At 62.7% G+C, this 53,192-nt stretch carries 39 protein-coding genes and 1 pseudogene; 12 read left to right on the top strand and 28 right to left on the bottom strand.

Annotated elements, in window-relative coordinates:
* Positions 1-219: transporter substrate-binding domain-containing protein (locus tag AKL28_RS17410; protein ID WP_156226385.1), on the bottom strand; the 219-nt coding region annotated here is incomplete at its 3' end.
* A 360-nt stretch (positions 220-579) separates the two neighbouring features.
* Between AKL28_RS17410 and AKL28_RS17405 the strand changes: the two genes are divergently transcribed.
* From AKL28_RS17405 to AKL28_RS17395, 3 genes are all read left to right on the top strand, one after another.
* Positions 580-1,512: an HDOD domain-containing protein gene (locus AKL28_RS17405; RefSeq protein ID WP_050469419.1), complete on the top strand. Its 933-nt coding sequence runs from the start codon at positions 580-582 to the stop codon at positions 1,510-1,512.
* Between the two features lie 483 nt (positions 1,513-1,995).
* Complete coding sequence (locus AKL28_RS17400) at positions 1,996-2,733, top strand: transporter (protein ID WP_050469418.1); 738 nt, start codon at positions 1,996-1,998, stop codon at positions 2,731-2,733.
* A gap of 103 nt (positions 2,734-2,836) precedes the next feature.
* On the top strand, positions 2,837-3,043 hold the full coding sequence (locus tag AKL28_RS17395) for a hypothetical protein (protein ID WP_050469417.1): 207 nt from the start codon (positions 2,837-2,839) through the stop codon (positions 3,041-3,043).
* Between the two features lie 99 nt (positions 3,044-3,142).
* On the opposite strand, the gene AKL28_RS17390 is transcribed toward AKL28_RS17395, so the two are convergent.
* From AKL28_RS17390 to AKL28_RS17370, 5 genes are all read right to left on the bottom strand, one after another.
* The gene (locus AKL28_RS17390; protein ID WP_050469416.1) at positions 3,143-5,032 is read right to left on the bottom strand and encodes a peptide transporter; all 1,890 of its coding nucleotides are present in this window, start codon (positions 5,030-5,032) and stop codon (positions 3,143-3,145) included.
* A 120-nt stretch (positions 5,033-5,152) separates the two neighbouring features.
* Positions 5,153-6,715, bottom strand: a complete 1,563-nt coding sequence (locus AKL28_RS17385) for an argininosuccinate lyase (RefSeq protein ID WP_082221556.1) — start codon at positions 6,713-6,715, stop codon at positions 5,153-5,155.
* On the bottom strand, positions 6,702-10,745 hold the full coding sequence (locus tag AKL28_RS17380) for a beta strand repeat-containing protein (protein ID WP_050469415.1): 4,044 nt from the start codon (positions 10,743-10,745) through the stop codon (positions 6,702-6,704). The genes AKL28_RS17385 and AKL28_RS17380 overlap by 14 nt, the downstream gene beginning before the upstream one ends.
* Positions 10,746-10,754: 9 nt before the next feature.
* A complete protein-coding gene (locus AKL28_RS17375; RefSeq protein ID WP_050469414.1) occupies positions 10,755-13,802 on the bottom strand; it encodes a ShlB/FhaC/HecB family hemolysin secretion/activation protein in 3,048 nt (1,015 codons plus the stop codon).
* Between the two features lie 165 nt (positions 13,803-13,967).
* On the bottom strand, positions 13,968-15,110 hold the full coding sequence (locus tag AKL28_RS17370) for an alpha/beta hydrolase (RefSeq protein ID WP_231602473.1): 1,143 nt from the start codon (positions 15,108-15,110) through the stop codon (positions 13,968-13,970).
* Positions 15,111-15,548: 438 nt separating this feature from the next.
* Here AKL28_RS17370 and AKL28_RS17365 point away from each other — a divergent pair, with 438 nt between their 5' ends.
* Positions 15,549-15,902: an ArsR/SmtB family transcription factor gene (locus tag AKL28_RS17365; protein ID WP_050469413.1), complete on the top strand. Its 354-nt coding sequence runs from the start codon at positions 15,549-15,551 to the stop codon at positions 15,900-15,902.
* Between the two features lie 30 nt (positions 15,903-15,932).
* Complete coding sequence (locus tag AKL28_RS17360; protein ID WP_050469412.1) at positions 15,933-16,460, top strand: SRPBCC family protein; 528 nt, start codon at positions 15,933-15,935, stop codon at positions 16,458-16,460.
* 110 nt (positions 16,461-16,570) lie between these two features.
* Here AKL28_RS17360 and AKL28_RS17355 read toward each other — a convergent pair whose 3' ends face one another.
* Both AKL28_RS17355 and tcuC read right to left on the bottom strand, forming a co-directional pair.
* A complete protein-coding gene (locus AKL28_RS17355) occupies positions 16,571-18,799 on the bottom strand; it encodes an NADP-dependent isocitrate dehydrogenase (protein WP_050469421.1) in 2,229 nt (742 codons plus the stop codon).
* A gap of 374 nt (positions 18,800-19,173) precedes the next feature.
* Positions 19,174-20,469, bottom strand: a complete 1,296-nt coding sequence (gene tcuC / locus AKL28_RS17350; protein ID WP_050469411.1) for an MFS transporter — start codon at positions 20,467-20,469, stop codon at positions 19,174-19,176.
* A gap of 389 nt (positions 20,470-20,858) precedes the next feature.
* Between tcuC and AKL28_RS17345 the strand changes: the two genes are divergently transcribed.
* The gene (locus AKL28_RS17345; RefSeq protein ID WP_050469410.1) at positions 20,859-21,854 is read left to right on the top strand and encodes a 2-hydroxyacid dehydrogenase; all 996 of its coding nucleotides are present in this window, start codon (positions 20,859-20,861) and stop codon (positions 21,852-21,854) included.
* Positions 21,855-21,913: 59 nt separating this feature from the next.
* On the opposite strand, the gene AKL28_RS17340 is transcribed toward AKL28_RS17345, so the two are convergent.
* The 5 genes from AKL28_RS17340 to hmpA form a co-directional block, all read right to left on the bottom strand.
* Positions 21,914-25,096, bottom strand: a complete 3,183-nt coding sequence (locus AKL28_RS17340) for a CusA/CzcA family heavy metal efflux RND transporter (protein ID WP_050469409.1) — start codon at positions 25,094-25,096, stop codon at positions 21,914-21,916.
* A gap of 32 nt (positions 25,097-25,128) precedes the next feature.
* A complete protein-coding gene (locus AKL28_RS17335) occupies positions 25,129-26,385 on the bottom strand; it encodes an efflux RND transporter periplasmic adaptor subunit (protein WP_050469408.1) in 1,257 nt (418 codons plus the stop codon).
* A gap of 11 nt (positions 26,386-26,396) precedes the next feature.
* Positions 26,397-27,689: a TolC family protein gene (locus AKL28_RS17330; RefSeq protein WP_231602472.1), complete on the bottom strand. Its 1,293-nt coding sequence runs from the start codon at positions 27,687-27,689 to the stop codon at positions 26,397-26,399.
* A 104-nt stretch (positions 27,690-27,793) separates the two neighbouring features.
* Positions 27,794-28,177, bottom strand: a complete 384-nt coding sequence (locus tag AKL28_RS17325; RefSeq protein WP_050469406.1) for a hypothetical protein — start codon at positions 28,175-28,177, stop codon at positions 27,794-27,796.
* 107 nt (positions 28,178-28,284) lie between these two features.
* Positions 28,285-29,478, bottom strand: coding sequence for an NO-inducible flavohemoprotein (hmpA, locus tag AKL28_RS17320; RefSeq protein ID WP_050469405.1), 1,194 nt, complete (start codon positions 29,476-29,478; stop codon positions 28,285-28,287).
* Positions 29,479-29,643: 165 nt separating this feature from the next.
* Here hmpA and norR point away from each other — a divergent pair, with 165 nt between their 5' ends.
* The gene (gene norR, locus AKL28_RS17315) at positions 29,644-31,224 is read left to right on the top strand and encodes a nitric oxide reductase transcriptional regulator NorR (RefSeq protein ID WP_050469404.1); all 1,581 of its coding nucleotides are present in this window, start codon (positions 29,644-29,646) and stop codon (positions 31,222-31,224) included.
* A gap of 12 nt (positions 31,225-31,236) precedes the next feature.
* Here norR and AKL28_RS17310 read toward each other — a convergent pair whose 3' ends face one another.
* The 10 genes from AKL28_RS17310 to AKL28_RS17265 all read right to left on the bottom strand — a co-directional run bounded on the left by AKL28_RS17310 (position 31,237) and on the right by AKL28_RS17265 (position 42,551).
* The gene (locus tag AKL28_RS17310) at positions 31,237-31,776 is read right to left on the bottom strand and encodes a cytochrome b (RefSeq protein WP_231602471.1); all 540 of its coding nucleotides are present in this window, start codon (positions 31,774-31,776) and stop codon (positions 31,237-31,239) included.
* A 348-nt stretch (positions 31,777-32,124) separates the two neighbouring features.
* A complete protein-coding gene (locus tag AKL28_RS17305) occupies positions 32,125-33,306 on the bottom strand; it encodes an acyl-CoA dehydrogenase family protein (protein WP_050469402.1) in 1,182 nt (393 codons plus the stop codon).
* Positions 33,307-33,385: 79 nt separating this feature from the next.
* Positions 33,386-35,002 carry a rhodanese-like domain-containing protein gene (locus AKL28_RS17300; RefSeq protein ID WP_050469401.1) on the bottom strand — a complete coding sequence of 539 codons (1,617 nt, stop codon included), beginning with the start codon at positions 35,000-35,002 and terminating at the stop codon, positions 33,386-33,388.
* 4 nt (positions 35,003-35,006) lie between these two features.
* On the bottom strand, positions 35,007-36,203 hold the full coding sequence (locus AKL28_RS17295) for an LLM class flavin-dependent oxidoreductase (RefSeq protein ID WP_050469400.1): 1,197 nt from the start codon (positions 36,201-36,203) through the stop codon (positions 35,007-35,009).
* Between the two features lie 13 nt (positions 36,204-36,216).
* The gene (locus tag AKL28_RS17290) at positions 36,217-37,413 is read right to left on the bottom strand and encodes an acyl-CoA dehydrogenase family protein (RefSeq protein ID WP_050469399.1); all 1,197 of its coding nucleotides are present in this window, start codon (positions 37,411-37,413) and stop codon (positions 36,217-36,219) included.
* Positions 37,410-38,189 (bottom strand): class II aldolase/adducin family protein, encoded by a 780-nt coding sequence (locus tag AKL28_RS17285; protein WP_050469398.1) that lies wholly within the window; start codon positions 38,187-38,189, stop codon positions 37,410-37,412. Before AKL28_RS17285 ends, AKL28_RS17290 begins: the two co-directional genes overlap by 4 nt.
* A 26-nt stretch (positions 38,190-38,215) precedes the next feature.
* Positions 38,216-39,076, bottom strand: a complete 861-nt coding sequence (locus AKL28_RS17280) for an ABC transporter permease (RefSeq protein ID WP_082221555.1) — start codon at positions 39,074-39,076, stop codon at positions 38,216-38,218.
* Positions 39,073-40,062, bottom strand: coding sequence for an ABC transporter permease (locus tag AKL28_RS17275; RefSeq protein WP_050469396.1), 990 nt, complete (start codon positions 40,060-40,062; stop codon positions 39,073-39,075). Before AKL28_RS17275 ends, AKL28_RS17280 begins: the two co-directional genes overlap by 4 nt.
* 25 nt (positions 40,063-40,087) lie before the next feature.
* On the bottom strand, positions 40,088-40,900 hold the full coding sequence (locus tag AKL28_RS17270) for an SDR family NAD(P)-dependent oxidoreductase (protein ID WP_050469420.1): 813 nt from the start codon (positions 40,898-40,900) through the stop codon (positions 40,088-40,090).
* 31 nt (positions 40,901-40,931) lie between these two features.
* A complete protein-coding gene (locus AKL28_RS17265) occupies positions 40,932-42,551 on the bottom strand; it encodes an ABC transporter substrate-binding protein (protein ID WP_050469395.1) in 1,620 nt (539 codons plus the stop codon).
* Between the two features lie 346 nt (positions 42,552-42,897).
* Here AKL28_RS17265 and AKL28_RS17260 point away from each other — a divergent pair, with 346 nt between their 5' ends.
* The 3 genes from AKL28_RS17260 (at position 42,898) to AKL28_RS24545 (ending at position 46,145) form a co-directional block, all read left to right on the top strand.
* Positions 42,898-43,962: a LacI family DNA-binding transcriptional regulator gene (locus tag AKL28_RS17260; protein WP_050469394.1), complete on the top strand. Its 1,065-nt coding sequence runs from the start codon at positions 42,898-42,900 to the stop codon at positions 43,960-43,962.
* 55 nt (positions 43,963-44,017) lie between these two features.
* Positions 44,018-45,670 (top strand): ABC transporter ATP-binding protein, encoded by a 1,653-nt coding sequence (locus tag AKL28_RS17255; protein ID WP_050469393.1) that lies wholly within the window; start codon positions 44,018-44,020, stop codon positions 45,668-45,670.
* Positions 45,671-45,857: 187 nt separating this feature from the next.
* On the top strand, positions 45,858-46,145 hold the full coding sequence (locus tag AKL28_RS24545) for a hypothetical protein (protein WP_061286716.1): 288 nt from the start codon (positions 45,858-45,860) through the stop codon (positions 46,143-46,145).
* Between the two features lie 63 nt (positions 46,146-46,208).
* On the opposite strand, the gene AKL28_RS17250 is transcribed toward AKL28_RS24545, so the two are convergent.
* The 5 genes from AKL28_RS17250 to AKL28_RS17230 form a co-directional block, all read right to left on the bottom strand.
* Complete coding sequence (locus tag AKL28_RS17250; RefSeq protein ID WP_050469392.1) at positions 46,209-47,672, bottom strand: MFS transporter; 1,464 nt, start codon at positions 47,670-47,672, stop codon at positions 46,209-46,211.
* 181 nt (positions 47,673-47,853) lie between these two features.
* A complete protein-coding gene (locus tag AKL28_RS17245) occupies positions 47,854-48,573 on the bottom strand; it encodes a HoxN/HupN/NixA family nickel/cobalt transporter (RefSeq protein ID WP_050469391.1) in 720 nt (239 codons plus the stop codon).
* Between the two features lie 398 nt (positions 48,574-48,971).
* Positions 48,972-49,166, bottom strand: a complete 195-nt coding sequence (locus AKL28_RS17240; RefSeq protein ID WP_050469390.1) for a hypothetical protein — start codon at positions 49,164-49,166, stop codon at positions 48,972-48,974.
* A 479-nt stretch (positions 49,167-49,645) separates the two neighbouring features.
* The gene (locus AKL28_RS17235; protein ID WP_156226384.1) at positions 49,646-50,305 is read right to left on the bottom strand and encodes a DUF1120 domain-containing protein; all 660 of its coding nucleotides are present in this window, start codon (positions 50,303-50,305) and stop codon (positions 49,646-49,648) included.
* Positions 50,306-50,523: 218 nt separating this feature from the next.
* Complete coding sequence (locus AKL28_RS17230) at positions 50,524-51,297, bottom strand: SDR family oxidoreductase (RefSeq protein ID WP_050469388.1); 774 nt, start codon at positions 51,295-51,297, stop codon at positions 50,524-50,526.
* Positions 51,298-51,414: 117 nt separating this feature from the next.
* Here AKL28_RS17230 and AKL28_RS17225 point away from each other — a divergent pair, with 117 nt between their 5' ends.
* On the top strand, positions 51,415-52,326 hold the full coding sequence (locus AKL28_RS17225; protein ID WP_050469387.1) for a LysR family transcriptional regulator: 912 nt from the start codon (positions 51,415-51,417) through the stop codon (positions 52,324-52,326).
* A gap of 173 nt (positions 52,327-52,499) precedes the next feature.
* Positions 52,500-53,192: pseudogene (locus tag AKL28_RS24000) on the top strand (hypothetical protein); the annotation flags it as partial.

Raw genomic sequence — 53,192 nt, 5'->3', positions numbered from 1 at the left:
TACCCCCATCTTTTGCGCGATCAGCTTGGCGACGTCGATATCCAGGCCCTGCAATTGCAGGTCGGTATTGACCGAGCCGAACGGTGCAAAATCTTGCGGTACGCCGATGCGCACCACGCCGGCTTTCTGGATGTCGGCCAATGCGTCGGCACGGGCTTGCACGGCGGTTGCGGACAACAGTCCGAAGGCGATTGCCAGCACCGGTTTGAGGGATTTCATTACTTTGTTCTCCTTGAGATTATTTATACAGAGCAAGCTTCGTGGGCCAGCTCCATGGATCCTGTGTCTGAGCACGGATAGCCGCCGTTTTGGCCATCGGCGGCCGCGGATGATAATACGCTTTATTTGAGGGGCGGGCACGCCTTGGCCACGTGCATGCCGATCTGTCTTTTTGGATTGCGCGTCGCAAAAAACAGGCGAATTCGGTATCCTAGGGCTTGTGCTCATTTGGGCCTGTGGGGGAGGTGGTTCACAAGCGGCTCCACCCATCTGGTTGATTTCGTGCGGAACAGGCCTGAGAGATTGGCATATTGCCGCCATAGAATTTGTATCCTGATAATTAACGAAGGCGATAAAAGAATGTCGACCTATATCGAGCCACAAACATTTCGTGAACTGCGGGATTCGGAAGTGTTGCCCGCGCCGTCCGGCGTGCGGCTGAATATCATGCAGATGTGCCAGCAGGAAGACATATCGCTGCCCGAGCTGGTATCGCAAGTGCAGGGTGACCCGGTGCTGGCCGGCCGCCTGATCCAGATCGCCAACGTCCCCAATATCAATAAAGGGCGCATGGTGGCGTCGGTCAACGTCGAACTGCTCCTGCTGATCGGCTTGCATGCCGTGCGCCAGATGGCGCTGGCGATTTCGCTGACGGAGTCGGCACGCCGCGGCGATTGCAAGGAGTTCGACTACGACGCTTTCTGGGGCCGCTCCACGGCAATGGCATGTGCCGGCCAGGCGCTGGGCGAAATGCTGCAGGTGGCGCCGCCGGCTGAGATGTTCACCAATGGCCTCCTGGCCGGTATCGGCCGTCTCGGCCTGGCGTCGGCACGTCCCAAGCGCTATGGCGAGGTGCTGCACACCAAGCCGCAAGGGCAGGAGTTGCTGGACAAGGAACGTGAAGCTTTCGGCTTCGACCACCTGAGCCTTGCTGCGGCGATGATGGAGGACTGGCATTTCCCCAAGCTGTTTTGCACCGCCGTTCTGCACCATGAAAACCCCGAGGCATCGGGGCTGGATGACGACGATCGCCAGCAGATACTGGCGCGCGTACTGGAATTGGCAGGCTGCGTAGCCGATGTCTGTATTGCCGACACTGAAACCCGTAGCCATTTGCTGCCCCGCTTGCTGCAGTTGTCTGCGCGTTTCTCGCTGCCGCTGTCCAGCGTGGAATATATTTGTTCAAGGGTCGCGTGGGATTGGAGCGACTGGGGTTCGCTGCTGCATATTCCGACCCAGGTTCTTCCCGAGATCGGCGCAGAAATCGCCGAAGCGGCGAAGCCGCCGGCCTGATTTCCTGGCGGGCATGTGCCCGCAAATGACGACATGCTTCGGCATGTCGCTCACGATTCGTTGGAAAATGGCACAAGTCCTGATTTTGTATTTGAACGGTCATACTTGAATGCTAGTATGGCGCCCGGCCTGGACGTGGATGCCGGCTGCCGTTTCGCCACAGGTTGCGATACAGGCGCCACCCGCAATCCTGAACGGTCGGCTCGCATGGCATGCGGCCTTCCACTTGCGCTCCCGCGCATTTCAAATCAAATTTTCCACTCCAGCCCGGAATGCGGCCAGCCAGATGCCAGAGGTATCGCGCTCCCATCCATCCAGAAGCTGCGGCGCTAGCCGTCATCAATAACCAAAATAGCGTAGCGGGCCGACACCATCATTTCATCGCCTGCCTTGCCGGCTTGCAGTGCGCGCGCTGCGGGGGAGCCGCAAGCGTCCTGTCCACGGGCCGCCCGTTACGCGCATCGCTTTATGAACAGGTGGTTTATGAAAAAAATCCTGTGCGCCTCCTGGCTGCTCTGCGTAACGATGAATCAGGCCTTTGCCGCCCATCCGCTGGTGACGGACGACGCCGGCGTGCAGGGCGAAGGGCGCCACCAGATTGAAGCCAATACCGACTGGAGCAAGCAAGCAGGCGAGGCCGGACATGTCGGCGCCTTCACCTATACCTATGGCGTGACCGACAAGTTGGACTTGTTTGCCAACCTGCCGCTGACCTTCCAGTCGACCGAAGGCAGCGGGGTGGGCGATTATTCGCTCGGCGCCAAGTGGCGCTATTACGATCAGGACGGCCTGGCACTGGCATTCAAACCGGAGGTTTTCCTGCCCAGCGGCGACACCGAGAAAAGCCTGGGCAACGGCAAGAGCGGCCTGGGCCTGACTGCAATCGCTTCCTATGAGATTGGTGCCTGGACCTTGCACGGCAATGCCGGCCTGAACTACAACCGCTATACGCGCGACAGCGACGATGCCGCCAAGCGCAAGCTGGTATGGCGCACTTCGGCAGCCGTCTGGTATGCGCTCAATGAACAGTGGCGGCTGGTGGCAGATACCGGCGTCATGCAGAATGTCGATCGCGGCAACCGCACCTGGCCGGCTTATGGCCTGGTGGGCGTAATCTGGTCGCCCAATGACACGGTCGACCTCGATATCGGCGCCAAATTCGGCCTGAACAAGGCTGAAGTCACGCGCCAGCTCGGCGTCGGCGTGACTCTGCATTTCTGATTGTGCCGGTATGCTGTGCAGTGCAGCATACGATCGTCTGGAAAGCGCCGCCAAATCTGCTATCTTTGACCTTGGCACAGGGCCAAGCTTAAGGAGACGACATATGGATCTGGTAGAAAAATTCGATGCCAAAGGCAAGACCGGCGCGCCTTACCACGTAGAGGTGTACCAAATCCAGCTGGACGAAGTGGGCAATTCTGTCGCAGCCGGCCAGCGTACTTACCAGCTGACCGACGGACGGGCGCTGGATCCTTTGTCGAATGAGAAGTTCAGGATCGTTCAAACGGGGGAAAAGATCTACCGCGTCTGAACCCTTACTACTGGAAACAGAAAAAGCCGGCACCGAAAGGTGGCCGGCTTTTTCTTTGGCGGCGTCCGGCACCGGATACTGTTCCGGGAAAACCGTAATTCAGGGCTGTGCCTGCGCCTTGGTAATCCGGTTGCGGCTCAATTCGATCAACGCATCGCCCAGCGACTCAGGGCGCCCTTCGAACAGCCGCTGCAGGTACTGTGGATCGGTCAGGTGCCGGTATAGCGCATTGCGTTCGCCGGCGTCGGTGGCCATCCTTACCGCCGCCAGGATATAGTCGTCCAGTGTGGCGGCGATCGTCCAGCCGGGCAGGCCGACGCGGCGGAACAGGCCCTCATCGATATGCTCGAACACCTCAGGTCCGGTCTTGCACACGCCCGGCAAGCCGACCATGAAGGCATCGATGATGCCGTTGGTATTGCCGAAGGGGAATGGGGACAGGAACATGTCGCACTGGTTGAAAATGGACAGGTACTCCTGGTAAGGCTGGTGCGGATAAACGCTGGCGCCAGGCACATAGCGCAGGATCAGGCGCTGCAGTTGCGGGTACAGCAGGCCTTGCGCCTGGCCGATCAGGAAATGGAAGCGCACTTGTTTCGGCGCTTGCCCGTTAGGCGGCTGCAGCGCCAGTTCGGCAATCTTCTGGCAAGCCATCAGGAAGCGCGGGTTGAGCTTCATCGTGGTGGCGGCGATGGCGACGTTGACGTAGGGCTTGTCGGTGCGCTCCAGTTCGGGCACGTTGAAGGGGATGGCCGAGGGGCGGTAGGGCTGGCCGTCGGCCGGCAGGCGCAGCAGCTTTTCGCTGAAGCAGGCCGGGTCGCCGACGAAATCGTCTTCCACGCTGATGTAGTCGATGCGTTTGGAATGCGTGGTGGCCGGGTGGCCCAGGGCAGCCACCTGCAAGGGGGCCACGCGCAGGTTGGCGGCGAACATGGTGATCGGGAACATGCCCACGCTGGGCATGTAGAGCACTTGCGGCCGGCGTTCGATGGCCAGCGCGCGCAACTGGGCCAGGCAGGCTAGCATGTCGCCGGGTTTCTCGAAGGCGAAGAATTCGTCGAAGACCGCGCGTCCCAGCTCGTCGGTGTTGGCCTCATAACCGATCGCCACGACATGGAAGTGGCGCCGCGTCGCTTCCAGCGTCTTGGAGTGGGTACGGTAGATCGAATGGCCGCCGGAAAACCATTCCAGCAATACCAGCAGCACCGGTTTCCCGGCCGCATCAGCCTGTGTGCCGACATCGTCGATGTCGCCGATGCCGGCTTCGCGCAGCTTCTTTTCGATGAGCACGTTGATGGCGCCCTTGATGCGGTGGCGCTGCGGCAGGTCGGCGTAGCTGCAATGCATGTAGACATCGTGCAGGATGGCTACCGGCAAGCCGTCCAGGCTATCCAGCTCCTGCAAGCGGTCGGGCAGCCAGCCGAGCAGGGCTTCGCGCTTGGAGTGCGCCGCCGGCGTGCCGAGGAAGCGCGGCGACAGCAGCGCCATGAACAAGGCCGCGGCCAGCGGTTTGTTCTGTTTCCACAGCATTTCCACATCCAGCGGCAGTTCCGACTCCGGCGAATACAGGATGCAGAATTTCACCAGGTCCAGCGGCTTGATCTGGAAGTCTTTCGCATCCGGCCCGCCCAGGTTGAGCGAGCGCAGGATGTGGTCGCAGTTGATGAAAGGGCTGGCGCCGAACAGCGAGGACAGCCAGCGCTGGAAATTGATCAATTGCCCGAAACCGTCCGGGCTGATGTGGAAGCTGGGATCCGAGAACAACGCCGAAATCGCGCTCGTCACCCGTGTGAGCACGTGCTGCTCCAGCGCCGCGGCCGGCACCGCCGGCGAGACCGACAGCGAGAAATTATTGGCCAGCTTGCCGTAGTTGCGGTCGATCAGCGTCAGGAGGCGTACCAGCTCGCGCGCGGCCGGTTCCTGCTGGCGCGAGTAGCAGAGGTATTCGAATTTTTCCAGCGAAAAAACGTCGTCGGTATTGGCCGTCATCGGATCATCCAAGCATAAAAAAGGACGCACCCGGCATTGTGCCGCCGAAGTGCGTCCGCCGCCAGCTCCACAGTCAGGCGTTAAATCTTCCTTTATCTATCTTGTCGCAATGCCGGGGACTTATTGGCCCAGCTTGTAGAACGCCTGATCCAGTTTCTGCGAGGCCGCGGCCAGCTTGTCGCGCTGGCCCTTCAGCCACAGCTCGTCCTGCGCCAGGCGCGCGCGCTCGGCGGTCAGCATGCGCTCGACTTCGGCGCGTTGTGGGCCGCCCAGGCCACGGCTGGACTCGATCATGTTCTGCGCCGTCAGCGCCTGGCGGAAACGCTCCTGCGCCAGCGGGAATTGCGCATGGTCGAAATTGAAGGCCTTGAGCGCGTCGCCGTAGATCTTCTGCACCTGGTCGAACGGGATATCGGCCGGCTTGATCTTGTTGGTGCGGCCATAAGTCACCAGGTCGGAGGCGAAATGGTGGCCTACCCGGAACGGCACGTCCGAGTCGCGCTGCAGGATGTCGGCCAGTTCGGTGGTGGTCGAGTAATCGGCATCCACCTCGGCCAGTGCGCGGTCCTTGTCGATCACCAGGTTGCTCATCAGGTCGGCCAGCTTGCCGAAGGAGTTGGCGGTCAGGTCCAGCGTCTTTTCCACCTGGTCGCGCTTGTAGTCGGGCATGCCGGGCGTGACGTTATGCGCTTCGACCTGGAAGGTCATGGCGCCGCCGACCACTTCGCTGGCTTGCAGGCGCAGCACGTTCAGGCCGTAGGGGTTGCGCTTCTGCGGCATGATGCTGGAGGTGCCGGTCAGGCGGCCTTCGCGGATCATGATCCAGGGGTAGGGATTGTGGTACTGGGTGTGCATGTCCTGCACCAGGATGCCCATGGTCAGCGCGGCGTTGCTGCAGATGCCGACCAGTTCCACACCCATGTCCAGCGCGCCCAGCTGGGCGGCGTCATAGGAGTTTTCGACCGGGCCGTCGAAGCCCAGCAGCTCGGCCAGGCGGTTGCGGTCGACCGGGAAGCTGGAGGTGCCCAGCGCAGCCGAACCCAGCGGGTTCAGGTTCAGCCGCGCATAGGCCTCCTGGAAGCGGGTCGAATCGCGGCCGAAAGCCGCAGCGAACGCCAGCAGGTAGTGCGCGTAAGTGGTCGGCTGCGCCTGCACCCCGTTGGTGTAGGCAGGCACGATGGTATCCAGGTTGTCCGCGGCCAGTTTGAGGAACACCGCCTTGGACTTGTTCATCTGGTCCATCAGGTTCAGCACGCGCTCGCGCTGCATCAGGCGGCGCGTGGTGGAGAGGATGTCCTGGCGGCTGCGGCCGGAGTGCATGCGCGAGCCGTCCGGGCCGGCATAGGCTAGGATCAGCGGCTCGTATTGCAGGTAGTCGACGGGGCGCTTGGCGCCGGGCTGGTCGCCATCCTTGATCACCTGGTCGACGGCCTTGACGATCTTCTTTCCCAGCGCCGGCGGCACGATCTTGTTTTCGATGGTCATCACCGTCGAGGCCTTGTTCATCTCCCCGAGAAAGTAAAAGTAATCATGCGGCCCCGTGCTGGCCTGGCTGGCGGCGAAGGCCGGCGCCAGCGCCAGGGCTGCCAGGCTGAGTACGGCCAGCTTGCGCAGCTTGCCAGGCATACGGACCGGGATTGGACGTGCAATCGCTTGCATCGGGAGGAAATCATTGGTTTTCATTGTCTTGGCTCTCTGTGGATGAGTTGGAACGGGAAGGGCTGTTGCCGGAACGTTGGCCGGCATCGAAACGATTGAGTTGCGCCAGATCGATGTTGACCCGGTCGCCCTCGTTGCCGATTGGCGTCATGCGCATGGTCGCGGGCGGCGGGGTGATCCAGCCGTTGTTGACCTGGTTTTTCTGCAGGGAACCGGTGGCCGGGGCGGTGCTGGTATCGGTCAGGATGTTGCTGGTAAAGCCCCCCAGGTTGCGCACCACGACGCCTTTGCCGACGGCGGCGATGGTGGTGGTGTCGACCGATTGCCCCATCGGCTTGCCATTGGCGGCGCGGGCGGTAATGAACAGGACGCCATCGTTTACTTGCAGCGTGTTGGTGCCGCCGGTGAAACGCAGGCCGTAGGCGCCATTGCCGGTGGCCGTGATGTTCATGTTGCCGCTGCCGCCGGTGGCGATGGTATTGAAGCCGTTGCTGCTGGAGCCGACGAAGGAGATGCCTTCGCCCGAGCCGTTGCCGCTTCCCGACAAGTTGATGTTGCCGCTGCCCGACCGGACCGAAACGCCGTTGGCCGCCGAAGATGAAGCGGCCCGGATCAGGATGCCGGCGGCGGAAGAGCCGGCGCCGCTGGTTCCGGTCAGCGCGATGTCGCCGCTCACGGTGGAGATGGTGTTGGAACTCGCGTTGCCGGACGGATAGATGCTGATGCCGCTGCCGTAGGCCGAGCTGCCGTTGAGCGCCACTGAGCCGCTGCCGGTGGCGCGGATCACATTGACGCCGGTCTGCATGCCGATGCCGTCGCCATAGTTGCTGCTGCCGGTGATGGACAGATTGCCGTTTTCCACGCTGACGGTAGCGCGGCCGTTGCTGTAGAACGCCACGCCATTGCCCTGGTCGGCGGCGTTGCCGATGAGTGTGACATTGCCATTGCCGGTGGTGCCGATCACGTTGGTGACGGCCAGGATGGCGATGCCGTGGTCCAGTTCAGGCAGGTTGGGCGAATGGAAGTTGCCGTTGAGCGTGATGTTGCCGCCCTGCGAGGTAATGCGGTTGGCCGAGGCGGTGCCGTTGCCGCCCAGGGCAATGGCGTCCGAGGTGCCGACCGAGTCGCCGGTCAGCGTGATGTTGCCGGACACGGAGGAAACGTTCACGCCGACCGAACTGCCAGTCGAGTTGAAGAAAATGCCGTAGCCGCCGAAGCTGTTGGTGCTGTTGCCGTTGATGACGATATCGCCGCTGGTGGTCACCAGGTTGATGGACGCGTTGGCGCCGGATGGGGCAATGTCCACGCCGCGTCCCGACGCGCTGGTGCCGTCCAGGCGCAACTGGCCGCTGTTGGTGCCGAGATTGATGGCGGCATATTGGCCGCCGGCATCCAGCGAGAGGGCCTTGAAGGAGCCGCTGGCCGTATTGATCTGCGTATTGTTGGCGGTGAGCGCAACGTTGCCGGCGGTGCTGAGGACATTGACCTGCGCACCCGGCGCCGAGGAAGTGCCGCTGCCGGAAGCGATCAGCGCCAGGGCCGGCGTGGTGCCGCCGGAACTGTTGCCGGTGATGGCGATGTTGCCGTTGGTGGCCAGGCTGATCATCGAGCCGGCGCCGCTCGAATTCAGCAGGGTGCCATAGCTGCCGCCGCTATTGCCGGTGACGGAAATATTGCCGCCGGCAGAGCGAATGCTGATGTTGGAGCTGGCGCCGGAAGAGGCGATATCGACCGCGCGGCTGGTGGTGCTGTTGCCGTTGATGGCGATATTGCCGCCGGAGGCGGCAGCCAGCGCCACCGCACCGTTGCCCGATGCGGCGAGATACACGCCCCGGCCGCTGCCGGCAAAGCCGTTGCTGTTGCCCTGGATGGTCAGGTTGCCGCTGCCCACGCTGATGTTTTGCGAAGAGGTGGCGGCGGTGGAGCAGACCAGTACGCCATAGCTGGAAGTGGCATTGCCGCTGATGGTCACGTTGCCCGAGCCGGTGGCGGCAATCGTGTTGTTGGTGCTGAAGATGCGGGTGGCATTGCCGCTGCCCAGGTTGGTGCTGTCGATGCTGATCGAGCCGGTGCCGTTGGTGACGATCTTGCCGCCGCCGGTCAGCACAAAGGCATCGCCCGTGCCGCTGGTGCTGGCCTGCAGTGCGACGATGGTGATATTGCCGCCGCCGGCATCGAGGGTGCTGCCGGAGATCTGGGTGGCATTGGCGGTGGAACCGGCCGCCAGCGAAGATGAGGTCGCCCCGCGGATAGTGATGCTGCCGCCGTTGGTGTTGATGTTGCTGCCGCCGGTGATGGCTACGCCGGCGCCATTGGAGACATTGGTCGTGGCATAGGAGGTGCCGGGCGACACCGCGCCGCTGATGGTCAGGTTGCCGCCATTCGTGGCAATGCTGGCGTTGGTCAGCGACACCGAGCCGTTGCCGGTGTTGTTGAAGTTGGAATACAGCGAGACGTTGAGCGACTTGCCATCCGCGTTGGCGATGCTGGTATTGGTCATCACGATGTTGCGGTGCGCCTGCAGCGTCAGCGTGGCATTGCCGACCGCCTTCACGTTATCCAGCACGTTGATGTCACCGGAAGTGCCGCCGACCGAGGTGGTGCAGACCAGGATATTGGCGCCTTCGGTCAGCGACGCGTTGAGCGTGGCCGAACTCAGGTTGGAACTGGCGGAACCGGATGAGGTGAATGGGCTGGTGCTGGTGGCGCCGCCGGCATTGGCGGCACTGGTGATGTTGATGTTGTACGGGTCCAGCAGCCAGGTGCCGCCCTGGCCGGATGCCGCCGACAGGTTCACCGCGCCGAACACGTCGAGGTAATGCCCCGACGTTTCGACCAGCCCGCCGGCGCCGGTGCTGCCGCCCCCGGTCACGCTGATATCGCCGTAGAAGCGGGTGCTGCCGGTCGACCACAGGATGACCTTGCCGCCGTTGCCCGAGGCCAGTGCGTCGGCGTTGATGGAGGCATTGGCATCCATGTAGGTGGCGCTGGCCTGGAACACGCCGTTGCTGCCCTGATAGTCGCCGCCGGCCAGCACGGTGCCGCCGCCGGCGTCGCCGGACGCGTCGATAAGGCTGCCGTCGAACATGCCGACGTATTCGCCGAGCATCTTCACCGTGCCGCCGGTCTGGCCGGTGTCGCGCCCGGAGACGTCGATCGTGCCGCTGTTGGCGACCACGCCGCTGTTGCCGCCGTCCAGCACCACCACGCCGTTGCGCTGCTGCAGGCTGGTGGCCTCGATGATGCCGCTGTTGTTGACCACTTCGGCCATCAGGGCGTTGCCGGCGCGCGCCGTCATCAGCACGGTGCCGCCCTGGGCCCGCAACAGGCCGGCGTTGGATACGCTGGCGTTGACGGTAGCGTTATTGACCTCCATGCTGATCAGGCCATCGCCATTGAAGTCGAGGGTGATCTTTTCGCCCGCGCCCAGCACCACCGAGCCGAGCCGTGCGGCGATGGCGCCTTCGTTGCGCACCTGCGCGCCCAGCAGCGCCACATAGCCGCCGTCGGCGGCCTTGATGCTGCCGAGGTTGATCACCGCGCCGTTGCCGCCATCCAGCTCAAACACATTCTTGCCGGCCATGAAGTTGGCGTCGGAGATGTTGAGCGCGCTGGCCACCAGCCCACCCACATTGACCGAGGCCCCGGCCCCGAACAGCACGCCGGACGGATTGACCAGGTAGACCTGCCCGTTGGCGTTGAGCGCACCCATGATCTGCGAGGCATCGCTGGACAGCACGCGGTTGAGCGCCACCGACGATGAGGTGGGCTGGTTGAAGTTGACGGCGGCGGCGCTGCCGATGTTGAAGGTATTCCAGTTGGTCACCATGCGATCGCTGTTTTGCGTCACCGTCATGGTGTTGCCCGAGGTGGCAATGGCGCCGCTGCCGGCGACGATCTGGCCGTTGGTGGGCAGGGCGCCGGCATCGAGCGCCTGGGCCGACAGCGGGACCATGCCGAAGCTGGCGCACAGCACCGCATGTGCGATCGGGGACAGGGCCGGCAGGCGCAAGGCCTTGCGGTGCGAACGGTGGAGCGTGGAAGAAGTGTTCATCGCGTCTCCTCAGAAGGTGTAATTGATGCCCAGGCCGATGGCGCGGATGGTGGTGCCCACGCCCGACGACAGGCCGCTGGCGCCGAGCACGCCCGCCACCGCATAGTTGTAGTTGGCCAGCGCGTTGTTCCTGAGCACGGTGTATTGCCCGAAGATGCGGGTCTGCCTGTTCCAGGCGTAAGAGAAACCGTAGGCTTGCTGGCTGGCGCCCATGCCGTCGGTGGAGCACTTCACGTTGTTGCCCGAGATCATGCTGCATTCGCCGGGCAGGGCGCGCCCGGCGTTGGCCAGCAGCGTCCAGGCGCCGATCTTGTGCGACAGGCCGAGCATGTAGGCGCGGCGGCGATAGTTGGACAGGTCGGTCGAGGTGGTGCTGGTATTGATGACGCCGTATTCGGAATAAGAGAGGTCGTCGGCGATCAGCGATACCTTGGTGGCGCCGAAGTCGTAGCCCAGGCCGTAGCGGAAGCTGAAGTCGGAAGACGAGGTGCCGGCGGTGACTGCGGTATTGCTGCCCACGCCGCGCGCATTGCGGCCCAGGCTGGCGATGCCGAAGTAATTGATGTGCTGCTCGGCGGCGACGATGGCGGTGAGCCCGCCATATTCCCAGGTCAGGCTGCCACCGTACATGTAGCCGGTATTGACGTCGGAAGCGGCCTTCATGCTGTTGTCCGAGAGGGCGAGCTTGGCCTGCAAGCCATTCCACTTGGGCGTCCAGTAAGCGAACATGCCGGCCTGGCGGCGGTTGAAGGCGGCATCGTCGTTGTTGGATGAGGAGGCGGTGCCGACCGGACCCGAGTTCTTGGTGATGCTGGTGACGAAGCCCGGCGAGCCGATCAGGTTGTAGTGCGCGGCGCTGGTGCGGCCCTGGAAGGGATCGAGCGAGGTCATGCTCTCCTTCATCGGGGTATCCCAGTTGCCGTACATCAGGGTGCCGTAGGCCGGATTGTTCAGTGCCACGCCGGTGTTGCGCAGGTCTTGCGAGTGGGTCCAGTCGGGCACCGACGGATCGCTGCGGTTGGTGTAGTTCAGGGACAGGCCCAGTTCCAGTTGCCACAGGAATTTCCATTGCTGGTACAACTGGATACCGCTATGTGCACCGATGTAGGAGACGTTGTCGCGCACGCGCCAGAAGCTGTTCATGTTGCGGCCGTTGGGCGTGGCCAGCTTGCTCTGGTCGGCCGGCGCCTGCGGCGTGGAGCCGTAGCGGTTCACGTATTCGGGAATCAGGCCCAGCGAGCCGTACAGGACGAACGCGGTTTCCGGCTCTTCGAAATCCTCGCCCTTGCTTTTCAGGTCGCTGGCCAATCCGGCGAAGGCCTGCGGCGAGCCCGATACCGAGACCCACACCCGGCGCGCATTGCGCTGTTCAGTGGCAGGATCGACACCGGGGGAAATCGCGAAGGCGGCATTCATCACGATGTCCTTGTGGTACAGGTTCAGGCCGATGCCATAGCCCGAGCGCGAGAGGCGGTTCGGGCTGTTGTCCCACGGCGTCTTGTTGACAGTGACACGGCCGGCGTCGCCGAACAGCACGCCTTCGGCCACCGCGCCGCCGATCATGCCCAGGCGCTTGCGCAGCTCCAGCCGGGCCAGCACGCCTTCGTCACCGGCCGCTTCGCCCACCGGATAGGCGCGCACGCCGTTGGGGCCGCCCAGGCTCATCTTCTCGGAGGCGTCCAGGTTCTTGTCGGCCCATTGCGCCGACGCCGAGCCCAGCAGCGAGTAGCCGTTGCCCAGTTGCTGCAGGCGCGAGAAGCCGACGTTGACCTTCTTGTAGTTGCCGGCCGCCTTGGAGGTGATGGCATCCAGCGCGGCGTCGTTGGGCGTCTCCTTGTCCAGCGACCCGCGCCCGGCGCGGATGCTCCACAGGTTGCTGCCGCCGCCGAAGAGGCTGTCGCGCCAGTCGCCCGAGAGGCTGGCGCTCCAGAAGTTGGAGGATTTGTCGACGACGGTGGCCGAGGTGATGTCTTCAAAGTGGCGGTATTCGGCCGCCAGCCCCAGATTGATGTTGGCGTTGCGGCTGCGCAGCAGCGAGCTGTTGAGGAAGAAGGTCGAGACCTTGGCCGAACCGCTGGCTTGCGCATCCTTGAGGTTCTTGCGGACGTTGTATTCCAGTTCGGCGAAATTGGCGCCGATGGAAACGCCGCTGGCGCCGATCGGCATCGAATAGCCGAGCCCGGCGATGCGCAGGCCTTCGAAGGAGTTCTGGGTATTCAACGTGAAGCTCTCGCCCAGGCCCAGGACGTCGTTCAGGCCCAGCGCGGCAGACAGCCGGTTGGCGCCGGTGTAGTAGTTGCCATAGTTGTCGAAGGCGGCGCGTGCGGTCCAGGCGGTCGTCTCGGAGAGCTTCAATACGATGTCAGCCGCACCGGCCTGGGCGGAAGGGCGCAAGATGGCGCGCACCGACACGCCGTTGATGTCGGACAGGCGCAGCAGCACGCGCTCCAGATCCGCTTCGCGGATCACGCTGCCGGGCGTCAAGGCGTCGATGAAGTGCTGCAGGGTGTCCTTGCCCAGCCGGGTGTGCGGGTCGGTTTCCGCGCTGACGGTGCCGATCACGCCTTCGCGCACGCCGATCTGGACCACGCCGCCGGCAATTTCCTGCGCCGGCAGATAGGCGCGTGCCACCGGATAGCCTTCGGTGCGATACAGCGCGGTAATGCGGGCCGCCGCTTCGCGCAGGCCGCGGAAGTCCAGCTCCTGGCCGACCAGGCTGGCGAGTTCGGCTTGCAGGCGAGCGTCGGGCAGCGATTGGTTGCCCGACAGCCTGAATCCGGCCACATGCACGCGCACATCGCCTGCGGGCGCCTGGGTTTCGTCGCCCGGTTCGTTTTCCTTTTCGATGCGCACGCGCGATTGCGGTATGGCAGGAGCGCGTTCGACCGGCGAAAGCTGGGGGCGGTTGGTCTCGAAAATGCTGCCGGCGGAGGGCGGGGCGCTTTGCGCCAGTGCCGCCGTCGGCATGAACTGGATGATGGGGGCTGCCGCCATCAGCGTGAAAATGCGCCGCGCCAGCAAATGCCGCGCGGATCCGGAAAAACGGATCTTCTTCATGGTGTCTCGATTTATAGTTATTTGCCTCAACCGGTCTGATTTTTATTGGACTTGGACCGGTCCCTCCTCGTGGAGCGCTTTTGCGCTCCGGCCTTGCTTGCTATTGCCGGACGCTTCTTCGGCGTCCGGTCGGTATTGAGCGATAGATGCTGGTACTGCGATGCGTCATTGCTGCTGCGGGAAAATCCTGCGTACCGTGTCTTCCGAGTGGAACAGCTTGTCGGCCCCGTGGGCCGCGCCCTTGACCTGGAATTCAGGATGGTTCACCGGGATCTGCCATTGGGCCGACAGGAAGCGCTCGTAGCGCACGAAATTGAGCTGGCGCTCGACCCGTGTCGCGCCTTGTATCGAAGCGCCGCAAGCCTTGTCGAGATAGCGGTGGTTGGGATTGTCGTCGCGCGCACCGACCATGTAGGTGATGTTGCGGCCGGCGTAGCGGCGGAACAGCTGTTCCCCGTTCAGGTTCTGGTGCTTGAGGTAGTCCGGCGGATTCTCGATGCCGTAGCGGTAATTGTTATAGCCCGGGCACATGATCGATTTCGGCTGGGCGAAACCATCGCCGCCAGGCCGGCTGGCCTCGAAATAGACGTAGGACGAAGGGCTGGAGATCACATAGCGCACCCGGACCCCGGCCTGCTGCAGCGGGCCGTCGAGTTCGTTCAGCACCGCATAGCGCTGCATCAGCTGGGCGCCGGCGGAGTGGCCGATCATCACGATCTCCTTGAGGTCGGGAAACTGCCTGCGGTCGGCCAGGTAATGCACGATGTCGTCCAGCGCCTGGAAAGAAGTCACGCCGTCGACTCCGCGCTCGGAGGCTTCGCCTTGCATCCAGGTGCTGCCGCTCCACAGCGGCATGGCCGATGAGGAGCCCTGGTCGGCCTGGACCATGAAATTGGGCGCGATCAGCAGGGTGTCGGCGGCGGTGAATTGCGCCATTTTCAGCACGTGCAGCCCGATCAGGAAGTACTCGTCCGCGTTGCGCTTGACGCCATGCACGAATACGACCGCACGGGCAGTATGGGCGGGCAACTGCTGCAGGTTGCGGTTGGAATAGAGGGCGAAGGAATAGGGCTTGCCGGCGCCGATCTGGATGATCTGGCGCGATGCGGCTACGTCGGCCACATCGGTGACGGCAGTTGTTTCCGCGGCGCGGGCATGCGGCATCGGCAGCATCAGGGGGACGACAGAAAAGACCAGGGCGGCGATAGCAGGAGAGAAACGGGTGAAATCTTTCAGCCGCTGCGCCAGCTTGCTGCGCACCTGCAGCTCCTGTGCCTTGTCATTTCCGGAGTATTGTTGTGCCGTCATATTCCTGGGTCTGCCGTCGTCGATCTGCTGCATGAGATGGGCAGGATGCGGGCGGCAGGAAGGCGTGTGCTGCTGGGCGTCTCCTTCCGCATGCAGGCATCCTGCTGCGAATCGTTATTATCGTTGCAGCTGATTATAGGAGCGCGATTTCACTATGTAAAATATCTGGAACGCGCTAGCAGCATACTTTTAAGGTATTGAAAGTTGGGTTGAGAAATCTAGAATCTTTCGAGAAATAGTCTATAACGATATGAATTTAAATGATTTTTAATTTATTTTTAATGTTCGTTTCTCATGGAATCTCATGTAATACAGTAGAACAACCGGCTCGCATCGACATCGCCCAAACTCAATATATTGAGATTTGATGCTTGACGCTGCGTATCAAAATCGCTTTTAATTAACCATATGGTTAAATAATTAAATGGAATCGTAAAGATGGATTCGCTAAGCACGACTTTTGCTGCACTGGCAGACCCTACGCGGCGGGCCATTCTGGCGCGGCTGGCGCAAGGCGAAGCCACCGTGAGCGATTTGGCGCTGCCGTTTGCGATCAGTGCGCCGGCCATATCCAAGCATCTGCGAGTGCTCACCCGGGCTGGCCTTATCACCCAGGGACGGGACCGGCAATTCCGCCCGTGCCGTATTGAGCCGGCGCAACTGAAGCAGGCGGCAGACTGGACGCTGCAATACCGCCAATTGTGGGAGCAGCGCCTGGATCAGCTGGATGACTATTTGCAGCGATTGCAGCAGCAAAACGATTCGTCTGGCGGCACGTCAGGCAAGAAATAATTTTCCCAACCCATTGAATAAGGATTTGCCATGAGCGACAAACTTTCCGCCCCCTTCGTCATCGAGCGCACTTTTGCGGCGCCTCGTGAGCTGGTGTATGCCGCGCTCACTGAAGCCAGGCACCTGGGGCAGTGGATGTGCCCGCCGGGCATGGAAATGGCGCAATGTACTGTTGATTCGCGTGTAGGCGGCGCCTTCCACTACGGCATGAAACCGCGCGGCGTTCCGAATGCTCCGACGATGTGGGGCAAGTGGACTTTCCGCGAGCTGCATGCCTTTGACCGCATCGTCGTCGTCGTGCAATTCAGCGATGCCGAAGGCGGCGTAACGCGCCACCCGATGTCCGCAGAATGGCCCCTGTTCACCTTGTCCACGACAACGCTGGCGGAGGTGGCCGGCGGCACGCTGATGCGCCTCGAATGGCGTGCGCTTAATGCCAGCGAAGTCGAAGAGACGGTCTTCAATGCATCCCACGCCAGCATGACGCAAGGATGGAGCGGCACCATGGCCAGCCTGGACGAATATCTCAAGCAGCAGCAGGCAAGTCGGCCCGCTTGAATGGGGCAGCAATAGAAAAAGAGCCGCAATTTGCATTGCGGCTCTTTTCATTTGCACTGGCGCTGCGCATCGTCGTTCGAGGCGCAGCGCTCATTCACATCGGTGTGGAATCAGACCGCTTCCAGCGCCTTGTTGAATGTTTCGCTCGGACGCATGACGGCGAAGGTCTTGGCGCGATCCGGCATGTAGTAGCCGCCGATGTCGACCTGCTTGCCTTGCACGCTGTTGAGTTCGGAGACGATCTTCTGCTCGTTCTCGGCCAGTGCCTTGGCCAGCGGTGCGAAGTGCTTGGCCAGTTCGGCGTCGTCCTTCTGCGCGGCCAGTTCCTGGGCCCAGTACAGGGACAGGTAGAAATGGCTGCCGCGGTTGTCCAGCTCGCCGGTCTTGGGCGAAGGCGACTTGTTGTTGTCCAGCAGCTTGCCGGTGGCGGCATCCAGCGTCTTGGCCAGGATCTTGGCGCGGGCATTGCCGGTCTTGATGCCGACATCTTCGATGGACACGGCCAGCGCCAGGAATTCACCCAGCGAGTCCCAGCGCAGGTGGTTTTCGCCCACCAGCTGCTGCACGTGCTTGGGCGCCGAACCGCCGGCACCGGTTTCGAACATGCCGCCGCCCGCCATCAGCGGGACGATCGACAGCATCTTGGCCGAAGTACCCAGTTCCATGATCGGGAACAGGTCGGTCAGGTAGTCGCGCAGGATATTGCCGGTCACCGAGATGGTGTCCATGCCGCGGATCACACGTTCCAGGGTGTAACGCATGGCGCGTACTTGCGACATGATCTGGATGTCCAGGCCGTTGGTGTCGTGTTCCTTCAGGTAGGTGCGCACCTTCTTGATCAGCTCGGCTTCGTGCGGGCGGTACGGATCCAGCCAGAACACGGCCGGCATGCCCGACAGGCGCGAGCGGGTGACCGCCAGCTTGACCCAGTCGCGCACTGCCGGGTCCTTGACCTGGCACATGCGCCAGATGTCGCCGGCTTCGACGTTTTCTTCCAGCAGCACCTGGCCGTCCAGGGTGACGATGCGGGCCACGCCGTCCTGGGCGATTTCGAAGGTCTTGTCGTGCGAACCGTATTCTTCTGCCTTCTGGGCCATCAGGCCGACGTTGGGCACGGTGCCCATGGTGGTCGGGTCGAAGGCGCCGTTGGTCTTGCAGAAGTTGATGATTTCCTGGTAGATGCGGGCGAAGGTCGACTCGGGCAGCAGGGCCTTGGTGTCTTCAGTCTTGCCTGCGGCGTTCCACATCTTGCCGCCGGCGCGGATCATGGCCGGCATGGACGCGTCGACGATCACGTCGTTGGGCGCGTGCAGGTTGTCGATGCCCTTGGCGGAATCAACCATGGCCAGGCGCGGGCGCAGGGCTGCGTCGGCCTTCAGGTCGGCCAGCACTTCAGCCTTCTTGGCTTCCGGCAGGGTGTTGATCTTCTCGTACACGCCAGACATGCCGTTGTTCGGGTTCACGCCGATTTCGGCGAACAGGGCCGCGTGCTTGGCGAAGGTGTTCTTGTAGTAGGTACGCACGGCGTGGCCGAACACGATCGGGTGCGAGACCTTCATCATGGTCGCCTTGACGTGCACCGACAGCAGCAGGTCGGTTTCGAAGGCGTCCTGCATTTGCTCTTCGTAGTATTTGCACAGCGCCTTCTTGCTCATGAACATGCTGTCGATGATCTCGCCGGCCTGCAGCGAAACCTTCGGCTTCAGGACGATGGTTTCGCCGGACTTGGTGACCAGGTCCATCTTGACGTCGACCGCCTTTTCGATGGTCATGCTCTTCTCGCCGGCGTAGAAGTCGCCGCCGTGCATGTGCGCCACGTGGGTGCGCGAAGCCATGCTCCACTTGGACATCGAATGCGGGTGCTTGCGGGCGTAGTTCTTGACGGCGTTAGGCGCGCGGCGGTCGGAGTTGCCTTCGCGCAGGACCGGGTTCACGGCGCTGCCGGAGATCTTGGCATAGCGCTTCTGCAGCGCCTTCTCTTCGTCGGTGGTCGGGTTTTCCGGGTAGTCGGGGAGCTTGTAGCCGCGGCCTTGCAGTTCGCGGATGGCCGCTTGCAGCTGCAGCACCGATGCGCTGATGTTGGGCAGCTTGATGATGTTGGCTTCCGGCTTCTGGGTCAGTGCGCCCAGCTCGCCCAGCGTATCGGGCACTTTCTGCTCATCGGTCAGGAACTCGGAGAATTCCGCCAGGATACGCGCTGCCACCGAGATGTCGCTCTCGACGACGTCAATACCGGCTTGCGCAGTGAACTTCTTGACGATAGGCAGAAGCGAGTGGGTCGCCAGATAGGGGGCCTCGTCGGTCAGCGTATAGATGATGGTCGGGTTACCTGTAGTCACGATGGTGTCCTTGCTGTTGGTGTGTTGATGTGCTGTGCTGCATGTGCCGTCCTGTCGTCCGGTATGCGGATGCATCGTGTGCTTGTGGCTGAGGCATCCGCATGCCCTTGGCTGGATCGGCAATCTCCTGCCGGCGAAACCGTCATTTCCCTCGGGAAACCGTTTCTTCCGGCAGCGTCTCGTCTTTCCCTCAGATGCCGCGGCAAAAAACAGACGGTAGTTTACTCCTAAGCGAGCCGAAATGCTTCAACTCTTATATAAGACTTGAAGAATTTTTTGCATGTATGCTGATGCAAGTGTTGCCTTAATGGCATCGGAGCCAAAAAAAAGGGCCGCAGATGCGGCCCGATTCAATAGTGACTCACGGCGCCAGGTCAGACCGGTACGGCTTTGCCCGACTCCTTGTTGCCCTTGTTGCGGTAGAGGACGAAGGTGGCGATCAGGCCGCACACGGCTGCCGCGCTCATCCAGATGCCGGGCGCCGCCTTGTCGCCGGTGTACTGGATCAGGCCGGTGGCGATGGCCGGGGTGAAACCGCCGAACAACGCCGTCGCCAGGCTATAGGCCAGCGAGAAGCCGACGGTGCGCACGTCGACCGGCATCACCTCGGTCAGCGCCACCACCATTGCGCCGTTGTAGCTGGCGTAGAGGAAGGACAGCCACAGCTCGACGATCAGCATCTTGCTGAAGGTGGCGTCATGCACCAGCCAGTTCACGGCCGGGTAGGCAGTGAGGATGGTCAGCACGGTAAAGGTCACCAGGATGGGGCGGCGGCCGATGCGGTCCGACAGGGCGCCCATGATCGGCAGCCAGATGAAGTTGGACAGGCCCACGCACAGCGTCACGATCAGGCTGGCTTCGGTCGACAGCTTCAGCACGCTCTTGCCGAAGGTTGGCGTATACACGGTGATCAGGTAGAACGAGACGGTGGTCATCGAGACCAGCATCATGCCGGCGATCACCAGCTTCCAGTTCTCGACCATCGAGCGGAAGATCTGGCCGGTGGTCGGACGGTGCTTGCGGCGCAGGAACTCTTCGGTTTCCTGCAGCGAGCGGCGGATCACGAACAGTACCGGCACGATCAGGCAGCCGATGAAGAAGGGAATGCGCCAGCCCCATTCGCCCACTTCCGCCGGCGTCAGGGTGGTGGACAGCACGTAGCCGATGGCAGCGGCCACGATGATGGCGACCTGCTGGCTGCCCGACTGCCAGCTGACATAGAAGCCCTTGTTGCCGGGCGTGGCCATTTCGGCCAGGTAGACCGACACGCCGCCTAGTTCCACGCCGGCGGAGAAGCCTTGCAGCAGGCGGCCGACCAGCACCAGGAGCGGCGCCAGCGCGCCGATGGTGGCGTAACCGGGGACGAAAGCGATCAGCATGGTGCCCAGCGCCATGAGCGCCAGTGTCACGATGAGGCCCTGGCGGCGGCCGACGCGGTCAACGTAGGCGCCGAGGATGATGGCGCCCAGCGGACGCATCAGGAAGCCGGCGCCGAAAGTCATGAAGGTCAGCATCAGCGAGGCGAACTCGTTATCGCTGGGGAAAAACGCTTTCGAGATGTGGGTCGCGTAGAAGCCGAACAGGAAGAAATCGAACATTTCCATGAAATTGCCGCTGGTAACGCGCAGCACCGTGGAAAGCTTCGAATGCGAAGATGTGGATGTACTCATGATGTGTGCCTCATTTGTGTGTTTGGCGGACCGTGTATCCAGTCTTGTGCCTGTCTCGGCCGGCGTGGAACCGGTTGTAGTCAGGATCTTTTTAGGTATGTCAGCTATTGCGCCGCCGATTCTATCCCCGAAAACTGGCACGCGGATGGTGCAGCCGGGGCTACCATGCAGATTTCGGTTTTTTCGATGGCTGGATGAAAGGTTCGGCGCAGGAAATCCCATGAAATGGCTCACTTTTCCACCATCCGCAACAAGGCTGAGTTGCGTCAAGGCACGCTGGCCGCATCTGTGATGCAATGCGTCATGTATGCGTTAAGTTAACGAGAAGCTCGCTACAGGTTGCCTGCATCGTCCCGGAATCCAATGATCCATGTAACGAAAGTCCCACCATGAAGACTGCCGTATTCAGCGCTCGCCGCTACGACCAGACCCTGCTGACCCGCGCCAACGCCGGCGGGCGGCACCAGCTACTGTTCCTGCAGGACCGCCTGAGCCCGGAAACCGCGATGCTGGCCGCAGGCTGCGACGCCGTCAGCGTGTTCGTCAACGACGATGTCGGCGCCGGCGTGCTGGCGCAGTTGGGCCGGCAGGGCACGCGTTTCGTGACCACGCGCTCGACCGGCTTCAACCACATCGATGCCCAGGCCGCATCCAGTCTGGGTATCGCGGTGGCGCGCGTGGCTGATTACTCGCCGCATTCGGTGGCTGAATTCGCGGCCGGCCTGCTGCTGGCGGTCAACCGCAAGATCGCGCGCGCCAGCGTGCGCACGCGCGAAGGCAATTTCGAACTGGACGGGCTGATGGGCTTCGACCTGCACGGCAAGACCGTGGGCGTGATCGGCACCGGCAAGATCGGCGCCATCTTCGCGCGTATCATGGCAGGCTTCGGCTGCACGGTGCTTGGCAGCGATGTATATCGCAATCCCGAATTCGAGGCGCTGGGCGGGCGTTATGTCGACACTGCGGAGCTGTTCGCCGCCAGCGACGTGGTCTCGCTGCATTGCCCGCTGACCGAAGACACGCGCTACATCGTCAACGCACAGTCGCTGGCCGCGGCCAAGCACGGCTGCATCCTGGTCAATACCAGCCGTGGCGGCTTGGTCGATACCGAAGCGGCGATCGCCGCCTTGAAGAGCGGCCGCCTGCGAGGGCTGGCGATCGACGTTTATGAACAGGAAGCCAGCCTGTTCTTCCAGGACCTGTCCTCCACCGTGATCACCGACGACGTGATTCAGCGCCTGGTGTCTTTTCCCAATGTCATCGTCACCGGCCACCAGGCGTTCTTCACCGAAGAAGCCATCGGCCAGATCATGGACACCACTATCCGCAACCTCAACGATTTCGAAGACGGCCTGGACTTGGGGGAACGCAGCGTCGCCGGTTGAGGGCACAATGAAAAACGCCCGGCACATGGCCGGGCGTCGGTATTGCGAGGCGCGCTGCGTCAGCTTGCGGACTGGCGATCTTCAGCCGATGCAGGGCGTGCCGCCGCGTCTTCCCCTTCTTCACGGCGATAGGCCAGCTGGTACAGCAGCGGCAAGACCAGCAGGGTCAGTATGGTGGAGGACAGGATGCCGCCGATCACCACCGTTGCCAACGGCCGTTGCACCTCGGCGCCGGTGCCGGTGGCCAGCGCCATCGGGACGAACCCCAGCGAAGCCACCAGCGCCGTCATCAGCACCGGGCGCAGGCGCGCCATGGCGCCTTCGCTGACCGCGCGCGAGAGCGGTATGCCGTCTTCGCGCAGGCTGCGGATGAACGACAGCATCACCAGCCCGTTCAATACCGCCACGCCGGACAAGGCGATGAAACCCACCGCCGCCGAGATCGACATCGGAATGCCGCGTAGCGACAGCGCCAGCACGCCGCCGGTCAGCGCGAAGGGAATGCCGGTCAGCACCAGCAGGCCATCCTTGACGTTGCCGAACATCGCGAACAGCAGCACGAACACCATCAGGAGCGCCGCCGGCACCACGATCTGCAGGCGCTCGCGCGCCGACTGCAGGTTCTCGAACTGGCCGCCCCAGCTGGTCCAGTAGCCGGCCGGCACTTTCACCTGCTGCCCGATGCGCGTGGCGGCGTCATCCACGAAGGAACCCAGGTCGCGGCCGCGCACGTTGGCGCTGACCACGATGCGGCGCTTGCCGTTCTCGCGGCTGATCTGGTTGGGCCCGGGCGTCAGTTCCAGTTTGGCCACTTCGCCCAGCGGGATGAAAGCCACGCGCCGGCCGGCTTCGTTGGCCGGCAGCGCAATCGGCAGGCGCAGCAGGGCATCCGGATCGTTGCGCAAGTCCTCGGCCAGGCGTACCACGATGTCGAAGCGGCGGTCGCCTTCGAACACCGCGCCGCTTTCCTTGCCGCCGGTGGCGGCGGCCACCGTGTCCTGGATCTGGCTCACGGCCAGTCCGTAGCGCGCCGCCTTCTCACGGTCGATGGCCACCGTCAGCATCGGCAGGCCGGTGGTCTGCTCGACCTTGACCTCGGCCGCGCCCGGCGTGGATTGCAGCGCCTGGGCGATGGATTGCGCGGTGCGCTCCAGCACCTGCATGTCATCGCCGAAGACCTTGACCGCCACGTCGCTGCGCACGCCCGAAATCAGCTCGTTGAAGCGCAACTGGATCGGCTGCGAGAACTCGTAGTTGTTGCCGGGCAGGCGCGCCACTTCCTGCTGGATGGCAGCCAGCAGTTCGTCGCGCGTCTTTTTCGGCTTGGGCCACTCGCTCTCGGGCTTGAGCATGATGTAGCCGTCCGAGATGTTGGGCGGCATCGGGTCGGACGCCACCTCGGCGGTGCCGGTGCGGGCGAAGACGCGCTCGATCTCGGGGAATTTCTCCACCAGCGCGGCTTCGATCTGCTTTTGCATCTCCAGCGACTGGGTCAGGCTGGTACCGGGGATGCGCAGAGCCTGCAGGGCCAGGTCGCCCTCGTTCAGGCTGGGCACGAACTCGCTGCCCATGCGCGCACCCAGGAGGGCGCACAGCAGCACCACCGCGCCGGCGGCGGTCAGCATCACCGGCTTGTTGCCCAGCGACCAGGCTAAGAGCGGCGCATAGGCGCGGCGCGCGGCCAGCATCAGGCGGTTCTCCTTCTCGGCCACACGCTCGCCGATAAAGAGCGCAATGGCGGCCGGGATGAAGGTGACCGACAGCAGCATGGCGCCGGCCAGCGCGATCACCACGGTCAGCGCCATCGGGTGGAACATCTTGCCCTCCACGCCGGTGAGCGCGAACATCGGCAGGTAGACCACCATGATGATCAGCTGGCCGAACAGCAGCGGCCGGCGCGCCTCGCGCGCGGCGGCGAACACTTCGTGGAAGCGTTCCGAGCGCGTGAGCTTGCGGCCGGCGTGTTGCTGCGCATGCGCCAGGCGGCGCACGCAGTTTTCCACGATCACCACCGCGCCATCGATGATGATGCCGAAGTCCAGCGCACCCAGGCTCAGCAGGTTGGCGCTGACCTTGTTGGAAACCATGCCGGTGAAGGTGAACAGCATCGCCAGCGGGATCACCAGGGCAGTGATGACGGCGGCGCGGATGTTGCCCAGGAACAGGAACAGCACCGCGATCACCAGCGCCGCGCCCTCGACCAGGTTCTTCTTGACGGTGGCGATGGCCTTGTCCACCAGCACGGTGCGGTCGTACACCGTGATTGCGCGTACGCCTTCGGGCAGCGAGCGGTTGATTTCGGCCATCTTGCGGCCGACTGCCTGCGACACGCTGCGGCTGTTTTCCCCGATCAGCATGAACACCGTGCCCAGCACCACCTCGCGGCCGTTCTCGGTGGCGGCTCCCGTGCGCAATTCGCGGCCGATGGCGACCTCGGCCACATCGCGCACGCGCACCGCCACGCCCTGGGCATTGGCCACCACCACATTACCGATGTCGTCGATGCCGCCCAGTTGGCCTGGCACGCGCAGCAGGTATTGCTCGCCGCGCTTTTCGATATAGCCGGCGCCGACATTGCCGTTGTTTTTCTCCAGCGCGGCGGTAAGGTCGGCCAGCGTCAGGCCGTAGGAAGAGAGCCGGGCAGGCGAGGGCGCGACCTGGAACTCCTTGGCCTGGCCGCCGATGGTGTTGATCTCGGTCACGCCCGGCACATTGCGCAATTGCGGCTTGATGATCCAGTCCTGGATCTCGCGCAGGTCGGTCGAGGAATAGGGCGAGCCGTCCGGCTTGCGCGCGCCGTCTTCGGCCTCGACCGTCCACAGGTAGATCTCGCCCAGGCCGGTGGAGATCGGTCCCATGGCCGGCTCGGCGCCGGGCGGCAGCTTGCCGCGCGCTTCCTGTATCCGTTCGCTGACCAGTTGGCGGGCGAAGTAGATGTCGGTGCCGTCCTTGAAGATCACGGTCACCTGCGACAACCCGTAGCGCGACAGCGAGCGGGTTTGCTCCAGGTGCGGCAAGCCGGCCATCGCAGTCTCGATCGGATAGCTGATGCGCTGTTCGGTTTCCAGCGGCGAGTAGCCGGGCGCCTGGGTGTTGATCTGTACCTGCACGTTGGTGATGTCGGGCACGGCGTCGATGGGCAGGCGCTGGTAGCTGTAGAGCCCCCAGGCTGCCATTCCCAGCACGGCCAGCAGCACCAGCCAGCGGTGCTCGATGGCGAATTTGATGATGCGTTCAAACATGGGATATTTCCTTTATCGGTTCATGGCGGGCATCAGTGCGCGTGCTCGGCGCTGGCCTTGCCCAGCTCGGCCTTGACCAGGAAGGCATTCCTGGCGGCATAGCGCTGGCCCGGTTCCAGTCCGGACAGGATTTCGGTACGGCCGTCCTGGCTGCGTCCGGTCTTGACCGGCTGGGCGATGAAGCCGCCTTCCGCGGCGGTGAAGACCACGCTGCGGTTCTCGACCGTATGCACGGCGTCGTCGGGCACCGCCAGTACCTGCCTGGCTGCGCCGGCCGCCACCTCCACCGTCACGAACATGCCGGGACGCCAGGCGCCGCCGGGATTGGGCAGCACCACGTGAGCCTTGGCCGTGCGCGTCTGTTCGCCCAGCAGGGCACCGACGTAAGCCACCTTGCCGCTGGCCGAAGACGACAGGGCGCTGGCCTTGACCGTGGCGGCTGCGCCCACCCGCACGGCATCCAGCGCGCTGGCCGGCACATCGATCTCGGCCCAGACCTGGCTGAGGTCGGAGAGGGTGAAGACAGCCGTGTCTTCCTTCACCATTTCGCCCAGGGCGATGTGCTTCTCCACCACCACGCCATCGAAGGGCGCGCGGATTTGGAACGCGCCCGAGCTGCCGTCCCCGCCGGCTCCGAGCGCCGCCAGCTTCTGTGCGGCGTTACGCGCGGCGATCTCGGCTTCGCGCAAGGCGGCACGCGCCTGCAGGTAATCCTGCTCGGCCGAGATCTTTTCTTCCCACAGCTTCTTCTCGCGCGCATAGCCGTCGCGCGCCAGCGCCAGGCGCTGCTGGACGTTCTGCGCTTCGCTGCGCAGGTCGGAGATGGCGCCGCTGTCGATGATGGCCAGCAGTTGGCCCTTCTTCACGGCCTGGCCCAGACGCACCGGCGCCGCCTCGACCACGCCGGCCACGCGCGGCACCACGTGCGCGGTGCGGTCGGCATCGAAGCGGATCTCGCCCGGCAGCGGCAGTGTGCCGGTCATGTCGGACAGGCCAGCGTCGGCCAGCACGATGCCCGCCACGCGCATCTGCTCGGCGCTGAAGGCGATGCGCTCGCCCTCATCGTGTGCATCGTCGCCATGTGCGTCGCCGGCCTTGGCGCTCTTCCCGGCAGCATGGCCGTCATCGTTTTCCTTGTGACCGGCTTCCTTGTGTTCGGTGTGGGTATCTTCCTTGCCGTGGTCGCCATGTTCGTCGCTGCCGGACTTGCCGCCCAGCGTGATGGCGCCAGCGGCCAGCGCCGTGACGATGAGGATGGCGGCGATCGCCAGTTTCTGTTTCTTGTCCATGAGGTGTCCTTTCATTGGCCGGCGCCGGGCAGGCGCGCGAGTTCGGTGCCGAGCAGGGCCTCGAGGCTCGCGGCGGCGCGGTGCGCGGCGGAGAGCGCGCGCAGATATTGGGTTTGGGTCTGGAACAGGGTGCGTTGGGCGTCCAGCACTTCGGTGAAGCCGAACTTGCCCAGCTCGAAGCCGCGCGCGGCCGCCTCATAAGCCTGTTGCGCCGCCGGCAGCACGTCTTGCTGCAGCGCCTGCGCCTCGGCGCGGGCGTTGCGCAAGGTTTCGTAGCCCTCGGCGGCGGTGCTTTGCGCCTGCAGTTCGGCGGCCACCAGTTCATCGCGCGCGCGGTCGGTGCGGCGCAGCGCCTCCAGCAAGTTGCCCTGGTTGCGGTCGAACAGCGGCAACGGCAGGGACACGCCGATGACCGTCATGTTGCGGGCAGCCTCCTCGTCGCGCTTGTTGCCCAGGCTGACGGTGAGGTCGGGTATGCGCTTGCTGCTTTCGATATCGGCCAGCGCCTTGTTACGGTCAACCTCGATACCGGCCAGGCGCACGGACGGCGCGGCGGCGGCAAGCCGCACCACGTCGGCAATCTGCGGCAGCGGCGGCAGCACGGCGCCGTCGCCCTGTGCTTCACCCACGCAGGGCGAGGTGCGGCCCAGGAGTGTCGCCAGCTTGTGGCCGGAAATACGTGCATCGCTCTCGGCCTGGTTCACTTCCAGGCGGGCGGAGGATGCCGCCACGCGCGAACGCGTCTGTTCCACCGGCGACAGCTTGCCGGCCTGCACGCGGCGTCTGGTGGTGTCGCTCATGCGCTCGGCCAGGTCGGCGCTTTGCAGTGCCAGCGCCAGCCGTTGCCGGCTGTGCAGCACCTCGAACCAGGCTTGTGCAACGTCGGCGCGCAAACCTGCCTCGCGCGCTACCAACTGGCTGCGCGCGGCATCCTGGCCAAGGCGGGCAGCCGCTACGCGGGCGCCGCGCTTGCCGCCCAGCTCCAACGTCTGGGAGAGGGTGTAGGTGGTGGTGCGGGTGGCCTTTTTGGTGTCTTCGAGTTCCATCGAGAACGTCGGATTGGGCCAGGCGCCTGCTTGTTGCAGGGCGCCGTCGGTGGCGGCCAGCTCATGCCTTGCGGCTGACAGCGTGGGGTTGTTGTCGTGCGCCTGGCGCTGGGCATCGGCCAGCGTCAGCGGCGGGTTGACGGCCGGGCAGGCGGCACCGGCCAGTACGGCAGGGGTTTGCGCCAGGACGGGCGCGGCCTGCAAGAGCAGGGCCGTGGCCAGTCCCGGCACGAGGACGTGCTGAAACATAGGATGCATCGAATTCTCCGTGATGAAAGGAAGGATTCGGCGTGCGGACAGGCACTGACAGCCGACGGCATTGCCGTCAGGCAGAAGTGCTCAGGAAAGATGAACGAGGGAAATCAGAACCGGGCCGCAACGCCGCGCGAATGCGCGGCTGGCCAGTCGGGCTTTTCCGGATGCTCCGGAATGTGGGAGGAAAACGAGATGGTGAAACCGGCCGGCGCCGGCGATTCCGCACGCACGAAGCGTTGGGAGGTCACAGCGGGGTAACCCAGGCTGCCGGCCTGCATTTCGCAGCTGCTGCAAAAATTCGCCACATCCTTGGTGTCGGTTTTCTTGCCTGCCGGCACGGCATTGCCCTGTCCATCCGCTTGCGATTGCAATTGGTGGTGGCCGGCATGTTGCACCAGCGTTGCAGCATGTTCGCTGTACGGCCCGACCGCCGCCCAGCAAAGCTGGATCAGCGTAATCGAAAGCAACAAGGCCGTGAGCAGCTTTTTCATGCGGGCAAAGGATGGAAGGGCGGTGGGGCGAAATGGAGACTGCAGCGATTCTACCTGCGATTGTGCAGTGCTTCAATTATCTTCGCCGCCCCTGTTGAATTCGCCATTCAGTCCAGCGCGGCAGCCGGACCGAAGAACTCATAGCGGCTTTGCGCCTCGGGTACGCCGATCTCGCGCAGGTAGCGCTTGATCGCCTTCATGAAAGGTTTGGGGCCGACGAAATAAGCATCGACGTCGGCGCCGGCCGGCATCCAGCGCTGCAGCAGCTCGCGGTTGATCATGCCGGTGGCATCGGGCTGGCGGTCGCCGGCGCGTGTGCGCTCGTAGCAGAAGAAGCGGCGCAGTTGCGGATGGCGCTCGGCCAGCGCGTCGACGTGTTCCCGGAAAGCATGCACGCCGCCATCGCGCGCGGCATGGATGAAGTGCACGGCGCGGCCGCTTTGCAGGGCAGCATTGAGCATGGTCAGCATGGGCGTGATGCCGACGCCGCCGCTGATCAGCACCAGCGGCTTGTCGCCGGCAGCCAGCGAGAAATTGCCCGAGGGCGGGAACAGTTCGACCACCGAACCTTCCTGCACTTCGTCGTGCAGGTGGCGCGAGACCTTGCCGCCGGCTTCGCGCTTGACGCTGATGCGGTATTGCGGCGGCTCGCCCGGCACATTCAACGGCGCCGACAGCGAATACTGGCGGCGCTGCTCCTCGCCGTCGATGACGATGCGCAGGCCGATGTACTGGCCGGGATCGAAGTCGAGCAGGGCGCCGCCATCCTGCGGGCGGAAATAGAAAGAGGTGATCTCATCGCTCTCGGCAACCTTGCGCGCCACGATGAAATTGCGCGCGCCGCGCCAGCCGCCGGGAGCGTTGGCCTTGGCGTCGTATTGCTGCTTCTCGGCGCCGATCAGGATGTCGGCCAACTGGCCATAGGCCGCGCCCCAGGCGTCGATCACGGCATCGGTGGCGATCTCGGCGCCCAGCACTTCGCGGATGGCGCGCAGCAGGCAGTCGCCCACCATCGGATAGTGCTCGGGCATGACCTGTACTGCCACGTGCTTGTTGATGATTTGCGCGGCCAGCGGGCCCAGCGCTTCCAGGCGATCGATATGGCGCGCATACATCAGCACGCCGTTGGCCAGTGCGCGCGGCTGGTCGCCGCTGGCCTGGTGGGCGCGGTTGAACAACGGATGCACTTGCGGATAGTCGCGCATGAGCATCTTGTAGAAGTGCGTGGTCAGTGCCTCGCCGCCGCTTTCCAGCAATGGGACGGTGGATTTGACGATGGCAAGTTGAGCATCGGTAAGCATGGTTCGCCTTTCTGGAGGGAGTGAAAAATCCGGAGCGCCGGTTCTGCCTTCCCTATCTCAAATACCGTGCCAATGGCATCGTCCTTATGAATCAATGACTTGGCGATTGTACGTGTCAAACAAACCGTGTCAAAATGACCTTAATATTCATCAGTTAGAGTCAAAATGACTTCAAAAGCCTTGCTCGATGCCTTGTTGCCGCTAGTCGCCGATCTGTCGCGCGAGATGGACGAGCGCGAACGTTACCGGCGCCTGCTGGAAGCCATGCGCACACTGTTTCCTTGCGACGCTACCGCGCTCTTGCGCCTGGATGGCGAGGTGCTGGTGCCGCTGGCCATCGATGGCCTCTCGCGCGATACGCTGGGCCGGCGCTTTCGCGTGGGTGAGCATCCGCGCTTCGGCGTGCTGCTGGCCAATGGGGCGCCGACGCGCTTCCCGGCCGATTCGCCGCTGCCGGACCCCTATGACGGCCTGGTCGACGGGCTCAATGACATCCATTCCGGCCAACTGGAAGTACACGACTGCATGGGCTGCGCGCTCAACGTCAACGGCCGGCCGTGGGGATTGGTGACGCTGGATGCATTGGGCGCAGGGCGCTTCGACAGTGTCGACATGGCTTCGCTGCAAGCCTTTGCCGACCTTGCCGCCGCCACCGTGAATGTGGCCGAACGCATCGACAATTTATCGGCCACCGGCGAGCAGGAGCGCCAGCGTGCCGAGGCTTACCGGCTGGGGCTGGAAGAAAGCCAGGGCAAGCGCGAGCTGATCGGCCAGAGTCCGGCACATCTGCAATTGGTGCAGGAGATCCGCATGGCCGCGCCCAGCGACATGGCGGTACTGGTGACCGGCGAGACCGGCGTGGGCAAGGAATTGGTGGCACATGCCCTGCATGCCGCTTCGCCGCGCGCACACAAGCCCATGATCAGCCTCAACTGCGCGGCATTGCCCGATACGCTGGTCGAGAGCGAATTGTTCGGCCACGTGCGCGGCGCCTTTTCCGGCGCGGTGGCCGACCGCCGCGGCAAGTTCGAAATGGCCGACGGCGGTACGCTGTTCCTGGACGAGGTGGGCGAATTGCCATTGACGGTACAGGCCAAGCTGCTGCGGGTGCTGCAAAGCGGCCAGCTGCAACGGGTCGGGTCGGATCGCGAACATCGCGTGGATGTGCGGCTGATTGCCGCCACCAACCGTGACCTGGCCGACGAGGTGAAGCGAGGGCGTTTTCGCGCCGACTTCTATCATCGCCTGAGCGTATTTCCGATCCGCGTGCCGCCGCTGCGTGAACGCGGGCGCGATGTGCTGCTGCTCGCCGGCTACTTCCTCGAACAGAACCGGGCGCGGCTCGGGCTATCCAGCCTGCGCCTGTCCGCCGATGCACAGCGCGCCTTGCTCGGCTACGCCTGGCCCGGCAACATCCGCGAGCTGGAACATCTGGTCGGCCGCAGCGCATTGCGTGCATTGGCTGCGCACAAGTCGCGTCCGGCCATCCTTACGCTAGGCGCCAGCGAGCTTGATTTGAAGGCAGATGGCGCCACTGCCGTGGCAGAACGCACGGAGGATGAGGACCAGCCCGGTGATCCGTCCGGCCCCATCATGAACCTGCGCGATGCCGTGGAAGACTACGAGCGTAAGCTGGTCGCCGACAGCCTGGAACGCAATGCCAACAATCTTGCGGCTACCGCACGCGAACTGGGGTTGGACCGGGCCAACCTGAGCCGGTTGGCCCGGCGGCTGGGCTTGCGTTAGTTGGCGCCCTGATCAGTCATCCGTCTTGCCCAGCATCATGCGCCGAAGAATCGGCTTCTTTTCCGCATACTGGTGCCATAGCGCGCCGGCGATATGCATGCCCACCAGAAAATACACGGCATTCCCCATCAATTCATGCAGATCTTTGACCGGGCCACGGATTGCCGGATTTTGGCCGATGATGCCTGGCAGCGTCATGCCAAAAAACACAACATCCTTGCCGCCGGCCTGGGTGAAAAGTATTCCGGATAGCGGCAGGCCGATCATCACGACATACAAGAGAAAATGAACGCCATGCGCCAGCATGCGTTGCAGCGGCGGCATCGGAAGCGCAGGCGGCACGCCAAATAATTGGCGTGCCAGCAACCGCAATATAACCAATATCAATACCAGTTGGCCTGCATGCATGTGAATCATTTGCAGTACATCGCGCAGCGGCTCGCCCTTGGGAACTTCACCACGATATTCAATTGTGGCAAGCGCGATGACGAAGAGAATGAAGATCAGCCAGTGAAGTATGACGGAGCTGGGATGATAAGCGGTTCTATTCACGATGATTCCTGAAATTGAGTGGCACACTGTCCATTTCTGAAATGGCCGGATCAAGCAGTCAAGCAAGAATTCCGCTCATTGTGCCTGACACAGCCGACCTGGGTTCCGACTTTTCGGTTTCGTCGGAGGCGGCTTCCGGTCGTAGAAAAAAGACCGTACCTGTTCCCGCTATTTTTCTGATGTTAGGCATCAAAACTTAGCTCTACCTTAGTCCCCGGATGATGACGCAAATAGAGAGGCAATCACGGTCTTGGTTGTCGTGTCGTTCCACAAGAGGCAATGAAAAACGCCCGGCGTATTTCCGCCAGGCGTTTTTCATTGCGATGCCATTAGCACTTGTTCAAGGTCTCAGAAGAATCCCTGGGTCGGCAGCGGTACTTCGTTGACGCTCAGGTTGCCCAATGCATAGGACTTGTGCGCAGTGTGGTTGTGGGTGGAGATGGTACGGATGTTGCGCCAGTGGCGATCCAGGTTCAGGTGCGCCAGGGTAGCCGAGGCGCCGGCGATGTCGAACAAGGCGGTTGCGGCGTGATGGGCAATACGGTCGACCGTGATCTTGGCCTTGGCGGCGGCCCTTGCGGCGGCTTGCAGATGCGTGTCGATATCGGCATCCTGGCGCTGCAGCGCGGCATAGGTGGCGTCGGCCACACGTGCGGCAGCCAGCACGATGGCGCGCACCGCGAAGGCATCGGCCTCGCGTTCGCCCAAGGCAGACAGCAGCAGCGGATCTTGCGCTCCCACCGAGGTCGGCGCGTAGTAGAAGTTGCGCTTGCGCTTGCCCAGCAATTCGGCGGCGTCGCGGGCGACGGCCGAGACCACGCCGGCAATCACGGCCGTCAGGAACAACTGCGCGATAGTCGAGCCGAACACGGTCTGCTTGCCGGGAATGTCGGCCGGCAGCAAGACTTCGTCGGCCTCTATGCGCACATTGTCCAGCAAGGTGGTGCCGCTGCCGGTCAGGCGCTGTCCCATGCCGAACCAGTCATCGACAGTGTCCAGGCCGGCACGGCCCTTGGGCGCGATGGCGATTACGCGGGTGCCGTCTTCCAATGACACCGGGATGTAGAGCCAATCAGAAAACAGCGAACCGGTGGAATAAAACTTCTTGCCATTGAGCACGTAGCCGCTGCCTTCGCGCACCAGCCTGCTGGCGAACGGACCGCCGCCGCCGATCTGGGCCTGGCCCAGTTCGGTGTTGGCCGCGCCGATCATGTCGCCCGCCAGCACGCGGTCACGCAGCCGCACCACCGCCGGATGGCCTGATGGCGTGTTGAGGATGCGCTCGAGCGCGACATGGTGGTTGCGCCAGATATGCGCGATGTTGGGGTCGGCTTCGGCCAGGGTGATGGCGGCGTCGAAAGTTTCCGTGAGGCTGGCGCCGCCGCCGCCATGTTCGGCAGCCAGGCGGCGCGCACCGAAGCCGGTGGCCTTGATTTCATTGATCAGGGCGAACGGCTGCTCGCGCTGCGCATCGCGTTGGGCGGCACCGTCGGCGATGCGCTGCAATAGTTTTTCAGGGAAGGCGGTCATTGTGCTGTTGTGTATCGGTTATTCGTATGCCGGGTTCAGTTGGTCACCCAGGCGTTCTTGGGGAATGGCCAACTGGCCGTTACAAGCGGTATCCTGCTTCCGAGGCATCTCCCACCAGCTCCGGCAGGTCGGCTTCCCATTGCAGGTAGGCCGCACTGGCTTCGGCATTGCCGGCATGGCGGTCATGCAGCCAGAACAGGTAGTCGATGCGCTCGCTGTCGGCCGGCAAGGCGGGGGTATCGTCAAGCGGCAGGCCCGCCGCCTGCCAGCCGTCCAGTCCGCCCGGCAGTACCGCTATCTGCAACGCCGGATGGCCGTCGGCCAGACGTTGCAGCAGGGACAGCGCCAACAGGCGCGCCACGCCATCATCGTCGCCTGATACCACCACTTGGCTTGCGGCGGCCGCGCGCGCCAGCAGCGCCGGACCCAGTGCGGACCGGTTGCTCCACAACGCGCCTTGCGGGCGTACTTGCCCATAGCGCTCGCTACTGCCGGCATCCAGCACCAGCGCACCGCCTTGCACCCATTGCCGTGCAGCCTCTGCGCTCAACGCGGCGATCTGTTCCCAGCGGCGTGCCGGTGCGGCCAAGGGCGCGGCGGCGATGGTTTCAGGCGCGTCGGCCGGGGGCGCGAACAGCGCGACCTGCACACCCAGCCGCTGCAGCCAATGGGCGGTGATGGCGGCGCGGCTGCCATCGGTGTCGATCAGCACCACATGGGCATTGCGCACCGCGACCCATTCATCGAGGCACTGGATCAACTGCACGCCTTGTACCCAAATGGCGCCGGGCCAGTGACTGTGTTCATGTTCGGCGCGGGTGCGGATATCGAAGATGAACGTGGTGCGGCGCTGGTCGGCTTGCCATTGGCGCAATGTGACGAGGTCGATGCGCGGCAGGGACTCCCGCTGTTCCAGCGCGGCCGCGCGGCTGCGCGCAACGGCCTGGGCATTGGCAGACGCCGGAGCGCTTTCCCGGGCCGGCTGGCGTTCCAGCTCCAGTCCTGCCAGGCGCCAGCCTTGGGTGCCGCCGGCCAGCGCCAGCACGCGGTTGGGTACGCCGGCATCGATCAGGCTTTGGGCGCCGATGATGCCGCGGGTACGGCCGGCGCAAGTGACCACCACCAGGGTGTCGGGCGAGGGCACGATGTCGGCGAAGCGGGTGACGATTTCACTGCCCGGGCAACTGATCGCACCGGGGACATGGAAGCGCCGATGCTCTTCCTGGGTGCGGGAATCCAGCAACACCAGGTCGTCGCCCGCACGCTGGCGAGCGGCCAGTTCCTGTGCCTCGATATCGCCGGTGTGATAGGCCTTTTCGACGAATTCGGAAAATGCCTTGCTGGGTACATTGACGCCCTGGAAGGTCTTGAAGCCATGCGCATGCCAAGCCTCGGTGCCGCCTTCCAGCCAGTACACCGTGCGATAACCCGATGACAGGGCCGCAGCAGCGGCGACCTGGGCCAGCACGCCGTCGCCGGAGACCAGCACCAGCCGGGTGTCCAGGCGCGGCACCCGGTGCGGCAGATCCAGTTCGAAGCGGCTGAACGGAAGATTGGCCGCCAGCAGCAGATGGCTTTCGCCGAACTGGCCGGCTTCGCCGATATCGATCAGGGCGATCTCTTCGCCATCGCGCAGCCAGGCGGCCAGGGTGGGTGAAGAAATAGGTAACGCGGAGATAACGGGAGTCTGGGTCATAGTGTCAGGCGGCGAGGGAAGCGTAAGGGGAGGCGGGAACACGCGCTACCGGATGGCGCAGGCCGGCCTGTTCCAGCAGCGGGATGACACGCTGGCCGAAATAGGCCAGTTCGGGCTCGTAGTCGAAGAAGCAGATCTGGATGCCGTCGCAGCCCGCGGCCTTGAGCTGGAGCAACTGGTCGACGATCTGCTCGGGCGTGCCAATCAATTGGATGTTGCCGCCCACGGTGCGCTCATCGCGCTCATGGCCGCGCCAGGATTGGCTGTCGCCGGTGGCGTGCGAGTGGAAGAAACCTTCCACCGCGCCATGGTCGGCGCGATCGAGGATGGCCTGGTAGGCTTCGCGCGCCTCGCGCTCGGTATCGCGGCAGATAATCATGGGATTGATCAGCGTGCGGACATCGCGCCCGACGGCGGCGGCTTCGCGCTTGACCCGTGCGTTGAGTTCCGGCAGCGCGGCGATGGCCTTTTCGAAGCGCGCACCCACCGGGCTGGTGATGAAAATCAGGTCCGAATGGCGTACCGCGCTGGCGATGCCGGCCGCCGAACTGGTGGCGCTGACCAGGATCGGGCGGCCATGCTGCGGCTTGGGGCTGACGAAGGCCTGCTGCAACTGCCAGCGGCTGCCTTCATAGTCGAGGTTGTCCGTGCTGGACCATAACGCGCCGAGCACGTCGACGAATTCGTTGGCGATCTGGTAGCGCTCGTCATGCGCGATCTGCTGCTGGCCGAACATGGCCCATTCGTCCTTGCGGAAACCGGTGACGATGTTCAAGCCCCAGCGGCCCTTGGCGATGTGGTCCAGGGTGGCGCCGAACTTGGCCAGGTGCAGCGGATGCCACGGCCCGTACAGGATGTGGATGGTGGAGATCAGCAGGATGCGGCTGGTGATGGCGGCCAGCGCGCTGGTGGCGATGAAGGCGTCCAGCGAGGTTTCGCGGTAGCGGGTTTCGCCGCCGAAGCCGCCCTTGCCCAGCCAGTGCGCCGGGCCGAATGCCAGTTCGAAGCCGAGCTGCTCGGCCTGGCGCGTGAGCGCGGCATTGTAGTCAAAACTCCAGTCGGTGCCGCGCGGCAGGCTGGACATGCTCCAGCCGCCGTTATGGATGGGCAGGAACAGGCCCAGCAGCAGGGGTTGCGTCAGCGCCTGCCCGAGCGGGCTGGTGGCGGGCAGCGACGACAGGGGACGTGTCGTATCGGTCATGGTGGCTTGGCGTTCAGATTTTTGAAGTAATGGGCGGCAGGTTGCCGTTGAGGTAGTAATCCCCCACGGCCTTGGCCTTGTAGGCCACCGGATCGTGGGTGGTATGGGTGCGGGCATTGCGCCAGTGGCGATCCAGGTTCAGGCCGCGCAGGGTCGCGCCGGCGCCGCCGACGCGATAGAGCATTTCACTGACGCGTAGCGCGGCATCGTTGGCGGCCATCTTGGCTTCGGCCACGGCCACTGATGCCATGCCGAGTTCGGTTTCGTTGGCCTGGCCCGCCACGGCCTTGGCCGCTACCGCGTCCAGCGTGCGCGCGGCGCGTTCCAGCAACGCCTGGGCGCCGTGCGCCAGCATCGCCATCTCGCCGACGGCATGCTGGACATACGGATCGTCGCTGGCCCGCGCGACACCGGCTTCGGGTACCGGCCGGGCGCGTTCGCGGCCATAGTGTGCGGCGTCTTCGAACGCGGCCAGGGCGATGCCGACGTCGATGGCCGCATGCAGGATCTGCGCGAAGGCGCCTTCGTGGGTTCGCACCGTGCCGGATGGCGGCAAGGGCATGTGCTCGTCATCGGCCACCACCACCTGCCGGAAGCGCACGGTGCCGCTCGCAGTGGTGCGCTGGCCCATACCGTCCCAGTCGTCGAGGACGGCCACGCCTTCGCGCTCGCGCGGCAACAGGGCGATGCTGCGGCCGCCGTCATCACGCCGCACCAGCGCATAGAAATGGCTGGCGAACAGGCTGCCGGTGCAGTAATGCTTGTCGCCATCGAGCCGCCAGCCGCCGGTTTCGGACTGGCGCGACAGCAGTACGCGGATATCGCCCACCGTGCCGCCGCCTTTCTCGGCCGAGGCATTGGTGATCATGGCGCCCTCGTGCAGCAGGGCGAAATAGCGGCGCTGCTGCGCCGGCGTGCCATACAGGCGGATCTTCTCGACGCCGCAGGCATGCGGCTGGATGGCTTGGGCGATATTCGGATCGGCCTTGCCCAGCGCCACGTAAATGCCGGTCAATTCGGTAATGGGCAAGTCGATCCCGCCGAACTCACGGGGCACACGGGCGGCCAGGATGCCGTGGCGGGCCAGGGCCTGGATTTCGGCATGCGGTAGCTCGCGCCCGGCATCGCGCCGCGCTGCGTCTTGCGCGAACTCGCCGGCCAGGCGATGGGCGGCGGACAGCAAGTCCGCGCTGCGTTCCTGATGGCTCATGATTTATAGTCCGGTTCGCGTTTGTCGAGCAGGCGGCGCAGCGCTTCAAAATGCAGCTCGCAGGCCGGCTTGCCGGCCCCGTTGCCGCCATTGTGCAAGGCGGTATGGTGGATTTGATCCTGCACCTTGGCCACCTGGGCCGGCGTCAGCGAGCGGGTGGGGCGGCCGGTCCAGAGCGCGTGGATGTGCACGCGGGCATAGCGCTCCAGCGAATACAGGCGATCGTAGGCTTCGGCCACGGTGCGCCCGGTCACCAGCACGCCGTGATGCGCCATGAACAGGATGGTCTTGTCGCCCAGCACCTTGGCCAGCCGTTCGCCTTCGGTGCGCTCTCGCGCCAAACCGTCGTAATGCTCGTCATAGGCGATCTGGTCGATAAGCAGCGCCTCGGTCTGGCCCAGCGGCTGCAGGCGTTGGTCTTCCAGCCTCACCAGCGCGCTGGTGTACGCCATGTGGGTGTGCAGTACCACCGCATGCTTCGGGTTCGCGGCGTGGATGGGAGCGTGGATGCAGTAGGCGGAACGCTGCAGAATGCCATCGCCCTCCAGTATCCGTCCGTCGAAACCGACGGTCAGCAGTTCGCTGGCGCGCACTTCGCTCCAGTGCAGGCCGAACGGCGGCACATAGAAGCGATCGTCGTGGCCCGGCACGGCGGCGGTCAGGTGGTTGTAGATACCTTCGGTCAGGTCATGCCAGACCGCCAGCCGATGGGCTGCGGCCAAATCCTCGCGCACGGACCGGGCGCGGCTGGGGAGTTCGGTGTCTGTGATGGTCATCGGGATGGGATGGATTGGACGCCGGATCACCTGGCGGATTGTTTTTTCAGGCGCGGATTGAAATAGTCGTTCAAGCCATTGCCCAGCAACATGAAGCTGATCACGGTGATGAAGATCGCCGCACCGGGCAGGGCTGTCATGTACCAGGCGGTACGCAGGGTCGAACGGCCCATCCCGATCATGCTGCCCCAGGAAATCACGCTGGGGTCGCCCAAGCCGAGGAAGGACAGCGAGGCTTCGGTCAGGATGGCGTTGGCCATCAGGACCGAGGTCGCCACCACTACCGGCGCCAGGCTGTTGGGCAAGACATGCCGCAGGATGATGCGGCGCCCCGGCAAGCCGATGGTGCGGGCCGCCGTCACATATTCTGCATTGCGCACCCGCATAGCCTCGGCACGCACCAGGCGGGCGATCTGGGGCCAGGCGGTGACGCCGATGGCGAAGATGATGCTGGCGATGGAGGGCTCCAGGATCACCACCAGTACGATCGAGAACAAAAAACTGGGCAAGGTCTGGAACATCTCGGTGGCGCGCATCAGCGCATCATCGGCCCAGCCGCCGCAGTAACCTGCGACCACGCCGACGGCGATACCGATGGTGACCGACAACAGCGCGGCAAAGAATCCCACCGCCAGCGATACGCCGGCCGAGTGCACCAAGCCGGAGGCCATGTCGCGCCCCATCATGTCGGTACCGAGGAAATGCCCGGGCGTGCCGGGCCACAAGTTGGCCGCGGCCACGATATCGAGCGGGTCGCGCGGATACAGCCAGTTGGCCAGCAACGCCGCTGCCAGCATCACACCCAGGATCAGTGCGCCCACCAGCAAGGGCCGGGAGCCGCCCAGCGGGCGCACCAGGCGTTGCAGCCGGTTCATTGGCAGGCTCATGTGCGGCCTCCGGCGATGCGCGGATCGAGAAATGCATAGAGGATGTCGACCATCAGGTTCATCAGTACCACCAGCAGCGAACTGAACAGGAACACGCCCAGCAGCAGGTTGATGTCACGCTGGAACACCGCGTCGAAGGCCAGCCGGCCCAGGCCGGGCCAGGAGAAGATGGTTTCGGTAACGATCGAGCCGCCCAGCAGCGAAGCCAGTTGCAGGCCGGTCAAGGTGACCACCGGCAGCAGCGCATTGCGCAGCACATGGCGCAGCGATACGCGCAGCTCCGACAAGCCCTTGGCGCGCGCGGTGCGCACGAAGTCCAGGCCATACACTTCCAGCATCGCCGAGCGGGTGATGCGCACATAGATCGAGAGGTAGAAGAAGGCCAGCGTCGAGGCCGGCAATATCAAGTGCTTGCCCCGTTCCAGCAAACCTTCGAGGCTGGTAGCCGGCGGCCCGCCAATGCTGCTCATGCCCGCCGACGGCAGCCAGCGCAGGTGGATCGAGAACACCACGATCAGCACCAGGCCGGCCCAGAACACCGGCGTGGCGAAACCGATCGTGGAAAACGCCGAAATCACCTCGTCCAGCCAACTGCCGCGATAGCGCGCCGACAATACGCCCAGCGTAATGCCGCCCAGGGCGGCGATCAGGATGCTGCTGAGCATGAGCAGCAGGGTAGGGCCTACGCGCGTGGCGATCAGGTCGGCTACCGGCATGCCGTGGCGGAAGGAGTAGCCGAGGTCGAGGTGCAGCAGGTTGCGCAGGTAATTGATGAAGACGGTGCTGGCAGGCAGGTTCAGGTTGAACTGGCTGCGCAGCTCGGCCATGTATTCCGGCGTGGCCGAACCGGATTCGCCGGCCATGACATCGGCCATGTCGCCCGGCGCCAGACGCAGCAGCACATAGGTGGCCAGCACGATCAGCAGCACGATCGGTATCAGTTGGAGCAAGCGCCGGCCGATATAGTGGATAAGCGATGAAGACATTGGAGCGCCTTGTACGGAAGGGAATTCAGATCACGGGGCCGGCGCCGCCATGCACGGGGACGATGGCCCCGACCACGTAGCTGGCCCGCGGGCTGGCCAGGAACAGCGCCACTTCGGCAACTTCTTCCGGGCGCCCATAGCGGCCCAGCGGGATGGCCGACTGGCCTTCGGCCAGCGCCTGTTCGCGGCTGATGCCGCGCCGTTCGGACTCGAGCTGGAGCGCCTGCTCGATGCGCCCGGTCAGGGTGAATCCCGGATTGATGCCATTGATGCGGATGCCTAGCGCCGCGTAGTGCGAAGCCAGGCCGACGGTAGCCAGCATCAGCGCGGCGTTGGCGGCGCCGCCGGCCAGGTGGGTGCTGGTGGGCTGTTTGCCGCCGGTGCCGATGATATTGACGATGGCGCCGATTTCCTCATCGGCCGAGCGGCGGCCTGCAGCCCGCGCGGCCAGGCGTTGCAACACGAAGTGCTGCACATGCAGGCTGGGATAGAACTTGGCATCGAAAGTCTGTTGCCACAACGCCGGCGTCAGGTTTTCCGGTTCGTGGCGTTTGGCGGCGCCGGCGCTGTTGACCAGCAGGTCGATCGGACCCAGGGCGTTTTCCAGGGTATCGATTGCGGACTCGCTCTCGGCCACATCCAGCAGGTCAGCAGCCAGGCCGTAGACTTCCAGCCCTTCGGCGGCCAGGCTGCGGCGGGCGGCATCCACATTGTCTTGCGAACGCGAGACGATGCCTACGCGGGCGCCTTCCTGCGCAAAGCGGCGCGCTACCGCCAGTCCTATTCCCTTGCTGCCGCCGGTGACCAGGGCCACGCGGCCTTCGAGTTCTTTCGCCATGATTTGGAGCCCTTCTTTTTCAGTATTGGAGTCAGCGGTCCAGCCAGACATTTTTCAGCGACGACAGCGCGGCGTCAGGCGCTTTGCCCAGCCCGTGCACGGCTTTGTTGTAAACAGTGAAGTTGGCCTGCTCGATCAACGGGATCACCGGCAGATCGGTTTCCGCCAGGCGCTGGAATTGATGGAACAGCTCGGCGCGCTTCTTGGCATTGGGTTCGACCTGGATGGATTCGATCAGCTTGTCGAACTTGGGGTTGGAATAGCCGGAGGCGTTGGTCCAGGCCACACCCGGTGCGATGGACTTGGTCCAGTAATGGCGGAAGCTGCCCACCTCCGGGTCCAGCGTCGGTACCCAGCGTCCGGTGTTGATATCGAAATCGTGGTCGGTATAGACCGCCTTCAGGTGGCCGGCGATATCGCGGTTGCGGATGTCAACTTCAATGCCCACGCGCTTCAAGGCCTGGCGGATGAATTCGGCATTGTTCTTGAAGGCTTCATGGAAGTTCTGGTACTCCTGGCGCAGTCTGAAGCGCACGCCGTCGGCCTTGCGCGGATAGCCGGCCTCATCGAGCAGCTTCTCGGCCTTGGCCACATCGAAGTTGTATTGCGGTACGCCGTCGACGGTATAGAAGGCCTTCAGGCTGGATGGGATCGGCCCGGTGGCGGGCTTGCCCAGGCCATACCAGACTGTATTGATCAGCGCCTGCTTATCGATTGCATGGGCGATCGCCTGGCGCACCTTGAGGTTTTGCAGGATGGGATTGCGCAGGTTGAATTCCAGGAACACGAACGCCGACTGCCAGGCATAGCCATCCAGGCTGACTGCGAGGTTGGGGAGGGCGGCGATGCGCTTCACATCCGACAGCGGGACCTGGTCGAACGGCGCGTATTGGGCATCGCCCGTTTCCAGTGCCGCCGCACGCGAACTGGCATCGGGAATCACGCGAAAGACCAGGCGGTCGAGATAGGGCTTGCCGGTATCCCAGTAATCCGGATTGCGCTCGAGCACGATGTACTGGCCCTTTTGCCATTCCTTGAAACGGAAGGGGCCGGTGCCGACCGGCTTGAGGTTGTACGGGTTCTTCAGGATATCGGTGCCCTGGTACAGATGGCGCGGCAGTATCTGGCCCTCGTTGGCATTGAGTGAGCTGAAGATCACCAGAGAAGGATGCGACAGGCGGAACACCGCGGTGTATTTGTCCGGCGTGTCTACCGCCTGGATCGCGGCGAAGGTGTTGCGCCCGCGCGGATGGATCTTCTTCCAGATTTCCAGCGCGCTGAACTGCACGTCGGCGGATGTGAACTCCTGGCCGTCATGCCATTTCATGCCCTGGCGCAATTTGAAAGTGACGGTCTTTCCATCGTCGGAGATGTTCCAGCTGGTGGCCAGGCTGGGTTGCGGCCGCTGTTGTTCATCGAAAGTGATCAGGCCGTCGAACACATTGGTCGCGACCACGCCAATGGGGAAGCTGGTGTTGAAAGCATTGGTGAGTACCGGCGGTTCGGGCTGCACGATGGCTTGCAGAGTGCCGCCATACTTGGCTTGGGCTTGGGCCTGGCCTTGCAGCGGCAACAGGAATAACAGGCTGCCGATCAGCGGCAGGGCGATGAGAGGGTTGAGGAGGTGGCGGCGTGGCACGCGAATCGACATCTTTTTGCTCCATGAAAGTCCATCGTGGTGGACGTGATGGGGCGGATGATAACGATTCATCAGGTGGCAAAAAACTAATGTTTACATACTTGCTTATGCGGTTGACATGCTTAGGCTGGAATCGCCCGGTGGCGCGGCCTGGAGGCTAGTTGTTTATATGAATAAGCTAATTCACTCTAAAAATAAGAAACTTCGCGCAATTAATGTAATTTGCTAATTCGGAAAGCCAGCTTGTCTTCGCATTTCAGGCTGTGGCAGGATATGAAACGTTTCACAAAAACTTAATTTTTCGGCTTTCGCGATAACGCTGCTGATGGCAATCGTAAAGCCGCTTCTCCCACCTGATATGTCCCTTTCCGACGACTCCCTGATGATCCCCCATGCCGCTGAAGAACGCGGCCGGCCGACGGTACGCGAAGTGGCGCAACTGGCCGGCGTGTCGATCGGCACGGTGTCGCGCGTGGTCAATGAGATACCCAACGTCAGTCCGGCGGTACGCGCCAAGGTGAGGGAAGCCATCGGCATTCTCGGCTGGAAGCCCAGCACGGTGGCGCAGAACATGCGCGGCCAGGCATCGCGCATGATAGGTTTCATTTTCTCTGACCTGGAAAACCCGCTGTACGCCTCGATGATCAAGGGCGCTGAAGATGTGCTCACCCAGGCCGGCTACCTGTTGATCGTCGGCAGCAGCAATGACCGGCCGGAACAGGAGTGCAGCCTGATCGAGCTGTTCGGCCAACGCCAGGCCGATGGCCTGATCTTCACCATCACCGATGAAAGCCATGCGGAGGTGCTCGACAGTTTGGCGCGGGCACGCTTCCCGGTGGTCATGCTGGAGCGCGATGTGAGTGTGGCGACCGCCGGCGCCGTCACCGCCAATCATTACGAAGGCACCTTGTCGGCCACGCGCCACCTGCTGGACCTGGGTCATCAGCGTATCGCCCTGGTTTCCGGCGGACGCCATAACCGCGTTGGCCGCGACCGCCTGCGCGGCTTCACCGATGCCTATCGCGAGCGCGGCCTGACGCCGTCTCCCAGCCTGCTGCGCATCGACGAGCGCATTGCGGAAGATGCCTTCGGCCTGCGCCAGACGCAGATACTGCTGTCGCTGCCCGAACCGCCTACCGCGATCCTCGCACTGGGGCGGCATCTGTTGCGCGGAGTGCTGTCGGCTTGCCGCGCGCGCGGTGTGCGCATCCCGCAAGACCTGTCCCTGATCACGACCAACGACAGCGAGCTGGCCGAACTGGTGCAGCCGGCAGTGACGGTGATTCGCTACTCCGCTTATGAGCTGGGACGTGAAGCGGCGCTGTTATTGCTGCAACGCCTGGAGCGGCGCAATGACTGGCATTTCAGCAGCATCCAGGTGCCGACGGAACTGGTTTTGCGCCAATCCTGTGCGCGCATCTGACCCGGTACTTCCATTTCCCTATGGCGGCCTGGCCGCCAGTGTCCGAAAGACGTTCATGTCCACTGCACCACATTCTTTGCTCAAGATCGACAGTCTCAATATCCACTTCGGCGCCAAGCAGGTGGTGCATGGCGTTTCCTTCGACGTTAAACCGGGCGAAAAGCTGGCCCTGGTCGGCGAATCCGGTTCCGGCAAGAGCGTCATCGCACTGAGCACGCTCAAGCTGATCCCCGGCGCCACCTTGTCCGGTGGAATCAGTTTCGACGGCGTAGACCTGGCCCGCCTGCCCGAACGGGATCTGGTGGCGGTGCGTGGGCGCGGCGTCGCCGTCATCTTCCAGGAGCCCATGACGGCGCTCAACCCGCTCTATACCGTGGGAGAACAGATCGCCGAGGTGTATCGCGTCAAGCATGGCCTGGATGCGCGCAGCGCCTGGGCGAAGGCGGTCGAACGCTTGGCCGAGACAGAAATTCCTGAGCCGCAGCGCCGCGCCCGCGCTTATCCGCACCAACTGTCCGGCGGCCAGCGCCAGCGCGCGATGATCGCCATGGCGCTGGCCAGCGAGCCGCGCTTGCTGATCGCGGACGAGCCGACGACTGCGCTCGATGTCGGTTTGCGGTTGCAGATCCTCGACTTGCTGGACCAGTTGCAGAAATCCCGCGGCATGGCCGTGCTGATGATCACCCATGACCTCAACCTGGTGCGCCGCTTCGCCGATCGCGTGGTGGTGCTGCAGCATGGGCGGGTAGTGGAGCAGGGGCCCGTCAGCCGGGTGTTGCACCATCCGCAGCATCCATACACCCGCAAGTTGCTGGACAGCAGGCCAGTGCGCGCGCTGATCGAGGACAATGGAAACGGCGTTGAAAAGAACAAGGTCTTGCGCGCACGGCAGGTGCAAGTCGATTACCGCGTCCCCGCCAGCTCCCTGCGCGAACTGTTCCGCCAGCGTTACTTCAACGCCGTGCGCGACGTCTCATTCGAGCTTGCGCCGGGCCGCACACTGGGCATCATCGGCGAATCGGGTTCGGGCAAATCCACCCTGGCGCAGGCGGTGCTTGGGCTGTTGCAGGCCAAGGGCGAAATGACGGTATGCGGCTCCAACTGGGGGGCCGCCAAGGCCGCCGGCTTTGGGGCGCAGAAGGCACTGCGGCGCCGCATCCAGGTGGTATTCCAGGATCCTTATGCCTCCTTGAGTCCGCGCCTGACCGTGCGGCGTATCGTCGGCGAAGCGCTGGCCTTCCATGAGCCCGACCTCGACGCCGGCCAGCATAACCAGCGGATATTGGAGATGCTGGCGGCTGTCGGGCTGGACGAAGAACAGTTTCCGGGCTTGCTGGAGCGGCATCCGCATGAATTCTCGGGTGGCCAGCGCCAGCGCATCGCCATCGCGCGCGCACTGATCACTCGCCCCGACGTGCTGGTGCTCGATGAGCCGACCAGCGCGCTTGACGTTACCATTCAGAAGCAGGTGCTTACGTTGTTGCAGACCTTGCAAAAGGAGCATGGCCTCAGTTACTTCCTGATTACCCACGACATGGATGTGATTCACGCGATGGCGCATGAGGTCATCGTGATGAAGAACGGCGCGATTGTCGAACACGGCCGGACGGAGGAGGTGCTGGGCGCGCCGCGCCACCCTTATACCCGTGCGCTGATCGCTGCCGCGGGCCTGGCGCCGGAACTGGCGGCCGAGGCGCAGGCTGCATGAGTTGCTCAAACTGCAACAGGTTCGAATAATCTGTTGCAGTGTCATCTCCCTAAGGCTCCCCTAAGTTTGCGCGCGTAGCGTTATACCGTAGGAGCTCCAGGCCATTTCGCTTTTATCGAACGGTGCCTGCAGGGCTCTTTGCTGAAGCGGTCCTATCCAACAATGGAGTTCTTTTCAGGGGGAAGTAATGAACGTCAACGCAATCGCATCACGATCCGCAGCAACGGAAACTCAAGACGCCACTGCTGCAGCGGCATCCAAATCGTCACAAGCCATTCGCCAGGATGGCGCCACAACACCTTCCTCGACTACTGTCCCTGCCAAAACCGACACGGTGACAATCAGCGCCGCCGGCAAAGCTGCATTGGCCGAGGCTACTGAGACTGCAGCACAAACGGCAAAAGAAGCACAGAACGGTGACCGCCAGGCGATGAAGCTCGTCGCCAAACAAGCACAGAATCACGCTCAGCATTAAGTCGCCCGTTACATGGCGCCAGATGGATCGGCCTCAATACGCCGATCTATCTGGCTCCTGGTTCTAGGATTCGGTTGCTGAGACAGGTAACGAGGTGAGCGATCCTTGGTTGGACAGCAGCAATGACAGCACGCCGGCCAATGCGAGAAGTGCCACATTGCAGCCAAGGGCCAAGATGAACGCGTGGGTATAAGCCTCGAGATCCTGGCTGACTCCAAGTGCGTTGTAAAAAACGCCGCCAATCATCGCGACACCGAGAGCGGCGCCAATCTGCAAGCTGGAAATCACCACCCCCGACGCGAGACCCGCATGGCGTTGATCAACGCTGCCGATGACTGCCTTGATGACGGAAGGCACCACAATGCCCCAGCCAAGCCCCGCGCAAGCGAGACCGATATGCAGCCCGCCTGACGCTGCCTTGCTGGCAGCGAGCATCACAATTCCAAATCCAACGACCTGAAGCGCGAAGCCCAATGTCAGCGCACGTGCGCCAAGCCGCTGCATGAGATGGGATGACATCAGGGATGCGACGAAGCCGCCGACGACGTAGGGTAATGTTGCCATGCCGGCGTTGAATGGCGTCATGCCTACGCCGCTTTGCAGCCAGACAGAAAAGGTCAGGAAGAAAGACGATTGCATGTAGAACGCCATGGCCATCACGATCCCCATGACGAATCTGCTGTTGCGAAACAGTGAGAGCTCCACAAGCGGCGAGCCGGCATGGGCCGCAAGCCATTTCTCGAAACGGATGAACGCGATCAATGCGACAGGGGACCCGGCAAGCATGGCGATAATCCAAAGCGGCCATCCGTTCTCGCGTCCTTCGACCAGCGGATAGACGAGCAGGCCCAGCGTGAGGGACAGCAGCGCGACGCCGCCCACATCAAGTTTCTGCGTTTGTTGCGCCCGCGAGTTGTCGAGAAAAAACAGGCTGCCGATGAAAGCGGCGAGGCCGATCGGCACGTTGATGAGAAAGATTGCTTGCCACGCGAGGCCGAAGGGATGGGCTGAAACCAGCACGCCCCCTAATATCTGACCAAAAATGTTGGCCAGGCCAAAGGTCGCGCCGTACAGCGCGAGGGCACGGCCTTGCTCGGACGCCGGAAATAAAATACGGATCGACGCAAGAACCTGAGGCGCCATCGCAGTTGCCGTGAGCCCCTGCAGAATGCGTCCGGCGATCAATGCATTGGGCGACCATGCCGTTCCGCATAGCACGGACGCAAGCGTGAAGCCCGCCACACCGGTCATGAACATCAGACGCCGGCCGAACAAGTCGCCCAATCGTCCCCCTGTAATGAGAAACACCGCATAGGTGGCTGCGTAGGCAGAGATAACGAACTGCACGGCACTCGATGTGGCGCCGAGATCCTGCCGGATTGTTGGCAGCGCGAGATTGACTACGGTGAAGTCCAGCGGCGGCAGGAATGCCCCCAGCAGCAATACCAGGAGGGCAAGCCAGCGTCGTGGATCGGTTGCTGGTGTTTCTGTCGACCCGATGCCTGTTTTTTTCGCCTGCTCGTTCATTGTCTATTCCTGGTTGGTGGCGCAGCGATCATTCGCTGGTGGCCGGTTTGATTCCAGGACAGTATGTTGCGGACGGATTAGGCAGACCAGATACGAATCAGTATTTCAGACATAACAATATTAAATGCTGGTAGTCCGGGCGACCTGCTTTGGGCCAGCAGCCGTTTTCGGATTCGGAGTTTCAAGAATCGGATGCGTCCGGTCCATCATTGGCATGATGAAAGTGATGTTCTTCATAGTGGATATTGTAGGCATGCCGGTGGCCGTCGTGAGACAAGAGCACCCGTGCCATGAATGCATGCGGCTCCGGAATTTCATCGATCGACTCCAGAAAATCGCCCCGGTCGACGAACTTGAAGGTTTGCCTGGCGCCGTTCGGACGAATCGTGCGTATTTCCATGCCGTCGGAAGGCCAGCAATGCTGGCCGTTTTCGCCTGACAGCCTGAAGCGCGGCGGCACATTGTCTTCGACGATATCGACGCTCAGCATGCCGTGGCCGGTATCGATCCATTTGGTCTCATGGCTGTGATGGCGACGGCTTTGGGCCTTTTTGCGGGGGCGCTGCCAAGCCCGCCATGCCAGCCAAAGCACCACGCCGATGAGCAACGCGCCGAAGGCGATCTGGACGTAGGGTGCAGGCGACTCTGAACTCCAGCCGCTGCCGAAGTACATGCCAGTCAAGACCGCCAGCCTTGCCACGGCGGTATGAGAAAACAGTGCAGAGCTCCCCAGCAGCATCGCCCGCGAGACCATGCCGCGCATGGCCTCGATGAACGTGGTCATCATGGTTTTCGAATGCGCGGGTTCCAGGCGGTGCAGCGCGCCCAGGAGAATGGTGCAGGGGATGAGCAGCCAGAGGTTTCCGGCTCCTTGCCGGAGCAGGCTTGCAATATCGATCATGTGATTCCTCAACGGTACTTTGTAATTTTTTTGAATTCGCGGAGCGCGTCTACGAACTCCTTGCCCTCCGACGATACGGGGGCAGCCGGACGATGGGGCGGCTATGTATGGGGAAAGTCGGTCAGGCATCCCCGCGAGGCGGGGATGCCATCAATCACACCAGGAGGAAAACCGAAGGCCGCGAGAGTGGGCCTGCAGTGATACCGCCATCTGCTCGCAGCAAGATGACGGCAAGAGAATTCTTGACGGATCTTGCTGTTACAGCATCAGAAGTGATTTCCAACAACTACAACAGTCTGAGTTAGTGCCCACGAAAGGACTCCATCGATAAGTGAATCGACGCACACTGGGTGATTGCCTGAATCGGCACGCCAGATGCGAATTTGCTGCTGTCCTGCTTACCAGCCGGAAGACGGTTTCACTACCAACACGCCGTAGACGCCGGTGTTGCCGGTTCCAGGATGCTGGGACAAACTGCGACGGCCTTCAATTTGCGCATTCACGGATGATGCCGACCAGCCAAATTTCCAGTTGGAGGGCTGGGTAGCCGGTTGCGCTGTGGCGGCCAGATGGAAGAACTTGGATTTTTTCATAGCGGTTCTCTCGATAAGAAACATCGTTGCCAATTAAGGAAATTGCCGCCAGCAAGCCGGCATTTTCCAACCATCCGCACCGGATGCCGGGAGCGGCATCTCGGAAACGGCACCGATAGGCAAAGAATGGACCCGCCTTTGCGAAAAACTTCGCAAAGCGACAGCAACCGCGCAATCAGAACAACCGGCCTGCCAGATAAAAGGCGTGCTCAGCCGAACCGTGCGTGGATCACGCAATGGAACAAACAAAGATGGGGGAGGGACGACGAATGTCGTTGAAGACAAGCGCTACAGCCAAGGTCGCGGCTGCAGCAAGAAGAGAACTGCGGAGCTCAGGCGATATTGGCTGGGGTCATTCCCCAAGTACGTAAGTCACTACTGCAACTGTCCAAGATCAACTCCATGTTTTTTCGGTGAGCGAATGTTAGTTCCACATACAAATCTGCGTCAAGAAAAAACGTCATTTATTCATGAAAAAATCATAAGTAGAGCATTTCCAGCGTAGCTGAACCGTCCAGCGGCACATCTTGTGCCAGAGGCAGGTTTTCCGGCTTGTTCAATGTGGTTGCTACATCGATAGTTGTATTCAACACAGTGAAGCCCAAAGCTTGGAGGCCATAATTTCTGTCGTAGTGGCCGAAGGAGAAAATATGGTCCACGTGTTGCAGATAGAAAGCCCCTGGTTGCCAGGTTCTACCATTATTCCAAGAGTAAAAATTGTGTATTGTTTCGCTGCGATCCGTTGTTGTTGGACCAAGCTTCAGCGAATAACCACCTACGTTTTTGCCATTGACGGTACCCAATCCATAGTTGTACGCATCGGAACGGACGTCGCTGACAATACCTGCAATACGGGACGAAGCGCGATTGTCAGTTAAGCGAATAGCAATCTTTGTCACGCTGTTGCAGGAAATATTCATGCTGATTTGCCTTGTCTCGAGCTTTTTGTATTGACCAGCCGGCAAGGAGCTGGCCGGAATGACGCCGTAGTCGACAACGCCGCCGCCGGAAAAGGTCGGGATGCAGGCGGCGGGCTTGATTGCGCCTTGTACCGTCAGTTCGGTGGTGTCGGCAGCATGAACCGCGAAAGAGGCCAACAGGGATGCCGCCAGAGCCGAGATTGCAATTGTCTTGTTCATGATCTGGATACTCAAAATGGTCAAATCGGTGCTTGGCTTCAAGCAATGGAGCCATTTTAAGTATCGAGGGAGGGTATTGATATGAGAAAACTCTCAATATAGAAATAATTCCCCAAATTACCGGACCGAGTTCGACGTCATTTTCCAGATTTCATCCGGTGTCTATCGACGCTGGGCCAGGGATGCAGACCCGCGTCGACATGAAACGGGATCGCGGCTTACTTGGTGGTGTAGCCGCCGTTGATCAGAACGGTCTGGCCGGTGATCCACCAGCCGTCGCTGACCAGGTGGCGAATGAAGGGCACCACATCCTCGATGTCGGTCAGGCCGGTCTTGGAGAAGGGCGACAGCGCCGCGGCGGTCTTGTGATAGGCCACGGCGTCGGCCCCCTCTGCCGGGTAGAAAAACGGGGTGTCCATCGGACCGGGGCCGACAGCCGTCACCGAAATGCCGCGCTCCCCCAGTTCCTTGGCCGCTGCGCGAGTGAAATGCTCGACCGGTGCCTTGGAGCCGGCGTAGGTTGCGTAGAACGGGGGGAAGGCGCCCAGCAGCGAAGTGACCAGCGTCACGATCTTGCCATTGTCGTTGACGTGCCTGCCCGCTTCCTTGAGGAAGAAGAACGCCGACTTGCTATTGACGGCGGCCATCTCGTCGTATTCGGCTTCGCTGACATCGGCCATCGGCTTCTTGAGCACCTTGCCCACGGTGTTGATAGCGATGTCGGGGCGGCCTACGGCCGCGACGGTATCGGCGAACAGCTTCTCTACGGCACCCGCGCTGGTGAGGTCGGCCTGCAGCGCAACGGCTTTGGCGCCGGCCTGCTCAATAGCCGCGACGGTTTTGTCCGCATCAGCCTTGCTGCTCATGCTGTTGTAGTGGATGACGACTGCCTTGGCGCCATGCGCGGCGAGGTCTCGGGCGATCAGGCCGCCCAGGTTCTTGGCGCCGCCGGCGATCAGGACGATTTTGCCTTGGATGCTGTGTTTGGACATGAAGAACTCCTGCTCAAGTTAAGGGGTTCCGTTACTGTATTTGAGGTTGTCATCTGAATAAATCCGTTATTTCGATATAGACTAGACAGAAATTATTACCAATAGGATGACGCCTTCATGGACCGGATTGACCAGTTGCGCATCTTCATCCGGGTGGCCCAAAGCGGCGGTTTTTCCGTTGCGGCTAATCAACTCGGCTTGCCGCGGCCGACGGTCTCGCTGGCGGTCCAGCAGTTGGAGAGCAGGCTCGGCACTCGGTTGTTCAGTCGCACGACCCGCAGGGTGAGCCTGACCTTGGATGGCGAGACGCTGTTGGAACGCGCCATGGTTCTGGTCGCCGACAGCGAGGAACTGGAGCAGCAGTTCCGGCCGTCAGGCCAGGCCCTGCAGGGGCGATTGCGAGTGGACCTGCCCAGCCGCATTGCGCGCAGACAGGTGGCGCCGGCGCTGCCCGAATTCTTTGCCCGATATCCAGGCATCGAGGTCGACCTTGGCTCCAGTGACCGCGCCATCGATCTGGTGCTCGAAGGAATCGACTGTGCGCTGCGCGTGGGAGAGCTCGAAGCCAGCAGCCTGGTGGCGCGGCCGCTCGGCACGCTACGGTTGATCAACTGCGCGAGTCCGGCTTATCTTGCGCGTCAAGGCGCGCTAGCGACGCCGGCGGATCTTTCTGGCCACATGGCCGTCAACTACGCCTCGCCCAGCAGCGGGCGTGCCGCGCCTTGGGAATGGCTGGAGGACGGCCGGCTTCAGTCACTGGCGATGCCGGCACGGGTATCGGCCAACAACGCCGAAACCTATATCGCTTGCTGCCTGGCAGGCCTGGGATTGATCCAGATTCCGGCATTCGACGTGAAAGAACACCTGGAGAGCGGTGAACTGGTAGAGGTGCTGATGGACTGGCCGGCGCCGTCAATGCCGGTACAAATCGTCTACCCGCACCGGCGCCACTTGTCCAGGCGCGTGCAGGTCTTCAGCGAATGGCTGGCTGAAGTGATGCATGCATGCCTGGAGCAGCCAGGTACGTAGAGAGCCGTCGGTTGACGATGCAGCCCAAGAACGGCACGCTATACGCTCGAAGAACAAAGGGCTCTACCGATGCGTAGCCTGCATGGCGCTGGGGAAGATGATGTAATCACATAGCAGGCAAGCGTCAAGATATCTTGCCTCAATAACGATACTTGATGGGGGAGGGGGAAGAAATGGCTAAAAAATTTGGCCCTGTTAGCGCACGAGGTTCTGTATGGCATCGGCGGGATTCTCATATTCACACGCCCGGTGCTGCTCCAAACAAAGGCTATTCCGGCAATGATCCATGTATCGAGAAATGCCTCGGAACTGTAGCGAACCATATTGTCCGTTTTCGCCGTTTCCTGTTTCTACAGACGGCGATTTTCGGACTTGTCTGCGCGACCTACGATATACCGACTGCAAGTGCGCAATCGGTGAGCAGTACCGGTGTTTTAAGTCCAGGCCCAGCGTCGACGCCGGTCTGGGTAGTTGGCGGCGATCTCACTGTCGGCGATGGCGCCGGCGGCACGCTGACGCTCACAGGTGGGGCTACGGTGAGCAATGAGTTCGGCTTTGTCGGGAGTAATGGTGGTACTGGGGTGATTACTGTTTCTGGTGGCGACGCCCTTGGAAATCCTTCGACCTGGACCAGTTCCTTTCCAATTTCAGTCGGTTACTCCGGCACGGGTACCGTGCTCATCAATGGCGGTGGCTTGGTGCGCAGCGACCAAGGCCTTATTGGCAATGATAGCGGCTCTGGGCCGGGTACCGGTACGGTTACGGTTTCAGGGCGCGATGCCAGCGGCAGGGCCTCAACTTGGGCTGCCGAAAATAATATCTATGTGGGTTTCTTGGGTACCGGTACGTTGAATATTCTCGATGGC

Source organism: Herbaspirillum chlorophenolicum, from assembly GCF_001189955.1.
GTDB lineage: Bacteria > Pseudomonadota > Gammaproteobacteria > Burkholderiales > Burkholderiaceae_D > Herbaspirillum > Herbaspirillum chlorophenolicum.
This window is presented reverse-complemented; position numbering and strand designations above follow the sequence as displayed.

Coding starts and splice junctions, on each gene's coding strand:
- AKL28_RS17335 (WP_050469408.1), bottom strand. CDS start 26,385: ATGGACAAGAAACAGAAACTGGCGATCGCCGCCATCCTCATCGTCACG.
- AKL28_RS17245 (WP_050469391.1), bottom strand. CDS start 48,573: ATGATCGATATTGCAAGCCTGCTCCGGCAAGGAGCCGGAAACCTCTGG.
- AKL28_RS17390 (WP_050469416.1), bottom strand. CDS start 5,032: ATGACGGCCAATACCGACGACGTTTTTTCGCTGGAAAAATTCGAATAC.
- AKL28_RS17300 (WP_050469401.1), bottom strand. CDS start 35,002: ATGACCCAGACTCCCGTTATCTCCGCGTTACCTATTTCTTCACCCACC.
- AKL28_RS17360 (WP_050469412.1), top strand. CDS start 15,933: ATGAGCGACAAACTTTCCGCCCCCTTCGTCATCGAGCGCACTTTTGCG.
- AKL28_RS17340 (WP_050469409.1), bottom strand. CDS start 25,096: ATGTTTGAACGCATCATCAAATTCGCCATCGAGCACCGCTGGCTGGTG.
- norR (WP_050469404.1), top strand. CDS start 29,644: ATGACTTCAAAAGCCTTGCTCGATGCCTTGTTGCCGCTAGTCGCCGAT.
- AKL28_RS17255 (WP_050469393.1), top strand. CDS start 44,018: ATGTCCACTGCACCACATTCTTTGCTCAAGATCGACAGTCTCAATATC.
- AKL28_RS17285 (WP_050469398.1), bottom strand. CDS start 38,189: ATGACCATCACAGACACCGAACTCCCCAGCCGCGCCCGGTCCGTGCGC.
- AKL28_RS17325 (WP_050469406.1), bottom strand. CDS start 28,177: ATGAAAAAGCTGCTCACGGCCTTGTTGCTTTCGATTACGCTGATCCAG.
- AKL28_RS17370 (WP_231602473.1), bottom strand. CDS start 15,110: ATGACGGCACAACAATACTCCGGAAATGACAAGGCACAGGAGCTGCAG.
- AKL28_RS17225 (WP_050469387.1), top strand. CDS start 51,415: ATGGACCGGATTGACCAGTTGCGCATCTTCATCCGGGTGGCCCAAAGC.
- AKL28_RS17230 (WP_050469388.1), bottom strand. CDS start 51,297: ATGTCCAAACACAGCATCCAAGGCAAAATCGTCCTGATCGCCGGCGGC.
- AKL28_RS17395 (WP_050469417.1), top strand. CDS start 2,837: ATGGATCTGGTAGAAAAATTCGATGCCAAAGGCAAGACCGGCGCGCCT.
- AKL28_RS17365 (WP_050469413.1), top strand. CDS start 15,549: ATGGATTCGCTAAGCACGACTTTTGCTGCACTGGCAGACCCTACGCGG.
- AKL28_RS17260 (WP_050469394.1), top strand. CDS start 42,898: ATGTCCCTTTCCGACGACTCCCTGATGATCCCCCATGCCGCTGAAGAA.
- AKL28_RS17380 (WP_050469415.1), bottom strand. CDS start 10,745: ATGAACACTTCTTCCACGCTCCACCGTTCGCACCGCAAGGCCTTGCGC.
- AKL28_RS17240 (WP_050469390.1), bottom strand. CDS start 49,166: ATGAAAAAATCCAAGTTCTTCCATCTGGCCGCCACAGCGCAACCGGCT.
- AKL28_RS17405 (WP_050469419.1), top strand. CDS start 580: ATGTCGACCTATATCGAGCCACAAACATTTCGTGAACTGCGGGATTCG.
- AKL28_RS17270 (WP_050469420.1), bottom strand. CDS start 40,900: ATGGCGAAAGAACTCGAAGGCCGCGTGGCCCTGGTCACCGGCGGCAGC.
- AKL28_RS17375 (WP_050469414.1), bottom strand. CDS start 13,802: ATGAAGAAGATCCGTTTTTCCGGATCCGCGCGGCATTTGCTGGCGCGG.
- AKL28_RS17235 (WP_156226384.1), bottom strand. CDS start 50,305: ATGAACAAGACAATTGCAATCTCGGCTCTGGCGGCATCCCTGTTGGCC.
- AKL28_RS17330 (WP_231602472.1), bottom strand. CDS start 27,689: ATGCATCCTATGTTTCAGCACGTCCTCGTGCCGGGACTGGCCACGGCC.
- AKL28_RS17265 (WP_050469395.1), bottom strand. CDS start 42,551: ATGTCGATTCGCGTGCCACGCCGCCACCTCCTCAACCCTCTCATCGCC.
- AKL28_RS17305 (WP_050469402.1), bottom strand. CDS start 33,306: ATGACCGCCTTCCCTGAAAAACTATTGCAGCGCATCGCCGACGGTGCC.
- AKL28_RS17290 (WP_050469399.1), bottom strand. CDS start 37,413: ATGAGCCATCAGGAACGCAGCGCGGACTTGCTGTCCGCCGCCCATCGC.
- AKL28_RS17250 (WP_050469392.1), bottom strand. CDS start 47,672: ATGAACGAGCAGGCGAAAAAAACAGGCATCGGGTCGACAGAAACACCA.
- hmpA (WP_050469405.1), bottom strand. CDS start 29,478: ATGCTTACCGATGCTCAACTTGCCATCGTCAAATCCACCGTCCCATTG.
- tcuC (WP_050469411.1), bottom strand. CDS start 20,469: ATGAGTACATCCACATCTTCGCATTCGAAGCTTTCCACGGTGCTGCGC.
- AKL28_RS17385 (WP_082221556.1), bottom strand. CDS start 6,715: ATGAAAACCAATGATTTCCTCCCGATGCAAGCGATTGCACGTCCAATC.
- AKL28_RS17280 (WP_082221555.1), bottom strand. CDS start 39,076: ATGAGCCTGCCAATGAACCGGCTGCAACGCCTGGTGCGCCCGCTGGGC.
- AKL28_RS17295 (WP_050469400.1), bottom strand. CDS start 36,203: ATGACCGATACGACACGTCCCCTGTCGTCGCTGCCCGCCACCAGCCCG.
- AKL28_RS24545 (WP_061286716.1), top strand. CDS start 45,858: ATGAACGTCAACGCAATCGCATCACGATCCGCAGCAACGGAAACTCAA.
- AKL28_RS17400 (WP_050469418.1), top strand. CDS start 1,996: ATGAAAAAAATCCTGTGCGCCTCCTGGCTGCTCTGCGTAACGATGAAT.
- AKL28_RS17345 (WP_050469410.1), top strand. CDS start 20,859: ATGAAGACTGCCGTATTCAGCGCTCGCCGCTACGACCAGACCCTGCTG.
- AKL28_RS17275 (WP_050469396.1), bottom strand. CDS start 40,062: ATGTCTTCATCGCTTATCCACTATATCGGCCGGCGCTTGCTCCAACTG.